Origin of the sequence: Brevundimonas sp. (assembly GCF_029945885.1) — a bacterium.
In the GTDB taxonomy this organism is placed as follows: Bacteria; Pseudomonadota; Alphaproteobacteria; order Caulobacterales; family Caulobacteraceae; genus Brevundimonas.
On sequence record NZ_JAQSDK010000003.1, the window covers coordinates 1 to 57,418 of the forward strand.

Here is a 57,418-nt window from a genome sequence, read left to right on the forward strand (position 1 = left end):
CGGAGCGTCTGACGTTCGCCGAAACACATAGTCATACGGTCTCCGGGCGGACGCCTGGCGCTCCGCCCACGCCCCCATACCCGCAGCCGATCCGGCGCGCGGACGCGCCCTCACGCCTCAACCTCAGAACGGGAAGAACAGCGGAATGACCCCGACCCCGGCGACCCAGGTGACCAGGTTCAGCGGCACCCCGACCTTGACGAAATCCATGTATTTGTACTTGCCGACCTGGAAGACGAGGACATTGGTCTGATAGCCGAACGGCGTGGCGAAGGCGGCGCTGGCCGCCATCATCACCCCGATCAGGAAGGGCCGCGGGTCGACCCCCAGGCTCTCGGCCAGGGCCACGGCCACCGGGGTGATCAGCACGGCCACGGCGGCGTTGGACAGCAGTTCGGTGGCGAACAGCGTCACCCCGTACAAAATGGCCAGGGCGGCCCACGGGCCCAGCGGCCGGATGAAGTCGATCAGCAGCTCGGTGCCGGCCGCGGCCAGGCCGGTGACCTCGATCGCCAGGCCGACGACCACCATGCCGGCGATCAGCAGCAGCACCTCGGGACGCAGGCCGGCATAGGCCTCCTCGGGGGTGATCACGCGCAGCAGGATCAGGATCACCGCCCCGGCGAAGCCCGCCGCGGCGATCGGGGCCAGGCCCAGGGCGGCGGCGGCGATCACGGCGACGAACACCCCAAGGGCGATCATCGCCCGGCGCGGCTGGAACGGCCGGTCGACGGCGAACAGCTCCAGATCGCCCAGCATGCCGTCGCCGGTCTGCTCGTGGCGGCCGCGGCCCTCGCCGTCGTCGATGCCGTTGGCCAGCAGCCGGCTGCCGAACAGGAACAGGTACAGGCCGCCGACGGCGGCGATGACCAGGGCCACCGGGGTGATCTCGAACATGCCGAACACCGGCTGGCCGGCGTTGCGCGCCATGTCATTGACCAGCAGGTTGGTCGAGGTGCCGATCAGGGTACAGGCCCCGCCCATGATGGTGATGTAGCTGAGCGGGATCAGGAACCGTTTCGGCGACAGGTGCATCGAGGCGGCCACGTCGCGCACCACCGGGGCCGCCAGCACCACGATCGGGGTATTGTTGAGAAAGGCCGAGGCCCCGCCGCACAGGATGATGACCAGCCACAGGCCCAGCTTGCCCAGCCGGGCGCACAGCACGGTCGCCTGGCGGATCAGCAACCCCATCAGGCCCGACAGTTCGATGGCATAGGCCATCACGAACAGGCAGGCCAGGGCGATGACGGCCGGGCTGGCGAAGGCCCCCTGGACCTCGACCGGGCGGATCACGCCCAGCAACAGCAGGGCCGCGGCGGCCGCCAGGGCGGCCACGTCGGAGCGCACCTTGCCGTGGATCAGCACCCCGACCACGGTCACCAGGACGACAAGCGCCGCGATCTGATCGAAACTCATCGCACGTCCAGACCCTTGCCAACCCGCGCCGTCAACCTTTTCGGGCAAGGATGTCACCCGGATAGCGATCTTGTGTTATGCCACCGCATGCCTCGCCTGAACGTTTTCCCGCTTCATCGTCGCAAGCTCGGTGCCGTCGTCGTCATGGCCGCGACCGGCCTGTTCCTGGCCCAGTGTGATCGCAAGGAGCCCGCCCCGGTCGCGCCCGCGGTCCCGGTCCCGGAGGCCCCGGTCACGGTCACGCCACCGGCCCTGCCGTCGGGCACCCCGCCCCTGACCCGCACAGATATTCTGGCCGCCGCCGCCCGCGCCGCTTCGGCCTATGCCGCCGGCGAGACACCGTCGGGCAAGGATCCGCTGGTCGGTCGTCCGTTCGCCGTCCGCATGGCCTTCGGCTGTGGCGGTCCGCTCACCGTGCCCCCGACTCCCGCCGCGATCGATGGTCTGCCCCGGGCGATCTGGGGTCAGGACCACAGGTCCATCCAGCTGAGCCTGACCCCCGGTGACTGGCTTGATTCGGCCCTGATCGCGGGATCCGGGGCCGAGGCCACCTGGGAGACCGTCGAGGGCTTCTGGGCCCCGCGCCCGTGGCTGGCCGTTGACGGCTGCCCGGCGGTGCGTCGCGATCCCCTGCAAGGCGGCAGCACGGCCCCGTCGCCCCAGACCGTCGGCCTGGCCGCCGTGTTCGCCACCGGCAGTTCGCGCCTGGCCCAGCGCAACGGCCGGGCCTACCGCTATACGGTCCGGGCCGAGGGCGACCAGCCGCTGGTCGCGCCCGAGGGCGGCTATCGTCTGGTGCTGGAAGGTCGAGTCGTCGGCTTCCCCGGTGGCCGCGCCATCCGTTGCCGGGCCCCGGGGCCGGATCAACGCCCCGTCTGTATCGCCGCTGTCCAGCTGGACCGGGTCGCCTTTGAAAGCGCCGACGGCGAAGCGCTCGGCGAGTGGCGCAAGGGCTGACCACGCCCGCCGGTCGCGCCCGGTTTCGGGAACGACACCCGCGCTCACGCTTTGTTACGAGCCCGGCCTCGCCTTCGCGGTCGCAGCACGGTAGTCAGGCCGGAACGGGCGGGCCTTCCGGTTCCGCCTTTGACGGACCACGGCTCAGGGGCTGGATATGACTCAGTGGGTGTACGGTTTCGGTGGCGGTTCCGCCGACGGGGCCGCCTCGATGAAGAATCTTCTCGGCGGCAAGGGGGCTAACCTCGCCGAGATGTCGTCGCTGGGCCTGCCGGTTCCGCCCGGCTTCACCATCACCACCGAGGCCTGCGTCCACTATTTCACCAAGGGCCAGACCTATCCCGACGCCCTGGCCGGTCAGGTCAAGGCGGGGCTGGAGACGGTCGAACAGATCACCGGCAAGACCTTCGGTGACGCCGCCAATCCGTTGCTGGTCAGTGTCCGCTCCGGCGCGCGCGCCTCGATGCCCGGGATGATGGACACGGTCCTGAACCTTGGCCTCAACGACGAAACCGTCGAGGGTCTGGCCGCCCTGTCCGGCGACCGCCGTTTCGCCTTCGACAGCTACCGCCGCTTCATCACCATGTATTCGAACGTCGTGCTCGGCCTGAGCCATGACGATTTCGAAGAGGTACTGGACGACCACAAGGACCGTCTGGGTGTCACCATCGACACCGACCTCAGTGCCGCCGACTGGGAAAAGGTCGTCGCCGAATACAAGACCGTGGTCGAGGACCGTCTGGGCCATCCCTTCCCGCAGGATCCGCAGGACCAGCTGTGGGGGGCCGTCTCGGCCGTGTTCGACAGCTGGATGAACGAGCGGGCCAAATTCTATCGCCGCATGCACGACATCCCCGAGAGCTGGGGCACCGCCGTCAACATCCAGTCGATGGTGTTCGGCAACATGGGCCAGACCTCGGCGACGGGCGTGGCCTTCACCCGCAACCCGTCGACGGGCGAGGCCCGGCTGTATGGCGAATTCCTGATCAATGCCCAGGGCGAGGACGTCGTCGCCGGCATCCGCACGCCCCAGTCCCTGACCCTGGCCGGGCGCGAGGAAATGGGCGAGACGGCCCTGTCGATGGAAGAGGCGATGCCCGAGGTGTTCGCCGAATTCGTCGAGGTCATCGGCAAGCTGGAAACCCACTATCGCGACATGCAGGACATCGAGTTCACGGTCGAACAGGGCCGGCTCTGGATGCTGCAGACCCGCAACGGCAAACGCACCGGCAAGTCGGCGCTGAAGATCGCCGTCGACCTGGCCGCCGAAGGGGTCATCAGCCGCGACGAGGCCATCAGCCGGGTCGAACCCTCGGCCCTGGACCAGCTGCTGCACCCGGCGCTGGACCCGAACGGCATCCGCAACGTCGTTGCCACCGGCCTGCCGGCCTCGCCCGGTGCCGCCACCGGCAAGATCGTGTTCGACGCCGACGAGGCCGAGCGCATGAGCCAGCTGGGCGACGCCGTGATCCTGGTGCGTGAGGAAACCAGCCCCGAGGATATCCGCGGCATGCACGCCGCCCGGGGCATCGTCACCGCCCGCGGCGGCATGACCAGCCACGCCGCCGTCGTGGCGCGCGGTATGGGCCGTCCCTGCGTCTCCGGGGCCGGGGAAATCTCGATCGACGAGCGCGCCGGCACCTTCACCGCCCGCGGTCGCACCTTCAGGGCCGGTGAGATCATCACCATCGACGGCTCGAAGGGCGAGGTTCTCGATGGGGCGGTCGACATGATCGAGCCCGAGCTGACCGGTGACTTCCAGACCCTGATGGGCTGGGCCGACGACGTGCGCCGCCTGCGCGTTCGCGCCAATGCCGAGACCCCGCTGGACGCCCGCACCGCCCGCGGCTTCGGGGCCGAGGGCATCGGCCTGTGCCGGACCGAACACATGTTCTTCGACGACGCCCGCATCGCCGCCGTGCGCGAGATGATCCTCGCCGACGACGAACAGGGCCGCCGCCTGGCCCTGGCCAAGATCGCCCCGTTCCAGAAGGCCGATTTCGTTGAACTGTTCGAGATCATGGCTGGCCTGCCGGTGACGGTCCGCCTGCTGGATCCGCCGCTGCACGAATTCATCCCGCATAATGACGCCGACATCGACGCCCTGGCCGCGACCTCGGGCCTTGACGCCGCCAAGCTGAAGCGCCGGGCCCGCGAGCTGCACGAGACCAACCCGATGCTGGGCCATCGCGGCTGCCGGCTGGGCGTGGCCTATCCCGAGATCTACGAGATGCAGGTCCGCGCCATCCTCGAGGCCGCCCTGCAGGTCAAACGGTCCTCCTCCGAAGCCGCCCCGATCCCGGAGATCATGCATCCGCTGGTCGCCATGGGTCTGGAGATGAAATACCTGCGCGAGCTGACCGACCGCACCGCCGAGGCCGTCTTCGCCGAGGCCGGCGACCGGGTAGAGTACCTGGTCGGCACGATGATCGAACTGCCCCGCGCCGCCCTGCGCGCCGGCGACCTGGCCGAGTACGCCGAATTCTTCTCGTTCGGCACCAACGACCTGACCCAGACCACCTTCGGCATCAGCCGCGACGATTCCGGCCGCTTCCTGCAGGCCTATATGGACAAGGGCATCTTCGAGGCCGATCCGTTCGTGCGCCTCGACCAGGAGGGGGTCGGCGACCTGATCCGCATCGCCGCCGAGCGCGGCCGCGCGGTCCGTCCCGGCATCAAGATGGGCATCTGCGGCGAGCACGGCGGCGACCCCGCCTCGATCGCCTTCTGCGAGACGGTCGGCCTCGACTACGTCAGCTGCTCGCCCTACCGGGTGCCGATCGCCCGGCTGGCCGCGGCCCAGGCGGCCCTGGTCGCCCGTGGCGGCGAGGCGCGCGAGAAGGATCGCTAGACCCGGGGACTTCACGCATGGCGCTTTCGTGACGGATTTCTTGCCCGGGTAACAGGCAAGTAATCGTTTGCCTCAATACGGTCATTCTTCGCGTATCGCCGTCTGTGTCCTATTGCCCACGGTTAAGCTTCTGTAACAAATCGGCCATGGAACTGCCGCGGATACTACCCATTTGAAGTCTCGCTGGATGGGGGCGGTGACCAGTCAGGTCACCACATCTAGGAAAGACAGATACATGCGTAATATCCTCCTCGCTTCCGCCGCTCTGGCCCTGCTGGCCGCTCCGGCCATGGCTCAAACCGTTTCCTCGCCGAGCTACTACGGCACGCTGGGCTACACCCAGCTGGACGCCGACGGTGCCGATGTCGGTGCTGTCACCGGTCGTTTCGGTGCCAAGTTCACGCCCTACCTCGGTGCCGAGGCTGAAGCCTCGTTCGGCGTCGGCCACGACACGGTCACGGTTGGTGCCACCAGCGTCAAGATCAAGGAAAACTATGACGTCGCCGCCTATGGCGTCGCCACCCTGCCGATCAACCCGAACTTCGACCTGTTCGCCCGCGCCGGCTACGGCACGACCGAGCTGAAGGCCTCGACCGGTGCCACCAGCGTCACCGACAGCAACGAAAGCTGGAACTACGGCGTCGGCGCCAACTACTACGTCGACACCCAGAACGGCGTCCGCGCTGACTGGACCCGTCGTGACTTCACCAACGGTGGCGGTACCGCCGACGCCTATTCGGTGAGCTACGTCCGCCGCTTCTAGGGTTCAGAAGCCTGATATGAAGAAGGCGCGCTCCTCACGGAGCGCGCCTTTTTTTCTGGGCCAGGCCGGATATCAGGCCATGCCGGGCGCGAGGGCCCATCGCATCGAGCCTTCGCCGAACGGCCGGATAAACAGATCCCGGTAGCGTTCGAATACCTCGACGATCTTCGCTGCCAGATCCTGGGTGATGACCTCGCCCCTCTGGCGCTTCATCGCCGCGACACAGTCGACGACCACGGTCTGATGCGCCGAGCCGCCCATGCTTCTGAGAACGGTGGCGACATCCTGGGCGAGGGGTTCCAGCCTGGGTTCCCAGGGATTGGTGGTCTGGGTCATGCGGACTGTTCTCCCTTCTTCACACAGCGGACGCCTCGCAAACTCTCGCCATCGGTGCAAGCGTGAGCGCAGATTCGTGATCGAAGCGAGTCACGGACATGACGAGGATTTAACCTGACAGGTCGTCAGGTCCCGCGTCATCTGGCGGATAAATGGGGGAAGACTATGACGACATTCGATTCAGCCGCTGCGACGGCGCAATGGATGGCGACCCTGTCGCCGGAAGATACCGCCCGCGCGGTGGCCTATACGCAGGGCGGCCACTGGCTGTTGCTCTGGGGCGTACTGGTTTCCATCGCTGTCGCCTGGGTCATTATCCGGACCGGTTGGCTGTCAGCGATCCGCGATCGGCTCGAGCGGCGCAGGCCGCGCCCGAAACTGGTCTCCCTCGTGGTCGGCGTCGTCTATCTGCTGACCAGCTTCGTCCTGACCCTGCCCTGGGCCATCTATCAGAACTGGTGGCGGGAGAAGGCCTATGGCCTGACCGAACAGCCTTTGACGGGCTGGTTGACCGAGGCGCTGATGGGAACCGCGATCTCGACCGTGTTCGGCGGCCTGTTGATCGTCGCCCTGTATTTCCTGATCCGCCGCACCGGCCGGGCCTGGTGGATCTGGGGCGGCGGGCTGGCCGGTGTCGCGGTCGTCTTCATGCTGCTGGTGGCCCCGATCTTTATCGAGCCCCTGTTCAACACCTATACGCCCGCGCCCGATGGCCCGGTGCGCGATGCCGTGGTCGAACTGGCGCACAAGACCGGGACCCCGGACGACAAGATCTTCATCTATGACGGATCGAAACAGTCGGATCGTTATACGGCCAATGTCTCCGGCCTGTTCGGCTCGGCCCGGGTGGCGATGAGTGACGTGATGTTCACCAAGGGGGCTGACCTGGCCGAGGTTCGCGGCGTCGTCGGCCATGAGATGGGCCACTATGTTCACATGCATTCGCTGTGGCTGACCGGCGCAATGATCATCCTGTCGATGGTCAGCTTCTTCCTGGCCGACCGGCTCTATCCGGTGGCGCGCCGCCTGCTGGGGGCCAACCGCGTCGGTGACATCTCCGATCCGGCCGGACTGCCGGTCCTGGCAGCGGTCCTGGCCGTTCTCGGCGTGCTGGCCACGCCGGTCACCAACACCCTGATCCGTACCATCGAGGAGGATGCGGACCATTTCTCGTTGATCCATGCCAATGAGCCGGACGGCCTGTCGAAGGCGCTGATCAAGACGGCTGAATATCGGGCCCCGTCACCGTCGGCGGTCGAGGAATTCATCTTCTACGACCATCCGAGTGTCGAGAACCGCGTCCGCCGGGCGATGGAATGGAAGGCGGCCCACCCGCCCGCAGCCTCGACTCCCGGGTTGGAGTCGGTGCCGGCGACGGAAGCCGTGACTACGCCCGCTTCCTGACGAAGACGGTGCCGGCGGAATAGCCGGCACCGAAGCTGCAGATCAGACCCGTATCGCCGGTGACCATGTCCTGTTGCCGCAGGTGGAAGGCGATGATCGAACCGGCCGAGGAAGTGTTGGCGTATTCATCGAGTACGATGACATTCTCCTCGGGCGTCGGGTCCCGGCCCAGCACCTTGCGGCCGATGAACTGGTTCATGTTGATATTGGCCTGGTGCAGCCACATCCGCTTCAGGCCGTGCGGGTCGATGCCCAGGTCGCCTGCGTGGTCGATGATCATTTCCGAGACCATCGGCACCACATCCTTGAACACCTTGCGACCCTGCTGGATGAACAGCTTGTCCGGGGCCCCGATGCCCTCGGGCGCGGCATTGTTCAGGAAGCCGAAATTATTGCGAATGTTGTTGGAGAACACCGTCTTCAGCCGCGTGCCCAGCACATCCCAGCCGCCGGGACCGGCCCGGTCCGAGGATTCGACGATCACGGCCGTGGCCACGTCGCCGAAGATGAAATGGCTGTCGCGATCCTTGAAATTCAGGTGGGCCGAGCAGATTTCCGGGTTGATCATCAGCACCGCCCCGACCGAGCCCGAGGCGATGAAATCCGCCGCCGTCTTGATGCCGAAGGTCGCCGAGGAACAGGCGACATTCATGTCGAAGGCAAAGCCGTCGATGCCCAGGGCCTGCTGCACCTCGACCGCCAGGGCCGGATAGGGCCGGGGCATGTTGGACGCCGCGCAGATCACCGCGCCGATCTCACTGACCGGCTTGCCCCAGGCGGCGATCGCCTCGCGGGCCGCGGCGACCGACATCTCGGCCATCAGCGACAGCTCGTCATTGGGCCGTTCGGGCAGGTTGGGAGCCATGCGCGCCGGATCGATGATCCCGGCCTTGTCCATCACGAACCGGCTCTTGATGCCCGACGCCTTCTCGATGAATTCGACCGAGGACGGCGTCAAAGCCTGGACATCACCTGCGGCGATCTCGGCGGTGTGGTCGGCGTTCCAGCCTTCGGCCCAGGCATTGTAGGCCTCAACAAGCTCGGCGTTCGAGATGGACTGTTCCGGCGTAAACAGGCCTGTGGCGGCGATAACGGCGTGGGTCACTGGCGGGTCCGTTGCGTTGACGAACGCCCTCAATAGGCCGGTGGCGGCGCGCGGTCGAGACTCGCTGTCAGCCCGGTGGCCCAGCGCCGGATCCGGTCGGGGCGGTGGGGGGGCGTCCCGGCGCGGGCGGCAATCAGCGCCTCGACCAGATCCTCAGCCTCGCAGGGCCATCCCTCAGGGGTGACATAGAGCGGATAGTCCAGCAGGGCAGAGACGATCAGGGCCGCGAGGTCCGGGCGGGCCGTGCGGCGCGGGCAGGGCAGGCGGTCTTCGGTCAGGCCCCATCCGGCATAGAAGGGGCGACCATGGGTAATGACCTTGCGTCCGCGCAACAGGGCCTCGAATCCGGTCAGGGAGGTCAGGGTCACCACGATGTCGCAGGCGTCCAGGCAGGCACTGATGTCGAGGGCGTCGGCCACGGCGTCGACGGCTTCCAGCGCGCAGGCATCGACCGCGCCGGGCCGGTTGCCGGCGAGGACATCGGGGTGCCCCTTCCAGATCAGGAAGGCGTCGGGATGGTCGGCCCGGGCGGCGGCGATCAGACCGGCATTGGTGTGCAGCTCGCCGCAGCCCAGCAGGATCGAGCGGTCATTCTCCACCTGACCCACGACCAGCACCCGTTCCCGGTCCGCCGGCCAGACAGGCGGGGGCGCGCCCGCCAGGTTGTATTTCGACAGGCCGGCGGCGACGATCCGGTGGTGCAGGGCCGTGGCCCGGGCCAGCGCCTCCGCCGACGGGCGGCCGGTCTGGATCATCGTCTCCAGCCGTGAGGCATGGGTGGGGTCATAGTAGATGCCCTGATCATCCAGCACAGCCGACAGGGCCCCGACAAAATCGGACCCGAGACCCTGTGAGCGGATGAAGCCGTCTTCCATTCGCACCGTTGGCCCGTTGAAGGCCGCCGCCGCCGTGCGGATGGCCGGTGTCTCCTTGCCCGCCCACCATAGCAATCGCCCCCCCCGGGCCCGGGCCGCTGAGACCGCCGCGCCCGCCGTTTCGAAATAGTCCAGTCGGGCGGTTGGTGCGTTCAGCAGTCGCCGCACCGCCGCCCGTTTGGCCGGGGCGAAGCCGACCCCGGCCCAATCGCCCCGCAGTCGTTCGGCCCGGTCCCGCAATGCCGTCAGGCGGGTCACCGCCTGCTCGGCCTCGCAGCGCCGGCCGGTGACCGGGTCGACATAGCGGCTGCAGATGATCAGGGCTGCGGCCGCCACCGTCTCGATCTCGCGCGCCACGCCGCGGCGTCCGGTGTCGACTGCGTCTCTGGTCAGGCCCCAGCCGGCATAGAAGGGCGCGCCGAAACAATGGACGGGTCGGCCCCGCAGCAGGGCCTCGAAGCCGAGGCCGCTGGTCACCGTATAGACGGCGTCGACCTCGGCCAGCAGGTCGGCGGGCCGTACGTCGGTGTCGATCAGCGTCACCCCGCCGAGGTCGGCGTCAGCGATACAGCCGGCCTTGAGCCCGGCGGCCACGGCCGGGTGGCGTTTGACGATCAACTGGGCACCCGGGTGGTCGGCGCGGGCGGCGGCCATCATGGCCGCGAAGGCGTCGGGACCCGCCATGCCGAAGTGGATCGAGGCGTCGCCCCGGGTCTGGTCGACGATCAGAATGCGTCGCCCCGGCTTCAGGATCGACCGGTCCAGCGGTCCACCGAGGTTGGTCCGTGACAGGCCGGCGGCGACGATACGGTCGATCAGGGCCCGCGCCCGGCTCCGCATGGCCGCATCACACCAGTCCGGCGCGTCCGTGATGGTCTGTTCCAGCCGCGATGGGCGGGTGGCGTCATAGTAGACCCCCAGGTCATCGGCGATCAGGCTCAGGCTGGTCGCCCCGGCCTCGCCCAGACCCACCGAGCGCAGAAAGCCGTCTTCCAGCGCCACATAGGCATGTCCGCTGACGTGACTCCACAGTCGACCCGCCCGGGTCGTCGGGCGGCGGCCCCAGCCGAGCACGGCCCGCACATCCGGTCCCGGCAGAAGCCGCGGTGCATATTCGGGCAGAAGGATCTTCAGATACGGGATTGCCAGCAGACCCGGCGCGCAGGCCCAGGCCGGGACAGGGGCGGCTCCGGCCATCAGTCGGGCGTGTGCGAGCAGGCGTCGTGTCGCCGCAGCAGAGCCTCGGCGGCGGTCAGGTGCAGCCGTTCGACCATGCTGCCGCCCACCCGGATCGCGCCGCGACCGGCTGCGGCCGGATCGGCGAAGGCGGCGACCAGGGCCATGGCATGGGCAACCTCGTCGTCGGTCGGGGAAAAGATCGTGTTGGCCACGCCCAGCTGACCCGGATGAATCAGACTCTTGCCGTCGAACCCGTACAGCCGGCCCTGGGCGCATTCCGCGGCCAGGCCGTCGGGATCGTCCAGCCGGTTGAACACGCCGTCGATCACGGTCAGCCCGTGGGTCCGGGCGGCGGCCACGGTGGCCGCCAGCCAGGGCTTGAGCGGTTCGCGGTCCGCCGCCGGACGGCAGCCGAGGGCTGCTGTCAGGTCGTTGGTCCCGAACATCAGCGCGTCCAGGGCTCCACCGACTCCACACAGCGCATCCAGGTTGAACAGGGCGCGCGGCGTTTCGATCATCGCCCACAGGGCGGCTCCGGCCGGCAGGCGTTGACCCAGTTCGATGACGTCGCGGGCATCCTCGACCTTTGGCGCGACGATGATCCCGACTTGCGATCCGGCCAGGGCGTCGAGGTCGTCGCTTCCCCACGGGGAATCCAGAGCATTGACCCGCACGGCCAGTCGCGGGCCGAACCGGCCGGCCCGGATCGCCTCGACGGCTGCGGCCCGGGCCTCGGCCTTCAGGTCGGGCGCGACCGCATCCTCGAGATCGAGCACGGCGACGTCGCAGGGCAGGGTGCGCGCCTTGTCGACGGCGCGCGGGTTCGAGGCCGGCATGAACAGGACGCTGCGGACCAGCCCTTCGGTCATCACACCCGCCCGGTTACGGGGATCAGGGCCCCGGTGATGGCCCGGGCCTGCGGCGAGGCCAGGAACAGCATGACGGACGCCAGGTCGGCCGGTGCGACCCAAAGGGCGGGATCGGCGTCGGGCATGTCGGCCCGATTCTGCGGGGTGTCGAGGATCGACGGCAGGACGGCATTGACGGTCACGGGGGTCGATTTCAGCTCTTCAGCCAGGCTTTCGGTCAGCCGGTGGACGGCGGATTTGGAGGCGGCATAGGCCCCCATGCCGGACACCGACTTCAGCGCGCCATTGGCCCCGACATTGACGATCCGGCCCGCGTCCGACTGTTTCAGATGCGGCAGGGCGGCGCGGCAGCTGTTCAGGGCGGTGGTCAGGTTCAGGGCGAACATCCGGTCCCAGGCGGGCCGGTCGTCATCGACCGTCTGCCAGATGAACCCCCCGGCGATATTGAGCAGGGCGTCCAGCTGGCCGAAGGTTTCGACCACGGTGGCGATGGCTTCTGCCGCCGCCGCGGCATCGGTCAGGTCGACGCCGCCCAGCGCCAGGGCCCCCGCCGGGGCTGTCTGGTCGGTGGCATGGTCGATGATGGCGACCTTCAGCCCCTGGTCCAGGGCGGCGGCGACCACCGCCCGTCCCAGTTCGCCGTGCCCGCCCGTGATCGCGATCACCCGTTCATTCATTGTGGTGTCTCCCATGGGTGATCCCTCGCGCCGGGGGGCGGATCAGTCAACCGGCCACAGCCGCGCCGCGCCGCGAACACCGGATGAGTCGCCCCACCGGGCCGGCACGATGCGGGTAACCAGGCTGTCGGCGAAGGCATGACGGGCAACCGCTGCCGTCACGCGGGGATACAGGTCGGCGATATTGGACAGCCCGCCGCCCATCACCACCACGTCGGGATCAACGAGGTTGATCACCATGGCCAGGGCCCGCGCCAGCCGGTCTGTATAACGGTCCATCGAGGCGGTGGCGTCACGGTCGTCGGCACCCGCGGCGGCGGTGATGGCCTCGGCCCCGAGGACCTGACCGGTCATGGCGGTATGGTCCCGCTGGAAGCCGGTGCCGGAAATCCAGGTCTCAAGACAACCGTGCAGGCCGCACCAGCAGGCCGGGCCGGGCATTTCTTCGGCTGTGGGCCAGGGCAGGGCGACATGGCCCCATTCTCCCGCCAGCCTGTTCGCGCCGGGGATCAGCTGGCCATTGACGACCAGACCGCCGCCGCAGCCGGTGCCGATGATGACGGCAAAGACGACGGCGGCTCCGGACGCGGCACCGTCGACCGCCTCGGACAGGGCCAGGCAGTTGGCGTCATTGGCCAGGCGCACCGGCCGCCCCAGGGCCGCCTCCAGGTCCTCGCCGAAGGACCGGTCGTTCAGCCAGGTCGAATTGGCGTTCCGCATCCGTCCGGTGGTCGGGGAGACCGAGCCGGGCACGGCCAGGCCGACGCTCCCGCTCCGGCCGAGGTCGCGCTCGATCCGCTCCACCAGCCGGACCACGGTCGCCAGGGCTGCGTCATAGGTCCCGGGGTTGGGCTCACGCAGGCGCGCGAGGAAGCCGCCGTCGGCGTCCAGGGCGGCCGCCTCGATCTTGGTGCCGCCGAAATCCACACCGATCTGCATGATGCCGGTCTAGCAGGCCGTCGTCAGGCGGCGAAGACCTGCGTCATCAGCCGTTCCAGGGCTTCGGCATCGACGGCGTCAAAGGCGGCGATCTCGGTGGCGTCGACGTCGAGCACAGCGATCAGCGTGCCGGACGCGTCGAAAACCGGAACCACCACCTCGCTGCGCGAGCGGGAATCGCAGGCGATGTGACCGGGGAAGGCCTCGACGTCGTCGACGATCCGGGTCCTGCCCTCGGCAGCCACGGCCCCGCAGACGCCGCGTCCGAACGGAATTCGCAAACACCCCAGCGTGCCCTGGTAGGGGCCGACCACCAGCTCGCCGGGCTTTGTCGGGTCGACGACATAGAAGCCGGTCCAGAAGAACTGCGGGAAGGCATCGGCCAGCATGGCGGCGCTCGTCGCCATCCGGGCGACGCGATCCGGCTCGCCGTCCAGCACGGCCATGATCTCGTCGTGGACTTCCGCATAGCGGGCGGCCTTGTCGGCGGGACGGTCGTCACGGGCGAGATAGGACATGGGCAGACTCCGGCTGAAACCGCCATATAGGCGGCCCTGACAGACATTGCGACCGGTCGAATTCCCCCATCAGGGGAATCGCTAAATGGCTGAATCTTGGGGATAACTGTTCGTTGAACGAAATTCCCTGAATCTGCGGCAACGGTTTCCCGGAAAACGACGTTAACCTTGACAGCCGGGCGTCCGGACCGGACACATCGGTCTGTGAACATGGTTAATGGCGGACCGGGCGACCGGTCGGCCCGCAACGTGTGAGGGGGAGTATGCGCGACCGCGACGGCTTCGACGACGACCGCGCCCCTGCCCGGCGCCGCCGTGCCCCGATCGCCGTGGCGGCCGTGATCGGCGCTGTGGCCATCGCCACCCTGACCCTGGCCAGCTGCGGTGACCGTGGCCTGCAGTTCTGGCGCCAGGACGCCGGCGGCGGTGCGGCCAATGCCTGTCCGCGCCCGGCGGCCTTCACCGGTGCCGAGTTCAACGCCCAGGAGACCAGCCTGCGCGCCCTGCGCCGGGCCGCCTTCCGCGGCGACTTCTTCGCCCAGCTGGAACTGGGGTCGCGCTATGCCGCCCTGAAGGCGACCGACAAGAATATCGAGGATCCGATCGAGAGCTCGGTCTGGCTGGCCCTGGCCCTCGCCAATGACGAGGGTTACGCGCCGATCAACCGCGTTGATCGTGGCGGTTTCGGTGCCTGGCGGCCGCTGTCCCGCTATGACGACTGCCGCGCCTGGGAACGTCACAATGTCTATCAACGGCTGAACCGACAGTTGAGCCAGATGACGCGGACCGAGCAGGAAGCGGTTCGCGACCGGGTCATCTATGTCCTGTCGACCCAGGACGCCAAGGGCTACCGCGCCCTGGCCCGGCTGCACGATTCCCTCTACGGCCCGTTCGGCGAGCCGCAGGACAACCGCGAGGGCCGCGAGGCCTGGGGCAACGACCGTAACAATGGCGGGCCCGACCATGACGCCCGCGCCCTGCACGCCGCGACCACCCTGTTCCAGCGCAATGACGTGGACGCCTATCTGTACAACTATCTGGCGGTTCAGACCGGTGACGTCGGGGCCTATGTGCTGCTGAAGGATTTCGAGCGCTCGTCGCCGAGCCGCAGTCGCTACGCGGCCTTCGTTGAGGCCAAGGCGCGCCAGTGGGTGCCTCCGTTCGAATTCTATCCGAATACGGCCCCGGCCTCGGGTGTCCCCTTCTCCGACGAGAGCCGTCCGCGCGGTGACGCCTATGAATATGCGCTGTCGCGCATGACTGAACTGCCCTTCGTCCATGTCGGGCGGGCGCTGCGCTATCTCGGGGTCACCGAGACGGTGCCGACCCGTGCCGAAGCCCTGTCGAAACGCCAGATCGAGACTCTGGAGGCCATGCTCGGTCATCCGATGGAGTCGCGCCTGTCCTATCTCGAGCGGGTCCGGGCGGTTCAGCTGGCGGCGGTCAACGGTTCGTCCGAGGCCCAGCTGGTGCTGGCCGTCATGTATGCCGAGGGGATCGGTGTGCCGACCGACTATGCGCGCGCCTTCCACTGGTTCGAAGAGGCCGCCCGCCAGGGCAGTCCCGAGGCCAAATTCGCCATGTCGACCTATTTTGCCCTCGGCGTCTCCGGCGTCGCCGATCAGGACAAGGCCGCCGCCGTCGCGGTGCGGATCGATTCCGCCCTGGCCGGCTTCGGTCCGTCCGCATCCCGCCTGCAGGCCGTCCTGGCCCAGGTGTCCCGCTCGCAGCGCCGCTAGGAGGGCGTGGAATCATGACCAACCGTCCCGTCCGCAGTCTGATCACCGGCCTGGCCGTCATCGCCGTCGCCGCTCTCGGCGTCGTCCTGGCCCCGGCCGCCGAGGCCCAGGTGGCCGCCCGGGTCGAGAGTCAGACCCGGCCCAATTTCGGCGTGTTGCTGACGCCGCCGACCCGCGGCACGCAGGGCCGTTCGGCCCATCATCGCCGCTATGACTATCGCCGCGACCACCGTCCCGACTGGCGGCCCGAATTCCATCGCCAGGGCACCGAGGAGATCGTGCTGGTCGACTGCGGGGGCAATCCCGGCACCGGGGCGGTCGAGGACGCGGTTCGCCGGGTGCGTCCCGGCGGAACCCTGGTCATCCGCTCCCGGGCCGGAGCCTGCGTCGGCTGGCTGAATATCGACAAGCCGATGACCATCATCGGTGAGGGGGGCTTCGACCCGCGCGACTGGAACCGGACGCCGTCGCCGACCCTGCAGGCCCCGGACGGCCTGCCCTGCATCACCGTGTCCCAGGGGGTCCGGGTCGAGATTCGCGACGTGGTCTTCGCCTCGCCCAACGCCAGAGACGCCGCCTGCATTGTCGGTTATGGGGCCGAAATCGTGATGAACCGGGTCGGCTTCCGCCATGCCGGGGACGAGGCCGCCATCTATGCCGATGGCGGTCTGGTCGATATTCGCAATGCCGTCATCGACGCCCAGACCATCGCCGCGGCCATCGTCGCCGACGGATCCGTGCTGACCGCCTATGAGCTGGTCGTCACCGGGGCCCAGACCGGTCTCGAACTGATCCCGGGTGCCGGCCAGACCTCGCGGATCTCGACCTCGACCTTCAAGGGCACCGGTGCGCCGAACAGTTTCGGGCCCCGCTCGATCGGCATGATCATCCGCTCCGGTCGCGACTACGGCCGGGTCGAGATCGAGAACACAGCCATCGTCGGCTATGTCGAGGGCGTGGCCATCGAGGGAGCCTCCGTCACCATCAGCGGAAGCCGGGTCGGGCGTTCCGACAAGGGGGTCGTTCTGTACAACGGCGAGCTTCAGCTGACCGACAGCCGCATACGGGCCGCCGGCGTCGGGGTCGCCGCGGCCTCGGGCCATGCGGTGATCACCAACAATGTTTTCGCCGGGGTGCAGCAGGTGATCTTCGCCGAGCCGCGCGCCACGGTTGAGGCCAGCGGCAACCGCGTCTGGTCACAGTCGGTCTGCCGGCCCACCTTCCGCGATCGTTATCGGGGTCGCTACGAGCCCTACTGGAACCCGGGCGACGGCTGGTCCTGCGTTTACGGCCCCTATCCGCAGGACTGGTGGGACGACGAGGACGGACTTTTGGGCCTGCCCTACCACGATGACGGCTATACCCTGGACGGCTACGACCGCTATCGCGATGGCCAGGGCTGGTATGACCGGGACGGCCGCTATGTCACCGACGACCGCTATACCGGTGACGATCGCTGGAATCGCGGCGGCGGCTGGCGGCGCTGATCCCCGGCTTGTGTTGAACCCGGCCCGGGTCCAGCCTTGACCTTCGGCGGATCGAGCGGTCTCCCGGAACGGAGCCGACCATGAATTTCGCGAACCGGACCATCCCGCTGGCCTTGGGCGAACGTCGTGTCCTGCATCCGGGACCGCTGCGCTGGCTGCGGGCCCTCGGCTGGATGGTGCTGCTGTTCGTGGTGGTGGCGGTGCCCGCCTATTCGGCGATCGGTGCCCTGACGGCCGTGCTGCCCGAGGGGGCGGTCACCAGCCTGATCGCCAATGCCTCCGGGGCGGTCATCAGCCTGGTTCTGTACGCTCTGCTGGTCTGGGGCGGGGAGGCCCGCCGCCCCACGGAACTGGGCCTGCGGGCCGCGCCGGTCGAGCTGATCACCGGCCTGGTCATCGGTGCCGCCATGTTCGCGACGGTCATGGGTCTGATGGCGGTGTTCGGCCTGTATGATTTCGTCTGGAAGGGTGCGGCCACGATCTGGGAGCTCCTGGGTTTCACCATCCAGTCCGGTGTCGTCGAGGAGGTCCTGACCCGCGCCATCATCCTGAGACTGGTGTGGCGGGCGTTCGGGCCATGGGCGGCCTTTGCGGTTTCCGCGGCCCTGTTCGGGGCCCTGCATCTGTCCAATCCCAACGCCACCCCGTTCGCGGCCCTGTGTATCGCCGTCGAGGCGGGGATCATGCTGGGAGCCTTCTACGCCCTGACCGGTCGCATCTGGGTGTCGATCGGTGTCCATGCGGCATGGAATTTCACCCAGGGCTATCTGTTCGGGGCCGCCGTCTCCGGCACAGATTTCGGACCGTCCCTGGCGACCAGCACCGCACGGGGTGGCTTCCACCCCTGGCTGACCGGCGGGGCCTTCGGCCCTGAGGCCTCGGTGCCGGGCCTCCTCGTCGGCACGCTTGTCGGGGTCGGGGTGCTGTGGCTGGCGTGGAAGGCCGGCCGCTTCACGCGGCCGGTAGGCCCGGAGGGACTCGAACCCCCAACCAGACCGTTATGAGCGGTCGGCTCTAACCATTGAGCTACGGGCCCGCCGAGGGCGGTGATCTCGCCTAGCAGGCGGTCGCTCCGCTTGCCAAGGGTCATGGTGATGCGGCCGGTGCCGGATATTTCAGGCGATGAATGGAACCTGCCACCGGGGCCGGGGCGTTGTTCAGGGACCAACCGCCAAGGTTCCGCCACGACCCGACGACATCGTCCGGGTCCCGTTGCCTGTTTACCGGAGACCGAACCCATGATCCGATCCGTCCGAACCCTTTCCCTGGGGGCCGTTCTCCTGGCCGCCAGTGCCCTGACCGCGCCCGCCGCCTTCGCCCAGGAGGCCCCGATGGCCGGCATGCATATGATGCAGGCCCCGCCGTCGCTGAACCTGTCCGCCTATGGCGAGGTAAGGATGGCCCCGGACATGGCCACGATCAGCTTCGGTGTCGTCACCGAGGCCCCGACCGCCGCCGCGGCCATGCGGCAGAACGCGTCGCGGATGACCGAGGTCATGGCCGCCCTGCGCCGGGCGGGGATCGCCGAGCGCGATGTCCAGACCTCGGGTCTGAACCTGTCGGCCCAGTATGACTATGTCCAGAACCAGCCGCCCAAACTGCGTGGCTACCAGGCCAGCAACCGGGTTACGGTGACCATCAACGACCTGTCGAAGGTCGGCACGACCGCGGACGCCGTGGTGGCCGCCGGCGTGAACCAGATCGACGGTATCGGCTTCGGTCTTCAGGATTCCAGTGCCGCCGAGGACCGGGCCCGCCAGCTGGCAGTGCGCGCGCTGCAGGCCAGGGCGGCACTCTATTCGCAGGCCCTCGGTGTGCCGCTGGGCGGGATTCGCTCGCTGACGGAGTCGGGCGGTTACAGCCCGCGGCCGCCGTCACCCATGTATGCCCGCGCCGAAATGTCGATGGACGCCGCCGCGACGCCGGTCGCTGCCGGGGAGCTGACGGTGCGGATCGACATCAGCGGGGTCTACGACCTGGCCCGATGAGGTCGCCGGGCCCGCCGTTATCGGCGGGCCCGGTTCGTTCGCCTCCTACAAGACGTTCATTTGACGCGAACGCCTGCCCCACTATGGTCGCGTCAGGCCGCTTTCTGGCCCGCCCCGTCAGGACTTGCCGACCTTCATGAAACAGTTTTTCCTGACCGTGCTGGGTGTTTTCCTCGGCCTGATCCTGTTTGTCGTCGTGGTGCCGATCGTGCTGATCACGGCGGCGGTATCCTCGGCCTCCTCGGCCCCGGTGACCGCGTCCAACACGGTCCTGGAGCTGGACCTGCGCGACGGCCTGTCGGACCAGGATCCGATCAATCCGTTCGCCGCCTTCGGCGGCTCGGGCCTGTCCGTCATGCAGGTCGTCGACACCCTGGCCCAGGCCGGGGAGGACCGGCATGTGAAGGCCCTTCTGATCCGCCTGCCCGAAGCGGGCATGACCCCCGCCGCCGCGGATGAGGTGCGTCAGGCCGTGCGACGCTTCCGCGCTACGGGCAAGGTCGTGATCGCCCACAGCCAGGGCTTCCAGCCGGTCGGCACCACCATTTCCAGCTATATGGTCGGGGCTTCGGCCTCTGAACTGTGGATGCAGAACACCGCCAGCTTCCAGCTGACGGGCTTTTCCGCCGACCAGATCTTCCTCGGTCGCGCATTCGACAAATATGGCGTCAACGCCCAGTTCGAACAGCGCTACGAGTACAAGAACGCCGTCAACGAATACACCCAGAGCGACTTCACCCCGGCCCATCGCGAGGCGATGACGGCGTGGATGACCTCGATCTACACCAGCGCCATCGCCAATGCGGCCAGTGACCGCAAGGTCACGCCGGCCGCCCTGCGGGCGACGATCGAGGGCGGCCCCTGGTCGGCGGCCCAGGCCCTGCAGCACAAGCTGGTCGACAAGATCGGCCAGGTCGAGGAGGCCGAGGCCGAGATCAGACGTCGGGCCGGGCGCAATGCGGTTCTGGTCGAGTTCGCGGACTATGCCTCGGCGCATGGCCAGCGCGACGGCTCGGGCCGCAACGCGATCGCCATCGTCGGCGGCGAGGGGGCCATCCTGACCGGCACGGGCAGCGGCGGCGGTTTCGGCGGCGGCTCGTCGATCCGCTCCGACGATCTGGCCGGGGCCCTCTATGAAGCGATCGAGGACAAGGACGTGAAGGCCATCGTCTTCCGGGTGTCCTCGCCCGGCGGCTCGCCGGAGGCCTCGGAGCAGATTCTCGCGGCGGTCCGTGCGGCCAGGGCGGCCGGCAAGCCGGTGGTCGTCTCCATGGGGGCCTATGCGGCCTCGGGTGGCTACTGGATCAGTTCGGAAGCCGATTACATCGTGGCCCAGCCCTCGACCCTGACCGGCTCGATCGGCGTGTTCGGCGGAAAATTCGTGCTGGCCAATGCGCTCGGCCGATTCGGCGTCGATATCCGCGACCTGTCGGTCGGCGGAGACTATGCCGACGCCTTCTCGCCGGCCCGGCCCTTCACCGCCTCGCAGCGGGCAGCCTACTCGTCCTCGATCGACCGGACCTATGAAGAGTTCATCGCCCGGGTCGCCGAGGGGCGTCACCTGACTCCGGCCCGGGTCCGCGAAATCGCCCGCGGCCGCGTCTGGACCGGACGGCAGGCCAAGGAACTGGGCCTGGTCGATGAACTGGGCGGGCTGCATGAGGCCATCGTCCAGGCCCGTCGCCTTGCCGAAATCCCGGCCGATGAATCGGTTCGCTTCAAACATTATCCGACGCCGGAATCGCCGTGGGAGGCCCTGTCCAGTGCGTTTGGCGTCTCGAGCGAGGCGGCGCGGGTGCTGGTCGGGATCGGTGGCGTCATGGCGGATCCGCAGGCCCGGGTCGTGCTGCAGCGGATCGAGGCCGACCGTATGCGCAGCAGCGGGGCCTCGGTCCTGGCCGAGCAGCCCCTGCACTGAGACCATCGGGATTCGACCGGGCACGGCGGGTCGGCGTGGGGATGCACACTCGCCTGTGACCGTGCCTTCCATTGACCCGGAGGCCATATCGACCGACATTGCGCCTCCGACGCTCCCCGGGGTGTTTCAAAAGGCCGTTCGATGATCGAGACCGATCGCTTCATCCCCTCGGGGGCTGCATCCCGTCGGCGGGCCCCGGGCCTGCTGGCCCCTGTGGTGTGGCTGTGCGGTCTGATCGCCACCCTGGCGGCCATGACGGTCGGAGCGATTCTGGCGGTGTTCACGGCCGTGGCCGTGGCCGTGATCGCGGTCTTCGGGACGATCCTGATCTTCCTCGCCGGCCTGGCCATTCGCGCCCGCCGCCGTTTCGGCGGCCGCAGCCGTCGCAGCGATGATGTGATCGAGGCCCGCAAGGTCGACGGGGAATGGGTCGCCTACGGCTGGGAACGCCAGGGCCGATAAGCCCGCGCCATGCTCGAGATTACCGACGCGCCGTCCCCCAATTTTGACAGCCGACGCGCCCCGCCGGACCTGTTGGTCCTGCACTACACCGGTATGCAGACCGCCGAAGGGGCCGTGGCCCGCCTGCGCGATCCGTCGGCCGCAGTCTCGGCCCACTATGTCGTTGAGGAGGGCGGCCGGATTCTGAGGCTGGTGCCCGAGGAGCGCCGGGCCTGGCACGCCGGCAAGGGCGAATGGCAGGGCGAGACCGACTGCAATGCCGCCTCGATCGGTATCGAGATCGTCAATCCCGGCCATGAGTTCGGCTACCGCCCCTTTCCCGACATCCAGATTGCCGCCGTGACCGCCCTGGTCGCCGACGTCCGCTCGCGCTGGACCATCCCCGACGCCCGTATCATCGCCCATTCGGACCTGGCCCCCGCGCGCAAGCAGGACCCGGGCGAGCTGTTCCCGTGGAAGGCCCTGGCCGCCGCCGGCCACGGCCTGTGGTTCGAACCGGCCCCCGAGCGGATATCCGCCCTGGGTCCGGCCCTGGCGATCGGGGATGAGGGGCTGGGCGTCATCGTCATGCGGGCCGGCCTGCACCGGCTCGGCTACGGCCTGACCCCCGGCGGCAGCTATGATGACGATACCCGGCTGACCGTCGAGGCCTTCCAGCGTCACTGGCGGCCCGCCCGCGTCGACGGCGTCGCGGACGGCGAGACGCGGGCGACCCTGATGGGCGTGCTTCAGTTGGCGACGGTCGAGAGTCCGACGGGCGTGCTCGACAGCTGATTGACCTGCGGGGGTGAAACGCCCATCTGTCCCCTCGTCAGACGGCCGGGCGGTCGCGGCGGGAGCTTGCTCCTGTCGAGGAAAGTCCGGGCTCCACGGTGAAAAGGCGGCGGGTAATGCCCGCCCGGGGTGACCCGAGGGATAGCGCCACAGAAAGCAAACCTCCGGACCTGCGGGACCGGTAAGGGTGAAAGGGTGGGGTAAGAGCCCACCGCGTCTCTGGTAACAGCGACGGCATGGCAAGCCCCGCCTGGAGCAAGACCGAATAGGGATGTCGCGCGGTTTCGGCCGCAGGGTTCACCGCCCGAGGCATCCGGGTAGGTCGCGAGAACCGTCCGGCAACGGGCGGTCCAGAGGAATGATCGTCACCCGACGTCCGGCTTCGGCCGGGCCAAGGGGACAGAACCCGGCTTACAGGCCGTCTGACATTTTCCCTTCGCATCGACTGGGGCCGAGGCCGGGCCGTTAACACACCGCTCTCCCGACGGGGGCATTCTCTGTCCACAGGGTGTTTATACTTGGTGTGTTCTGTGTATGTTCCCAATTTCTGCGCACGATGCTGTCTGCCGTGACCGAACTTGGTTAAAAAGCGTCAACTAATCCCATTGAGGCCCATCTGATCCCATGCTATCCCAATGGCATGATTTGGGGCTGAGCGACGTCGCATAGGGCACGTCACGGATTTCAGGGGCGGACCTAAGGGTCCGATAGGGCAGGGCGTGTTTCTCTCGACCTTCGAGAAGCAGCTGGACGGCAAGCGCCGTCTCTTGATCCCCCAGGAATTCCGCACGGCCGAAAACGGCGCGGAACACGGCGTCTTCTGCTTCCCTTCCATTGAAGCCGACTGCCTCGAGGCCGGTGGTGACCGGCTGTTCGCCGAATACCGGGGCGTGATCGAGAGCCTGCCGTTCGGCGACCCGTACCGCTCGGCCCTGGAGGCCGCGATCTACGGCGAGCAGAAGGCCCTGGCCTATGACTCCGGCGGCCGTATCACCCTGCCGGAATCCCTGTGCGCCGAGGCCGAGCTGTCCGAGGCGGTCGTTCTCTACGGGGTCGGCGACCGGTTCCAGATCTGGGCCCGCGACAAATGGGAAGCGCACCGGGCCGAACAACGTCGCGCGGCGCGCGACGGCCTGGCCCAGTTCGGCGAAATGCGGCGTCAGGCGATCAAGCCGGGCGGTGCCGGATGAGCGCGCCGCACGCCCCCGTCCTGATCGACCAGGTCATTGCCGCCCTGGCTCCGGTGCCCGGCGATGTGATCATCGACGCCACCTTCGGGGCCGGCGGTTATACGCGGGCCATCCTGGCCACCGGGGCCGAGGTGATCGCCCTCGATCGTGATCCGACGGTCCAGCCCTATGCCGAGGCGGTCGCCAACGACTATCCGGGCCAGTTCACCCTGGTGCGCACCCCCTTTTCGGGCCTGGCTGCCGCCTTCGCCGACAGTGGTCGCGACCGGCTCGACGGGGTGGTCTTCGATATCGGTGTCTCGTCGATGCAGCTGGACCAGGCCGAGCGCGGCTTCTCCTTCATGCGTGACGGGCCGCTGGACATGCGGATGGGCGATGAGGGCGAGACGGCCGCCGACATCGTCAACACCTGGGATCACGGGCCGATGGCCCATATCTTCAAACTGTACGGCGACGAGCGTCAGTCGGGCCGGGTCGCCACCGCCATCCTGCGCCGCCGCGTCGAACAGCCGTTCGAACGCACGCTGGATCTCGCCGCCGTGGTCGAAAAGGCGCTGGGCGGTCGTCGCGGCGCGCCGATCCATCCGGCCACCCGTGTGTTCCAGGCCCTGCGTATCGCCGTCAATGACGAGCTGGGCGAGTTGCGGGCCGGGCTCGAGGCGGCCGAGGCCTGCCTGTCCCCCGGCGGCCGTCTGGTGGTGGTGACCTTCCATTCGCTGGAGGACCGGATCGTCAAGGCCTTCCTGACCGAGCGGACCGGCAATGCCCCCGGCGGCTCGCGGCACGCCCCGGTGGCGATCGAGACCCGCAAGCCCAGCTTCACCCTGCAGTTCAAGGGCGCGCACGAGGCCGACCAGTACGAGCTGGACGCCAACCCCCGGGCCCGTTCGGCCAAGCTGCGCGCCGCCGTCCGGACTGATGCCGCCCCGTGGGGAGGGATTGCCGCATGACGATGTGGACCGCCCCCCGCAACGGCCTGCAGCGTCTGTTTGACTGGAAGGTCCAGGGCGTTCGCTGGGTCGAGATCATCGGCGTGCTGCTGGTCGCGATCATGATTTTCTCGGTCTATGTGGCCAAGGCTGGCGCGGCCCGTGAGGGCGTGCGCATCAGCGAGCTGGAGCGGCAGATCGACGACAACGGCGAGCGGGTGCGGCTGTTGCGGGCCGAGGTCGCCCGGCTGGAGCAGCCCGGCCGGCTCGAGGCCCTGTCGCGCAGCGCCGGTCTGGCTCCGGTCGACGTTCATCGCCGCAAGGACGAGGGGGCCCTGGCCGCGATCGCGCCGATCCCCGAGCCCCGCCCCGTCATCGTCGCGCCGACGACGGCCGCGTCTGTCGAGGCCGCCGCCGCCGAAGCCCCTGAGGGCCCGGAGGACGGTCGATGAGCGTCCACGACCATCATTCCGCCTATGACCGTCCCGCGCCCGGCCTGATGCCGGGTCGGCGCGTGTCGCCGACCTGGCGCTGGTTCGCCGAGGGTATCTGGTGGGTCGAACATGCCTTCGGTCGCGCCCGGGCCCATGCCCGGCCCGAGGAGGATGCCCGCGTCCGGATCTTCCTGATCCTGGGCGTGTTCGCCCTGGTGTTCGCGGGACTGGCCGTGGGGGCGACCCATGCGGCCCTGATGTCGCCGCGCGGCGGCGGCGGCTATGCCACCAATCCCAATGCCCTGGTGCGGGGCGATCTGGTCGATCGCAACGGTGCCCTGCTGGCCACCAATATCGTCCACTACGCCTTCTATATCGATCCGGCCGAGGTCTGGGACCGCGAGGCGGCGGCGGTCCAGATCAAGCGGGCCCTCCCGGCCGTGTCGTCGGCGCGCCTGCGTCGGGTGCTGAACGGGGACCGCCGGCTGATCGTCATGCCCGGCCTGACCCCGGCCGAGCGCCGACGGCTCCACGCCCTGGCGCTGGGCGGCCTGTCATTCGAGCCCGAGGACCGGCGCGTCTATCCGCTGGGCACCTCGGCCACTCACGTCATCGGCGACGCCGACACCGGCGGGCGGGGAATTTCGGGGGCCGAACTGGCCTTCAATGACGAGATCCGCGAGGCCGGCGCGCGCGGCGTGCCCTTCGCCCTGTCGATCGACCTGCGGGTCCAGGGCGTGCTGGAGAATGAACTGGCCGCCGCCGCCGAGGCCAACGGGGCCAAGGGCGCGGTCGGCATCATCACCGATGTCCAGACCGGCGAGGTCCTCGGCCTGGCCAGCTGGCCGACCAGCGACCGGCTCGATCGCGTGACCTCGGCCCATTACGAAATGGGGTCGGTGTTCAAGACCTTCACCGTGGCCGCCGGTCTCGATACAGGCCAGGCCGACATCAACACCCGGTTCGACGCCTCGGAAGCCTTCATGGTCGGCAACCGCAAGATCACCGACTTCCACGCCCAGAATCGCGTGATGACGCTGGAGGAGGTCTATCTCCACTCCTCCAACATTGGCACCTCGCGGCTGGCGATCGAGATGGGCGGCTCGGTCATGCGGGACTATTTCACCCGCTTCGGCCTGATGGACGCGGCCCCGATCGAGCTGAAAGAGTCGGCCCGGCCGCGGCGTCCGCGTCGCTGGGATGACTCGACCCTGGCGTCACTCTCCTTCGGCTACGGCATCATGATCACCCCGGCCCAGATGGCGGCGGCCATGGGGGCCCTGACCAATGGCGGTCGCTTCATTCCCCTGACCCTGCGCAAGGGTGACGGCACCCCGGTGCGCGGTCGCCAGGTGGTCTCGCCCGAGACCTCGCGCACCCTGCTCGACCTGCTGCGTCTGAACGTCGTGCGCGGCTCGGGCGGCTTCGCCGAGGCCCCGGGCCTTCGGGTCGGCGGCAAGACCGGCTCGGCCAACAAACTGGTCGGCGGCCACTATGACCCGACCCATGCGGTCGGCACCTTCGCCGCCGTCTTCCCCGCCGACGGCCCGGTCGACGCACGCCGCTATTCGATCCTGATCCTGATGGACGAACCCTCTGCCTGGCCGCGGACCGGGGGCTATGTCGCCGCCCCCGCCGTGGGCCGTATCGCCGACCGTATCGCGCCCTTCCTCGGCGTCCAGCGGCGCGCCGACGCCTGGCGCACGGCGCTCGGCGAGCGGGTCGCCGTTCCGGCCGCGACGGACGGGGTCGTGCGATGAGCGGCCTGCGCCTGTCCGATCTGCTGCGACGCGACCTCGCCTCCGATCCCGTGATCACCGGCGTCACCGCCGACAGCCGTCAGGTCGCCCCGGGATCCCTGTTCGTGGCCCTGCCTGGAACGGTCGCTGACGGTCGCGCCTTCATTCCCCAGGCCCTGTCGCGCGGCGCGGCGGCGGTTCTGGCTCCCCAGGACACGCCCGACGGTTCGGCCCCGGTCCTCGTCACCTCGGGCGACGTACGGCGCGCCTATGCCATCGCCGCGCGCAGCTTCTACGGGAGCCAGCCCGCCGTCTGCGTCGCCGTCACCGGCACCAACGGCAAGACCTCGGTCGCCACCTTCTGCCGCCAGATCTGGGCGGCGCTGGACATCAAGGCCGCCAGTATGGGCACCCTCGGAGTGGTGACCCAGTCCGGTCAGGTCTGCGAGTCCCTGACGCCGCCGGGGCTGACCAGTCCCGACGCCGCTGACGCTGCCCGGCTGCTGGCCCGTCTCGCGGGCCAGGGCGTCACCCATCTGGCGCTGGAGGCCTCGTCGCACGGCATCGACCAGCGCAGGCTCGACGGGGTGACGCTGAAGGCCGCGGCCTTCACCAACCTGTCCCAGGATCATCTCGACTATCACGGCACGATGGAGGGCTATCGCGCCGCCAAGATGCGGCTGTTCGAGACCCTGTTGCCGCGCGGCCGCACCGCCGTGCTGAACGCCGACTCCGACACCTATTCCAGCTTCGCCTCGGCCAGCATCATGTCGGGGCTGGGCCTGCTGGGCGTCGGCCAGCGCGGGCGCGACCTGACCCTGGTCGAGCGCCGTCCGACCGCCGAGGGTCAGCGACTGACCATCGATGTCCGGGGTGAACTGCACGACGTGCTGCTGCCGTTGGCCGGGGCCTTCCAGGCCTCGAACGCCCTGGTCGCGGCGGGCCTGTGCATCGCCGCCGGCGAGTCGCCCGATCGGGTCCTTGCCGCCCTGTCGACCCTGCAGGGCGCGGAAGGTCGGCTGCAGCGTATCCCCGGCGCGACCCGGGGCGAGGTCTATGTCGACTATGCCCACACGCCGGACGGGCTCGAGACGGTTCTCACCGCCCTGCGGCCCCATGCCCGCGGTCGGCTGATCGTGGTGTTCGGGGCCGGCGGCGATCGTGACCGGGCCAAACGGCCGCTGATGGGCGAGATCGCCGGGCGTCTGGCCGATGTGGCCATCGTCACCGACGACAATCCCCGGTCCGAGGATCCCGCCGCCATCCGCAAGGCGGTCCGGGCCGGCTGTCCCGACGCGCAGGAGATCGGCGACCGCGCCGCCGCCATCGCCGAGGCCGTGGCCATGATGCGTGACGGGGATGTGGTGGTCATCGCCGGAAAAGGGCATGAACAGGGTCAGATCGTTGGCGGGATGACTCATCCGTTCGACGACGCCACCGTCGCGACCGAGGCCCTCCGCGTTCATGCCTGACTCCCAACCGCCCCTCTGGACCGCCCCCGACATCGCCCTGGCCACCGGTGGCCGGATCGAAGGCGGGGCCTTTCAGGCCAACGGCATCACCTATAATAGCCGCGAGATCGTGCCGGGCGACCTGTTCATCGCCCTGCGCGGCGCGCGTGACGGTCATGAATTCGCCGCCTCGGCCTTCGCCGCCGGTGCGGCCGGGGCCCTGGTTGAACATCCGGTCGACGGCGGTCCCTGTATCGTCGTGCCCGACACCCTGCGCGCGCTTGAGGCCCTGGGGGCGGCCGCCCGCGACCGGGCTCCGCAGGTCCGGCGCGGGGCCGTGACCGGCTCGGTCGGCAAGACCAGCGTGACCCAGGCGATCAAGGCCGGGCTCGACCTGGCCGGTCCGGCCCATGCCTCGATCAAGAGCTACAACAACCATATCGGCGTGCCCCTGACCCTGGCCCGGATGCCGGCCTCGGTCGAGCGGGCCGTGTTCGAGATCGGCATGAACGCGCCCGGCGAGATCGGTCCGTTGAGCCGGATGGTCCAGCCCCACGCCGCCTGTGTGACCACGGTCGGCCCGGTCCATATCGAGGGGTTCAGCGACGGCGAGACCGGCGTCGCCCGCGAGAAATCAGCCATCTTCGAAGGCCTCGGCCCCGGCGGCATGGCGGTGATCAACGGCGACAATCCGTGGCAGCCGATGCTGCACCAGGCGGCCCTGCATGCGGGGGCCCGGATCGCGACCTTCGGCTCCGAACCCGGCCATGACGCGCGGCTGATTGATTTCCGGCCCGGTCCCGACGGCGCGCGGGTCTCGGCCGAGGTGCGCGGCCGTACCCATCATTTCAACCTGCGCCAGTCGGGCTTCCACTGGGGGCTGAACAGCCTGGCCGTGATCCTGATGCTGGAGGCACTGGACGTGCCGATCGAGACGGCCCTGGCCGCCCTGTCGGACTTCGAACCCCTGGTCGGCCGTGGCCAGATCCGCAGCGTCAACGTCACGGGCGGGGCCTTCACCCTGATCGACGAGAGCTACAACGCCAATCCGCTGTCGATGCGGGCCGGTTTCCTCAGCCTCGGGGCGCGGGCCGTCGCCTCGGGCGGGCGGCGGGTCATCGTCCTGTCGGACATGCTGGAACTGGGCGACCAGTCGCGCGCCCTGCACGAGGGTCTGGCCGAGGTGATCGAGGCCGCCGCCATCGATGTGGTCCACGCCGCCGGGCCGCAGATGCGCCATCTGTACGAGGCCGTGGCCCCTGAACGCCGTGGCCTGTGGTTCGCCACCGCCGCCGAACTCGCCGAACATGCCGATGATCTGGTGAACCCCCGTGACGTGGTCATGGTCAAGGGCTCCAACGGATCGAAAGCCTCCCTGGTCGCCGCCGCCCTGGCCGACCTCGAACGCCGTCACGACGCCCGGTTTAACGACGCAATAGGGAGCGTCTGATGTTCTACCTGCTCTACCTCTACTACGCGGATATCGCTCAGGATTATCCGCTGCTGAATCTGGTTCAGTACCAGACGGTGCGGGTCGCCCTGGCCATGGCCACGGCCATGATCGTCGCGGTGGCCATGGGCAGTCGGTTCATCGCCTGGATGCGGGCCAAACAGGGCAAGGGCCAGCCGATCCGTGCCGACGGTCCCGTCAGTCACCTGTCCAAGGTCGGCACCCCGACCATGGGCGGGCTGATGATCCTGGCCGGGATCGCCGTCGCCGTCTTTCTGTGGGGCGACCTGACCAATCCCTATATCTGGATCGTGTCGCTGGTGACGGCGGCCTTCGGGGTGTTGGGCTTCATCGACGACTATGCCAAGGTCACCAAACAGACTTCGGCCGGCCTGTCCTCGAAACAGAAGCTGCTGGCCCAGACCGCCATCGCCGTGGTCGCCGGGGTTCTGACCGTGCTGTGGATGACGGCCTCGCCGACCACGCCCAATCTGGAAACCTCGATCGCCTTCCCCTTCTTCAAGGCGGTGCTGCTGAACATCGGCTGGTTCTATGTGGTGTTCGCCGCCTTCACGATCGTCGGCTTCTCCAATGCGGTGAACCTGACCGACGGTCTCGACGGCCTGGCCATCGTGCCGGTGATGATGGCCGCGGCCGCCTTCGGCATGATCACCTATCTGGTCGGCAATTTCATCTTCTCGGAATATCTGCAGATCCACCACGTGCCCGGCGCGGGTGAGCTGGCGGTGTTCTGCGCGGCGATCATCGGCGGGGGCACGGGCTTCCTCTGGTACAATGCGCCCCCGGCCAAGATCTTCATGGGCGACACCGGATCGCTGGCCCTGGGCGGCGCGCTGGGCGCGATCGCCGTGGCCACCAAGCATGAGCTGGTGCTGGGCATCGTCGGCGGCCTGTTCGTGATCGAGGCCGCCTCGGTCATGATCCAGGTCGCCTATTTCAAGGCCACGAAGAAGCGCATCTTCCTGATGGCCCCGATCCACCACCATTTCGAAAAACTGGGCTGGCCGGAATCGACGGTGGTGATCCGCTTCTGGATCGTTTCGGCCATGCTGGCCCTGGCCGGTCTGGCCACGCTGAAGCTGCGATAGCGCCATGATCCCCGTTCCCGGTTTCGAAGGGCGGCGCATCGCGGTCTTCGGCCTGGGACGGTCGGGGATCACGGCCGCGCGCGCGCTGAAGGCCGGCGGGGCCCGGCCGGTGTTGTGGGACGACAGCGTCTCCAGCCGCATGCAGGCCCAGGCCGAGGGCTTCGATGTCGAGGACCTGACCGTGGCCGACTGGTCGGGCTTCGCAGCCCTGGTCCTGTCGCCCGGCGCGCCCCTGACCCATCCGGTGCCGCACTGGACCGTGGTGAAGGCCGCCGAGGCCGGGGTCCCGGTCATCGGCGACATCGAACTGTTCGCCCGCGCCATCGCGGCCCTGCCGCAAGCCGACCGGCCGAAGGTGGTGGCCATCACCGGCACCAACGGCAAGTCGACGACCACGGCCCTGATCGGCTGGGTGCTGCAGCAGGCGGGTCTGACCGTCCATGTCGGGGGCAATATCGGCATCGGTGTCCTCGCCCTGCCGGGCTTCCGGGAGCGCGGACCTTCAGGTCCGCCCACGGACGGCGGGCAAGAGGCGGACCTGAAGGTCCGCGCTCCGGCGAAGGCCGTCTATGTGATCGAGGTTTCGAGCTACCAGCTGGACCTGACCACCAGTTTCGCCCCGGACGTGGCCATCCTGACCAATATCAGCCCCGACCATCTGGACCGGCACGGCGGGATGGACGGCTATGTGGCGGCCAAGGCGCGGTTGTTTCAGGCGCTGGGCCCGCAGGCCGTGGCCCTGGTCGGCACGGACGAGAATTGGGGGCGGACATTGGCCCGTGATCTCGCTGCCGCCGGCCACCGGGTCACGACCGTATCCACATCCGTGCAGCCCCGCGAAGGCGGGGACCCAGGTTTGCGCGACCGCACCGGTATTGCAGGCGCGGCCGATGGGCACGCAGTCACCGGGTACGGGGCCAAAGCCTGGGTCCCCGCCTTCGCGGGGATGCACGGAATAGGGGCGGGCGACGGTGTGTTGAAGGTTGAGGGCGAGCCAGACCTCGACCTGTCCACCGCCCGCTCGCTGCCCGGTCGGCACAACGCCCAGAATGCCGCCTTCGCCTGGGGCGCGGCCCGGGCGTTGGGCGTGCCGCGCGAGGTGGCGGCCAAGGGCCTGATGACCTTCCCCGGCCTCGCCCACCGGATGGAGCCCGTCGCCACCCTCGGTGCCGTGCGCTTCATCAATGATTCCAAGGCCACCAATACCGACGCCGCGCGGCAGGCGCTGCTCAGCTATCCGTCGGTGTTCTGGATCGCCGGCGGCCGGGCCAAGACCGGCGGGATCGACGATCTGGCCGACCTGTTTCCCCGGGTCGCCCGGGCCTATCTGATCGGCGAGGCGGCACCGGACTTCGCCCGCACCCTGTCCGGCGTGTCGCACCAGATCAGCGGCGACATGGCCGCGGCCGTGGCCCAGGCCGCCGCCGACGCGGCCGAGGTCGCCGAAACCGACGGGCCGCAGGTCGTCCTGCTGTCGCCCGCCGCCGCCAGTTTCGACCAGTATCACGACTTCGAGGCCCGGGGCGAGGCGTTCCGCGCCGCGGTCCTGGCGCTGGGCGCAACCCCGGCGGCGAGCGCATGACCCACGGCTATACCCCCGCCTTCTCGCGCAACGACCAGGGCCCGATCGCCAAATGGTTCTGGACCGTCGACCGTGGCCTGCTGGGCGCGGCGCTCGGTCTGATGGGGCTGGGCGTCGCGCTCAGCTTTGCCTCCAGCCCCGCGGCCATCCTCGCCGATGAGTCGATTACCGACCCGTTCCACTATTCGTGGCGGATGCTCATCTGGGCCTTCTTGGGCCTCGGCATCATGCTGACCACCTCCCTGCTGTCGCCACGCGGCGTGCGGCGCATCGCCGTCCTGGCCCTGTGCGGGGCGTTGGTGGTCATGGCCCTGCTGCCCTTTATCGGTGACACGGTGAAGGGGGCAGCGCGCTGGATCAACCTGGGCCCGTTCAGCCTGCAGCCGTCCGAATTCGCCAAGCCGGCCCTGATCGTCTTTGCCGCCTGGATGTTCGCCGAGACCCAGAAGGGGCAGGGGGTGCCCGGCGTCTCGATCGCTTTCGGCTTCTATGCGGCCACTGTTTTCCTGCTGCTGATCCAGCCGGACATCGGCCAGACCCTGCTGATCACCACCACCTTCATGGCCGTCTTCTTCATGGCCGGGGTGCCGCTGAAATGGATGGCGGTGCTGGGGGGGATGGTGCTGGCCGGTATGTTCTCGATCTATTTCCTGTTCGAGCATGTGCGCACACGTCTGGCCAAATTCATCTCGCCGGGTGTTGAGGACACCCACCAGGTCGACCGCGCCTCCGAGGCGATTCGCGCCGGCGGTCTGGTCGGACGCGGGGTCGGCGAGGGGGTGATGAAACGCCACGTCCCCGACCTGCATACCGACTTCATCTATTCGGTCGGGGCAGAGGAGTTCGGCCTGGTCCTGTCCCTGACCATGATCGGCCTCTACGCCTTCATCGTCCTGCGCGGCATGAGCCGGGCGATGAAGCTGAATGATCCGTTCGAACAGACGGCCGCGGCCGGTCTGTTCATCCTGATCGGGCTGCAGGCCTGTATCAATGTGGCGGTGAACCTGAACCTGATCCCGACCAAGGGGATGACCCTGCCCTTCATCAGCTACGGCGGGTCGTCGATGCTGGCCATGGGCCTGACCATGGGGTTCGCCCTGGCCCTGACCCGTCGTCGCCCCGGGGCCTATGAGCCGGGGGCCAGCCTGCCCCAGCGCCGCCGCCTGCTGCCCTGATTTCGCGCGCCCGCCCTCGGCACGGTCGCGAGCGTGACGTAAGGAGGCGGGGCAAACTCGGAGTGTCCATGTCTGCGAAAGTCTGTGTCGTCGCCGCCGGAGGCACCGGTGGCCATATGTTCCCGGCCGAGGCCCTGGCCCGCGAGCTGGCCTCACGCGGCTGGCGCATCGTTCTGGCCACGGACCGGCGCGGTGAGCAGTATGCCGGAGCCTTTCCGGCCGAGGAACGGCTGGCGCTGGACGCCGCTACCGGCTCCGGCCCGATCGGTCTGGCGAAGGCGGGTCTGGCCATCGGTCGGGGCGTGCTGCAGGCGCGTTCGGCCTTCCGTCGGCTGAACGTGGACGTGGCCGTGGGCTTCGGGGGCTATCCCTCGGCCCCGGCCCTGCTGGCGGCGATCAGCCAGGGCCGGCCGACCCTGCTGCACGAACAGAATGCCGTCCTCGGCCGCACCAATCGCATCCTGGCCCCGTATGTGAAGGCGCTCGCCTCGTCCTTTCCGGTGCTGGAACGGGTTCCGGCCCCGCTGGCGTCCCGGGTCCATCTGGTCGGCAATCCGGTGCGCCCGGACATCCGGGCCCTGTACGATCGCCCCTACAAGGCCCCGACGGCGACGGGTCCGATCCGCGTCCTGATCACCGGCGGCAGCCAGGGGGCCCGCATCCTGTCCGAGGTCGCGCCGCGGGCCCTGGCGGCCCTGCCACCGGCCGTTCGTAGCCGTCTGGTGGTGCAGCAGCAGTCCCGCCCCGAGACGCTGGAGGCCGCCGAGGCCATCTATCGCGAGGCCGGAATCGAGGCCGAGGTCGCGCCCTTCTTCACCGACATGGCCGCGCGTCTGTCGTCGGTGCATCTGGTCATCGGCCGGGCCGGGGCCTCGACCTGTTCGGAACTGGCCGTCGCCGCCCTGCCGTCGCTGCTGATCCCGCTGAAGATCGCCATGGACGATCACCAGCGCTTCAATGCCGGCGGGCTGGTCAATGCCGGCGGGGCGGTGATGATCCTCGAGGATGAGGCGAGCGTGGAGACCCTGACCGCCAGCCTCGCCGCCGTCCTGTCTGACCCGGCCCGACTGGCGACGATGGCGGCCGGGGCCCGGTCCGTGGCCCTGCCCGATGCGGCGGCCCGGCTGGCCGACCAGGTCGAGGCCACGGCGGCCGGGACGGCAACCCGGCGTTAACCGCCTTCGAAAACCTGACCTACAGACACAGGCTGTAGCGTGGCCTTATGTTTCACGAGCGCACAGGCTTTGATCTTGCCGCGGCCCTTCCGGACCGTCGTCGACTCGCGCGCAGCCTGTTCCGGGCCCAGCGCCGTCCGGAAGAGACCGTCACCCTGCTGGGGGAGCCCGTCGATCTGGTCCGGCCCGAAGAGGTCATGCACCATATCGAACGCTGGGTCCGGGCCGGGCGCAAATCGGTCGTCGCCAACCACAACCTGCACAGCCTGTATCTGATCCGTCGCGATCCGGCCCTGCGGCGCTTCTTCCAGCGCGCGGACCTGACCCAGCTGGATTCGACCCCGCTGGTGTGGTTCGGCCGTCTTCTGGGCCTGTCCAGCCGTCCCTTCCATCGCTGTACCTATCTGGACTGGCGCGACCATTTCTGGAGTCTGGCCAATCGCGAGGCCTGGCGCGTCATGTATGTCGGCGGCGCACCCGGCGTCGCCGAACGGGCTGCCCAGCGGCTCTCGGTCCGCGCGCCCGGGGCCACGATCGCGGTCCAGGACGGCTATTTCGATATGACCCCGGGCTCCGCTGACAACGCCCGTGTCGTGGCAGCCGTGAATGATTTCCAGCCCAATATCCTGTTCGTCGGCATGGGTATGCCGCGCCAGGAGGCCTGGATTGTCGACAATATCGCCAGCCTGCCGTGTGCGGTCATCCTGTCGGTCGGGGCCGCCTTCGACTATGAGGCCGGTGTGCAGCGGGCCGCGCCGCGCTGGATGGGGCGACTGGGCCTGGAATGGCTGTTCCGTCTGGTCGTCGACCCGAAACGGCTGTTCACCCGCTACTGTGTCGAGCCGTGGAGCCTGCTGGGACCGGCACTCGCCGATCTGCGCGCCGCGCGGCGTCGCCGTGCGCGCCGGTCGACCAGCCGTCCCGCCTAGGCGACCAGTTTCTCGGCCTGGGTCAGGTCGACGCTGACCAGTTGCGACACCCCCCGCTCGGGCATGGTCACGCCGTACAGACGGTCCATCCGGCTCATCGTCACCGGATTGTGGGTGATCACGATAAAGCGGGTGTCGGTGCGGTTGCGCATCTCGTCCAGCATCCGGCAGAAGCGGTCGACATTGGCATCGTCCAGCGGGGCGTCGACCTCGTCCAGCACGCAGACCGGGGCCGGATTGGCCAGGAAGACGGCGAAGATCAGCGCCGCCGCCGTCAGCGCCTGTTCGCCGCCCGACATCAGGCTCATCACCGACAGCCGCTTGCCCGGCGGGCAGGCGAAGATCTCCAGCCCGGCCTCCAGCGGATCGTCGCTCTCGACCAGTTTCAGCTCGGCCTGGCCGCCGTCGAACAGGGCCTCGAACAGCGCCTTGAAATTATCATTGATGATGTCGAAGGCGGCGATCAGACGTTCGCGGCCCTCGGCATTCAGCTCGTCGATACCATCGCGCAATTTGGCGATCGCCCCGGTCAGGTCGGACCGCTCCAGCCGCATGCTGTTCAGCCGGCCGCCGTATTCCTCGGCCTCCTCCTCGGCCAGCAGATTGACCGCCCCCAGGGCGTCCCGCTCGCGTTCCAGTCCGAACAGCAGGCTCTCGGCCCCGGCCGCGTCCGGCGGGCGGGCGATGGCGTCGTCAGTCAGTTTCCGGCCCAGGTCCTCGGGCGACATCTGGGCGGTCTCGCGCACCGTCGTCTCGGCCTCGGTCAGGCGTTCGGCGGTGGCCTCGGCCCGCGCGGCCAGACCGGCCCGGGCCTCACGGGCCGCGGATGCCGCGCCTTCGGCGGCGCGCGCGGTGCGGTCGGCCTCGACCGCGGCGGTCTCGACCACGGCCAGGGCGTCGCCGGCAGCCTTGCGGCGGATCTCGGCGGTGGCCAGGGCGTCCAGCAGGGAGGAGCGTTTGGCCGCCAGGGCCTCGGGCGCGCCTTCGGCCTGTTTCAGCAGGGCGGCGGTGCGATCCCGGTCCTTGTCGAGGGTGACCACGCGCGCGGCGCTGTCACGGGCCCGCCCGCTCCAGCCGTCGCGCTCGCGCGCCAGTCCGGCCAGCCGGACCTCGCGTCCGGCCCGCTCCCGCGCCTCGGCGTCGCGGTCGGCCCGGGCCTGGGCCGCCAGACCGCGCGCGGTCTCGGCTGCCGCCCGGACTCCGGCCAGTTCTGCCCGCAGCCCGTCCAGGGTCTCCGACGGGGATTCGACCGACAGGGCCTCGTCCAGCGCCGTTCCGGCCGCTGCGACCTCGGTCTCCAGCCGGACCAGGGTTTCGTCCAGCGCCTGGGCCCGGGCCTCGCGCCGGGCCTGGTCCCGGCCCAGGGTCTCGACGCGATCGCGGGCGGCCGTGGCGGCCTTGTCGGCGGCGAACGGGGCCAGCCGCGCGGTCTTCACCGCCTCTTCGGACTGACGGAAGGCTTCGGTGGCGGTCTTCAGCGCCGCCTGCGCCGCCTCCAGCGCCGGCCGGCCCTGGTCGATCCCGGCTTCCAGCTCGGCGAGCCGGGTGCGTTGTTCCAGCCGGACCGCTGCCGGGCGCGGGGCCTCGGCCCGGGTTACGAACCCGTCCCAGCGGTACAGGTCACCCTCGACCGTCACCAGACGCGCCCCGACGGGCAGGGCAGCGGCCAGGGCGGCGATGGTGCCGCGGTCGGTCACGCCGCACAGGGCCAGACGCGCGGCCAGCTGGTCCGGCGCGCGCACATGGTTCGACAGCGGACGCACGCCGGTCGGCCAGGCCGGACTCGGCACCGCGGCCCCGGCCCAGTAGGCCGCCGCCGCCTTGTCCAGGGCCGCATCCAGATCATCGCCCAGGGCCGCCGCCAGCGCGGCCTCATAGCCCTTGTCGGCACTGACCCGGTCCAGGGCCGGGGGATGGTCGCGCTTGCCCGTGGTCAACAGCTGGGCCAGGCCGCGCGCCTCGGTCTGCAGCCGCCCCAGCCGGTCCTCGGCGGCGCGGGCGGCAGTGCGGGCAGCCTGTTCCTCGCGCGCCCGATCGCCGCGCGCGGCCTCGACGGTCTCGACGGCGGTCCGCGCCGCCAGCAGGTCGGCCTGGGTCCGGTCCAGGGTCTCCCGGGCGGCGGCCAGTTCCGGCGTTTCCAGCGGTCCCAGGGCCGCCCGCTCACGGCGGGCGCTGTCGAGGGCGGCGGTCGCCCGCTCCAGCCGGGCCTCGGCATCGCGTTTGCGGGCGGTTTCCGCATTGGCCCGGGCCTCGACCGAGGCCACCGTTCCGGCGACCCGTTCGACCTCGGCATCGGCGGCAGCCCGTCCGGCCTCGGCCGTGGCGAGGGCCTGTTCCAGTTCGGGGGTCCGCGTCGGGGCGGCGGCGATCTCGGCCTCCAGCCCGGCAATGGCGCTGCCCAGTCGCTCCAGCTCGGCGGCTGAATCTCCGGCCATTTCGGCCTCGCGGATGCTGTCGGCGGCGATCCGCGCCAATTCGGTGGTCAGGCGTTCGACCTCGGCCCGCGCGGCCTGTTCGGCCATGTCCAGTCGGTCGCGCTCCAGCGAGGCGCGATGCAGCAGGGCCCCGGCCACTGCATCCTCCTCGCGGGCCGGCTTCAGTCCGTCCTGGGCTGTCAGGGCCGCGGTCTGGGCCCGGGCCGCCGCTCCGGTGGTGTCGGCCACGACCCGTTCGGCCTCGGCCAGTTCTGTGGCCGCGCCCTCGGCGGCCACGCGCGCGTCATTCCAGCGCACGAACAGCAGGGCCGCCTGCAGGGCGCGGATCTCGGCCGAGATCTTCTTGTATTTCTCCGCGTGGCGCGCCTCGCGCTTCAACCGCGTCAGCGCCGTCTCCAGTTCGCGGCCGATGTCGTCCAGCCGGTCCAGATTGGTTTCGGCCGCCTTCAGCCGCAGCTCGGCCTCATGGCGGCGCGTGTGCAGGCCGGCCACGCCGCCGGCCTCCTCTAGGATGCGGCGACGGTTCTGCGGCTTGGCGGCGATCAACTCGCTGATCTGGCCCTGGCGCACCAGGGCCGGGCTGTTGGCCCCGGTCGAGGCGTCGGCGAACAGCAGCTGGACGTCACGGGCCCGCACCTCCTTGCCGTTGATGCGATAGGTCGACCCCTGGCCCCGGTCGATGCGGCGCGACACCTCCAGCATCGGGCTGTCGGTGAAGGGCTGGGGGGCCTTGCGCTGGGCATTGTCGATGGTCAGCTGGACCTCGGCATGGCTGCGCGGCGGGCGGTCGGCGGCCCCGGCGAAGATCACATCATCCATGCCCTGGCCGCGCATGGCCTTGGCCGAATTGGCCCCCATGACCCAGCGCAGGCCTTCCAGCACATTGGACTTGCCGCAGCCGTTGGGGCCGACGATCCCGGTCAGGCCCGGCTCGATATGGAATTCGGCCGGGTCGACGAAGGATTTGAAGCCGACGAGTCGGAGGCGCTGGAACTGCATTACGGTTCCCGCCCCCCGGTTAGTGCGCGGCGACGAGCGGGGTGATCATTGCGGCCAGACCGCCCATGCTGCGGTCCGCCACCTGACGGCCGTTGACGAACAGGGTCGGGGTGCTGTCGACCCCGGCGGCGACGGCCCCGTCGATGTCGGCCTCAATGGCGGCCCGGGTGGCGGGCAGGGCGACACAGGCATCGATCTGGGCCCGTGTCCGGCCGCTGACAGCGACGCCGTTGTCGTACCAGACGCCCCGGTCGCCGCCATAGAGTACCGCCCGCTGCCCCTGCATCAGGGCCCCGGCCACATCATAGAAGCGCTCGGGTGCGGCGCATCGCGCCAGGGCCGCGGCGGGCAGGGCGATTTCCGTCGGGGCCGTCGGCAGGTTGCGGAACACCAGCCGGACCTGACCCGTGTCGATGAAGCGACGCTTGAACTCGGGATAGACGACCAGATGCCAGTCCGCGCAGTGGGAACAGGCGAATGACGCATATTCCACCACGGTGACCGGGGCATCGGCGCGACCGATGAACCGGTCACCGGCGGTGACGGCCGGCGGCGACCCGGCCAGGGCCGACACCGGCGTGAACGCCAGCATCAGCATCGACAGGACCAGCCGCCGGACCACGGTCACCGGTTCAGCCCTTGGCCAGTTCGGCGTCGATCGCCGTCGACAGGCTTTCCAGCGAGGTGTCGATCACCCGGGTGCCATTGACCAGGAAGGTCGGGGTCGAGTTGACGCCGGCGTCAACGCCGGCCTTGACCCGCGCGTCCAGGGCCTTGATCGCGGCCTCGTCGCTGACACAGGCCTGGAACTGCTGTTCGCTGAGCCCGGCACCGGTGGCGACGCGGACCAGGGTCGAGCGTGGCGGCACACCGGCCTGCCATTCGCGCTGGCTGGCCATGATCTCGTGGATCACGTCGAAATATTTGTCCTCGCCGGCGCAGCGGGCGATCAGGAAGCCGGCGGCGGCGATGTCGGCGGGCGGCGTCGGGAACTCGCGGAAGATGTAGCGGACCTTGTTGGTGTCGACATAGCGGGTCTTGAACTGGGGCCAGACCTGCTCCTGCCAGACGGCGCAGTGGCTGCAGGTGACCGACGCATATTCGATCACCGTGACCTTGGCACCCTCGGGGGCGCCCAGGGCCATGTCGCCTTCGGCCGCCCCACCGGACCCGGCACCGCTGCAACCGGCGAGGGCAGCCATGGTGGTCAGGGCGGCGGCGGTCAGGGCCGCGCGGCGGCTCATGGTGCCGTAGCGAAACTTGCCGGTGATCTTATCGCGCATGGACGGCTTCCTTGAAGCGGGGGGCGGTTTCGGGGACGATCGCGCGATTCCCCCGGAAACGCGCGTGTCGATGATTTTCGAGAACAGGTGCGGCAAAGTTTTGTCAACGGCGACGGTTATCGCTCCCCGGCTTGTCCGTGGCCAGAACTGCCCGTCCCAGCCGCTGCAGCGCGGCTTTCAGCCCATCCGGGGCCGGGGCGAGCGAGGCGTCCAGTTCAGCCTCGGCCGAGGCGGACAGGGGCGGGGCCGGGGGGCCGATACGATTGACCGGCCGGGCCAGGTCCGACGGCGGCTTGATCGGGCCCTGGGCGATGCGCAGCCGGTCGACGCTGCCCGGGCCCAGGAACAGATTGACCCGGGCCAGGATGTCTTCGGACTGGTGCTGCACCAGCAGGGCGGCCGGGCCCGCCACGCGCAGTTCCAGCGTACCGCCGGCCCCGCCCTTGCCGCGGGTCAATTTCTGCGGCCGCGTCACCCGGGCCAGTCGGTCGCCGACGATCTCGCGCCAGCGCGGCTCCAGCGTCCCGGCGCTGCGGCCGAATTTCGCGTCCAGTTGTTTGATCAGCGGGGCCAGGGCGCGGCCGGCCTGCGGCGCGGACCGGGGCAGGGGCCGCGTCCGGCGGCGCGAGAGGATCTCGCGCACTTCGCTGTCAGTGGGCAGATCGCGGCGCATTTCGCCTGTATAGCGCGCGGGATGGCATCCGTCCCCTGTGACATCCCCGTGATCCGCGCCGCCCTGCTGGGCTGGTATGACGCCCATGCCCGGTCCCTGCCGTGGCGCAGCGGGCCGACGGACCGTGGGCTGAAGGATCCCTACCGGATCTGGCTGTCCGAGGTGATGTTGCAGCAGACCACCGTGCCCCACGCCACGCCGTATTTCCTGAGCTTCCTTCAGCGCTGGCCGACGGTCGGGGCCCTGGCCGCCGCCCCGGATGCCGAGGTCATGGCCGCCTGGGCCGGGCTCGGCTACTACGCCCGCGCCCGCAACCTGCTGGCCTGCGCCCGGGCGGTCAGCGCCGACCACGACGGCGTCTTTCCCGATACCGAGGCCGCCCTGCTGGCCCTGCCAGGGGTCGGGGCCTATACCGCCGCCGCCGTGGCCGCCATCGCCTTTGACCGGCCTGCCAATGTCGTCGACGGCAATGTCGAACGGGTCATGGCCCGGCTGTACGCGGTCGAGACGCCCCTGCCGGCCGCCAAGCCCGAGCTGAAACGTCTGGCGGCGGCCCTGATCGCCGATGATCGCCCCGGCGACTGGCCCCAGGCCCTGATGGATCTGGGGGCCACCGTCTGTCGCCCGCGGACGCCGCTGTGTGCGGTCTGCCCGTTGACCGACCATTGCGCCGCCTTTGCGGGCGGGGCACCCGAACGCTATCCGCTGAAGACGGCCAGGGCTGACCGCCCGCGCCGCCACGGCACGGTGTTCGTGCTGTTCGACGACCGGGGCCGGGTCGCCCTGGTGCCGCGGCCGGACAAGGGGTTGCTGGGCGGGATGCTGGGCCTGCCGACCTCGGACTGGCAGCCGGTGCCCGCCGAGGCCGTCCCGCCGGCCGCCGCCGACTGGGGGGCGGCGGGGACGATCACCCATGTCTTCACCCATTTCGCCCTGACGCTGGAGGTCCGGACGGCGACAGGGTCGGGCGATTTCGTCTGGACCGCCCCGGAACAGGCTCTGGCCGACCTGCCGACCGTGTTCCGCAAGGCGCTGGGCCTCGCCGTCGGTGGTGCGATTACGTCCCGGCGGTCTAGCGCAGCGTTACGATCCTGAGGTCGCCGACCTTGTTGCGCGGCGTCACCGCCACCTGATCGCCGATCCGCCGGAACAGCAGGTCTGTGCGGGCCTCACCGACCTGCAGACCGGTCACCGTCAGCCGCTCCATTCCGGTCGGCAGGGACGGACTGACGATGGTCACCGTCTGTTCGAAGGCGTCGATGCGCAGACCCAGCACCGCCTGCATCATCAGGAACACCGATCCCGCCGCCCAGGCCTGGGGCAGGCAGGCGACCGGATAGGCGATCGGGGCCTCGCCCGGCTGGCGCTCGAAGCCGCAGAACAACTCGGGCAGCCGCATGTTGAAATGGCTGGCGGCCGAATAGATCTCACCCATCAGCAGGGCCACCGCGTCGCGCTCGCCATAGTGGGCCATGCCGGCGGCCCCCATGGCGGTGTCGTGCGGCCAGACCGAGCCGTTGTGATAGCTCATCGGATTGAACCGGGCCTGGCCCCGCGCCAGGGTCCGCAGGCCCCAGCCGGTGCGAAACTCGCCTGACAGCAGGCGTCGGCTGACCCGTTCGGCCCGCTCGGGGTGGGCCAGGCCGGTGAACAGCAGGTGGCCGGCGTTTGAGGCGATGGCCTCGCAGGGGACGCCGTCGCCGTCGAGGGCGATGGCATAGAACCCCTCCTTCTCCAGCCAGAACCGGTCCTCGACCTGGGCCCGCAGCGTCTCGGCCCGTTCGTGCCATTCCGCAGCACGAGGGTCGTCCAGCCGCCGCCCGAGATCGGCCATGGCCTGCCAGGCGGCAAAGGCATAGCCCTGCACCTCCAGCAGGGCGACCGGCCCCTTGGGAAAGCGTCCATCCTTGTGAAAGATCGAGTCCTCGGAATCCTTCCAGCCCTGGTTGGACAGGCCGGTCTCGGCGGCCCGGGCATAGTCGATCAGGCCGTCGCCGTTGGAGTCGCCCGAGTCCCGCATCCAGTCGGCGGCGGCCACCAGATTGGGCCAGATGGCCCGGATCAGCTCCAGATCGCCGCTGCGCCGGGCATAGGCCCCGGCCAGGGCCAAGAACAGACAGGTGGTGTCGACCCCGCCGTAGTAGAGGCCGAACGGCACCTCCCCCAGGGCGGACATCTCGCCGCCGCGGGTCTCGTGCATGATCTTGCCGGGTGTGGCGTCCTGGAAGGCCGAGGTTTCGGTCGCCTGCCGCCCGGCCAGATAGGTCAGCACCCCCCGGGCCAGGGCCGGGTCCAGCCACAGCATCTGCCAGGCCGTGATGATGCCGTCGCGCCCGAACGGGGTCGAGAACCACGGCACCCCGGCGTAGGGATAGGGCCCGGTCGGCAGGTCGGTGGTCAGCAGGGCCACGTCGGCGCGCGACTGGTCCAGCCACTGGTTGAACAGGGGGTTGCGCGGCACCCGCACCGAGGCCCCGCTGCGCCGCCGCCTGCGCATCTGCAACTGGGCCATCACCCCGCACAGCCGCCAGCGCCGGGCGTCCGGCGTGTCGTCGACCGCCTCGCCGACCTCGATATACAGGTCGATCTTCTGGCCCTTGGGCAGGCTGAACATGAATTCGGCATGGTCCGGCCCCAGCCGGGCCGGCGGCTCGGAAAAACTGATGCAGCAGCGCCGTTCGACCGCATCCAGCCCGCGATAGCTGAAGGTCACCCGGCGTCCGTCGCAGACCGGCGCGGCCTGTTGGCCGCGCGCCAGGCGCGCCGTGCCGCGGACTTCGAAAATGTCGGCGAAATCGGCTGCGAAGCCGAAGGCCAGTGGCAGCAGCACGTCGCTGATGCCGTGATTGACCACCCGGACCCGCTCGAACATCCGCCGGTCATGGAGAAAGCGCCGCCGTTCAATATGCAGCACCCCGGCGGGGGTACTCTTGCCACCCATCGGCGGCAGCGGCCGGTTGGTCGAATGGCAGGAGAAATAGACGTTGTCCCGCGACACGCCCGAGCTCAGTCGCGACGGGCGGACGCCGCCGGCCGTCAGCACGAAGCGGGACAGCAGCCGGGTGTCGCTCTCGAACAGGCCGTCGGCCCCGGACCGCAGATCGCCCCAGCTGTCCGCCACCAGGAAGGTGTCGGCATTCTTCAGCGCCAGCAGCCGCTCCAGGCCCGCCGCCTCGGTGGTATCCGCAATGGGGGCCGGGTCGCCGTCGTCCTTGGTCAAGGTCTTGTCCTCGCCGGTCAGTCAGAGCCTGGCGGCAGTCTAGCCAAAATGCAGGTCTGCGGCAGGCTCGGGAAGGCCGGCGGGCGGCGTCGGGCGAAGACCCCGTTGTGCGATCGTGTCAGCCAGGCGGGGGCGGAGCCGCGCGGTTGGTGCGGGAGACTCGATCAGGGTCTCCGCGAACGGGCGGCGGGCCAGCATGTTCGCGTAGACGTCCAGATACCGTCGGGCCATGGCCGTGGCCGAGAAACGCCGTTCGAACTGCGCCCGGATCTGGGCCCGGTCCAGCCGGTGCGCGCGCCCGGCCGCGGCAATCGCCTCGTCCATCGTGTCGACCAGGAAGCCGGTCAGCCCGTCCGCGATGATCTCGGGCGTGGAGCCGCAGCGGAAGGCGACGACCGGGGTACCGCAGGCCATGGCCTCGATCATCACCAGGCCGAACGGCTCGGGCCAGTCAATCGGAAACAGCAGGGCCTCGGCCCCGCCCAGGAAGGCCGATTTCTGTCCGTCGCTGATCTCGCCGACGAATTCCACCAGCGGATTGTCGGCGATCATCGGCTGAATCACCGTCTCCCAGTAGACCGTGTCGGCGGCATCGACCTTGGCCGCGATCTTCAGCGGCCTGTCCAGGGCCGTGGCGATCTGGATGGCGCGGTCGGGCCGCTTCTCCGGCGAAATCCGGCCCAGGAAGGCCAGATAACCCTCGGACCGGGGCGAGAATTCATACAGCTCGGCGGGCATGCCGTGATGGACGGTGGCCTGCCAGTTGGCGAATGGCATCGGTCGCCGCTGGTCATCGGAAATCGAAACCAGGGCGAAATCGCTCCAGCGCGCATAGACCGGTGCCAGGTCCGTGAGATCGAGCCGGCCATGCAGGGTCGTCACCGTCCGGCCCGCGTGGCGGGCGAAGAAGGGGAAATGGATCATGTCGGTATGGAAATGGATCAGGTCGAACTCGCCGGCATGATCCAGCACCGTCGCCAGCAGCGTCATATGCGCTGCGAGGTCGGACTTCAGCGGGCGCGGGTCCAGCCGGATGGCCTGGTCGCGCACCGGGATCAGCCGTGCCCGCGTCCGGGCATCGGCACTGGCGAACAGGGTCACCTCATGACCCAGGTCGACGAGGGCATCGGTCAGATGCGCGACCACCCGCTCGGTGCCGCCGTAGAGCTTGGGCGGCACGGCCTCGTAGAGCGGGGTGACCTGGGCGATTTTCATGACCGCGACTCCCGCACCCACGACCGCGTGGGCGCTACGAGGTCAAACCGGTCGGAGCGGGAACTGTTCCCCGGAAAATCCGGGTGTGCGACAGGATGTCCCGTCTGGCTGGCGGCAGGCCAGTATCACTGCATTCCGGCGCGGACCTCGGCCCTCAGGGTGTCGATCGAGCGCAGCCCCTGGTCGGTCTTGAAGCGCCAGTAGGTCCAGCCGTTGCAGGCCGGGGCGTTCTCGAACAGGGCCCCCAATTTGTGGATCGAGCCGCTCATCTCGCCCGACACCAGCGAACCGTCAGCCCGCACCCGGGCCTCGCGGTCACCCTTGGGGCAGTACAGTCGGTCGCCGGGCCGCAGCAGGCCGGCCTCGACCAGGGCCCCGAACGGCACCTTGGTCTCGTGTTTCTTGGAGCCGGTGACCATCAGGTCCTCGGGCCGGGCCGGCACCACGGCGGCGATGCGTTTCTCGGCTACGTCGGCATAGGTCGGGTCGCGCTCGATGCCGATGTAATGGCGGCCCATGCGGCGCGCCGCGGCTCCGGTGGTGCCGGTGCCGAAGAAGGGGTCCAGCACCACGTCGCCGGGCTTGGTCGCGGCCATCAGCACCCGGTGCAGCAGGGCCTCGGGCTTCTGGGTCGGATGGGCCTTCTTGCCGTCGGCGTCCTTGATCCGCTCCTCGCCCGTGCACAGGGCAAAGGTCCAGTCGGAGCGCATCTGCACATCCTCGTTGAAGGCCTTCAGCGCATCATAGTTGAAGGTGTAGCGCTTCTGGTCGCGCGACCGCGCCGCCCAGATCAGGGTCTCGTGGGCATTGGTGAACCGGGTGCCCTTGAAATTCGGCATCGGGTTGGACTTGCGCCAGATGATGTCGTTCAGCACCCAGAAGCCCAGGTCCTGGATCGCCGTGCCGAGGCGGAAGACGTTGTGATAGCTGCCGATCACCCAGATCGAGCCCTCGGGCTTCAGCACCCGGCGGCATTCCGTCATCCAGGCGCGGGTGAAGGCGTCATAGGTCGCGAAACTGTCGAACTTGTCCCAGTCGTCGTCGACGGCGTCGACCATACTGTTGTCCGGCCGCAGCAGGTCGCCGCCCAGCTGCAGATTATAGGGGGGGTCGGCGAAGACCATGTCGACCGAGGCGTCGGGCAGGGTCTTGAGCATTTCGATGCAGTCGCCACGCAGGACGACATCGGTCTTCAGATCGGTCACGAAACTCGGCCCCACTCAGCTTGAGGGTAGAGTGGTGAATCATCACGGTTAAGGGCGGGTAACCGTGCGCAAATATCTCGCGGCATTCGCAGGAAACACGCACCGGACGGGCCCGGCCTCTGGGCAAACCCGCGCCGCTTTCGCTATGACGCTGGGATGAACGCTCGCCTTCGCCCCGTCCCCTTCGCCCTCGGGCCCGTCCATTTCGTCGGTATCGGCGGCATCGGCATGAGCGGCATCGCCGAGATCATGCTCAAGATCGGTTATGCGGTGCAGGGCTCGGACGCCAAATCCAGCGCCAATACCGAACGGCTGGAAAAGCTGGGCGCGACCATCTTCATCGGCCACGACGCTGCCCATGTGACCGAGGACGTTTCGGCCGTGGTCTATTCGACTGCCGTCAAGGCGACCAATGTCGAGATGGTCGCGGCCCGCGAGCGCCGCATTCCCCTGGTCCGCCGGGCCGAGATGCTGGCCGAACTGATGCGGCTGCAGTTCTCGATCGCGGTCGGCGGCACCCACGGCAAGACCACCACCACCTCGATGGTCGCCTGTCTGCTGGATGCGGGCAATCTGGACCCGACCGTGGTCAATGGCGGCATCATCAATGCCTATGGCACCAACGCCAAGGTCGGCGACGGCGACTGGATCGTGGTCGAGGCCGACGAGAGCGACGGCAGCTTCCTGCGGTTGAAGTCAACCGTGGCGATCGTCACCAATATCGATCCGGAACACCTCGACCACTACGGCGATTTCGACGCGGTGCGGAAGGCGTTCGTGGACTTCGTCGAGAACATCCCCTTCTACGGCTTCGCCGCCGTCTGCCTCGACCATCCCGAGGTGCAGCGGCTGGTGGCCACGATCGATAATCGCCGGATGGTCACCTATGGCCTCAACCCCCAGGCCATGGTCCGGGCCGAGAACTGCGACATGGCCGCCGATGGCTGCCGTTTCGACGTGGTGATCCAGAACGGCGAGACGACCCGGATCGACGGCCTGCACCTGCCGATGGCCGGCTGGCACAATGTCTCGAATGCCCTGGCCGCCATCGCCGTGGCCCGCGAACTGGGCGTGTCCGATGACGCCATCCGTGGCGGCCTGGCCGGTTTCGGCGGGGTCAAGCGTCGCTTCACCACCACCGGCGTCGTCAATGGCGTGCGTATCGTCGACGACTACGGCCACCACCCGGTCGAGATCGCCGCTGTCCTGAAGGCCGCGCGTCAGGTCACCGAGGGCCGGGTCATCGCCGTGATGCAGCCGCACCGCTTCACCCGGCTGCGCGACCTGATGGAAGAGTTCTCGACCAGCTTCTCCGACGCCGACGCGGTCATCATCGCCGATGTCTATCCGGCCGGTGAAGCGCCGATCGAGGGCGTCGACAAGGACGCCCTGGTCGACGGCGTGCGCCGTTACGGCCACCGCCACGTCTCGGCCCTGGCGACCCTGGCCGACCTGCCGGCCGTCGTCGCCGCCGAGGCCAAACCGGGCGACGTCGTCGTCCTGCTGGGGGCCGGTGACATCACCAGCTGGGCCTATGCCCTGCCGGGGCAGTTGGAGGCGCTGGGATAATGCACCGTCTCACCGTTCATCCCCGCGAAGGCGGGGACCCAGGCGTTAGCCCCGGCTCCCCGGCCCGATTTAGCGCTCCTGAAATTGTCCCGGTTGGTGCGAATATTCAAACTTGGGTCCCCGCCTTCGCGGGGATGCACGGAAATTAAGATGGCCTGGCGCGACTCCCTCCCCCCCGTGCGCGGCAAACTCCTGCGCGACGAACCGCTGGGCCCCTTCACCTGGTTCCGCGTCGGCGGCGCGGCCGATGTGCTGTTCATCCCGGCCGATGCTGACGACCTGGCTGACTTCCTCAAGGCGCTGGAACCGGCCGTGCCGGTGACGGTGCTGGGCGTCGGCTCCAACGTCATCGTCCGCGACGGCGGGGTCGAGGGCGTGGTCATCCGCCTGGCCGGCCGTCCGTTCGCGGGCATCGTCACCGACGGTGACACCATCACCGCCGGTGCCGGGGCGCTGGACGCCATGGTGGCCAGGGCCTCGGCCAGGGCCGGGCTGGCGGGACTGGAATTCTATGCCGGTATCCCGGGCACCATCGGCGGGGCCCTGACCATGAATGCCGGCTGCTATGGCGCGGAGACGAAGGACATTCTGGTGTCGGCCCGCGGGCTGACGCGGGCAGGGCAGTGGGTCGACTATGCCCTGGCCGATTTCGGCTACACCTATCGCCATTCCGAAGCGCCGGCTGACATCATCTGGATCGAGGCCGTCTATCGCGGCTCGCCCGACGCGCCCGAGGCCGTGGCCGCCCGCATCGCCGAAATCACCGCCCGCCGTGAAACCACCCAGCCGATCCGCGAGAAAACCGGCGGCTCGACCTTCAAGAACCCGCCCGGCCATTCCTCATGGCGGCTGGTCGATGCGGCGGGCTGGCGCGGCAAACCTTTCGGTGGAGCGAAATTCAGTGAGCTACATTCCAACTTCATGATCAATTTCAACGACGCGACCGCCGCGGACATTGAAGGTCTGGGAAATGCGGTGCGCGAGGACGTTCAAAGTAAACTGAACGTAAACCTCGAATGGGAGATCAAGAGGATCGGCCGCCCCCTTTGAGTTGATCCCATGACCCGCCCGCTCGCAGATCTGCACGTCGCCGTCCTGCTGGGGGGACTGTCGTCCGAGCGTGAGGTCTCGCTGTCGTCGGGCAAGGGCTGCGCCGATGCGCTGGAGGCCCAGGGGGCCCGCGTCACCCGCGTCGACGCCGGTCGCGACCTGGCCCAGCTGCTGGCCGCGCTGAAACCCGACGTCGTCTTCAACGCCCTGCACGGCCACTATGGCGAGGACGGCTGCGCCCAGGGCGTGCTGGAAACCCTCGGCATCCCCTACACCCATTCCGGCGTGCTGGCCTCGGCCCTGGCCATGGACAAGTCGCGGTCCAAGGCGGTGCTGAAGGCCGCCGGGGTCGTCGTGCCCGGCGGTGGCCTGTTCGACCGGTTCGAGGTCGCCCGCCGCCACGTGATTCCGCCGCCCTATGTGATCAAGCCCAATGCCGAAGGCTCCTCGGTCGGGGTCCATGTGGTGATGGAGGGCGCGAACCGGCCGGTCGCCGACCTGGCCGAGGACAGCTGGACCTATGGCGAACAGGTGATGGTCGAGCCCTTCATCGCCGGCAAGGAACTGGCGGTCACGGTTCTCGGCGAGGCGACCGGCCCGCGCGCCCTGACCATCACCGACATCACCCCGACCAAGGGCTTCTACGACTATGAGGCCAAATACGCGCCGGGCGGCTCGATCCACGTCCTGCCCGCCGTCCTGCCGCCCCATGTGTTCGAGCGGGCCCTGCGCCAGTCGGAGCTGGCCCATACCGCCATGGGCTGTCGCGGCGTCACCCGATCCGACTTTCGTTATGATGATATTAAGGACGATCTCGTCTTTCTGGAGATCAATACCCAGCCCGGCATGACCCCGACCTCGCTCGTTCCCGAGCAGGCCGCCCATTGCGGGATGGATTACAAATCTTTGGTTCGGTGGATGGTGGAGGACGCCTCATGCCCGCGGTAGTTCGCGGCGGTCGGCGACAGAGTTCCAGTCAGGCTCCCAAGCGTGGTGCGCCCTCCGGCAAGGGAGGCAACCGGTCGCGTGGCGGTGCCCGGAATGCGTCACCGGTTCCCGGCAAGATGGCGGCCATCGGCCGTCTCGACCTGTCGCCCCGCGCCGTGGTGATCAGCATCGCCGCGGGCGTGCTGCTGCTGGCTGGCGTCCTGGCCACCGGGACCCGGGCCGAGCGGATCGGGGCCTCGGTCCACGGCGGCGTCGATACCGTCATGACCGGCATGGGGCTCAGCCTGCGCCGGGTCCACATCACCGGGGCCTCGGCCGAGGCCACCCCCGCGATCCAGCAGGCCCTTGGCGTCCAGGCCGGACAGCCGATCACCAGTCTCGACCTGGACCTGCTGCGTCAGCGGGTCGAGGCGGTCGGCTGGGTGCAGGAGGCGCGCGTGGTGCGCCTGCTGCCCGACACCTTGATCATCGAGGTGCGCGAGCACGACCGTCTCGCCGTCTGGCAGGCGGGCGGACAGGTCAAGGTTATCGACGGCCAGGGCCGGGTCATCGCCGGGGCCGATGCCGGCCGCTATCCGGGCCTGCCGCTGGTCGTCGGCAAGGGGGCCGATCTGGCCGCCGCCGAAATCCTGCCCCTGCTGGCCCAGCGCCCGCGCCTGATGAGCCGCGTCGACGCCCTGGTGCGGGTCGACGAACGCCGCTGGGACCTGCGTCTCAAGGACGGCAGTTTGATTCAACTGCCCGCGACCGACCAGGACGCGGCCCTGATCCAGCTCGATGCGCTGGACCAGCGCGAACGGCTGCTCGACCTCGGCTTCGCCCGGGTCGACCTGCGAACCCCGGACGAAGTCGCCGTCCGTCCTTCGGCCGGTGAAGTGTAAGCGTATGAAAGAGCGGAACTGATGGCCGGGCGTGCGGACAAGACTGTGGACAATGCCAAGGGCGCGGCGGGCCGTGCCCCGGTCGTGGCGGCGCTCGATCTGGGCCAGTCCAAGATCGCCTGTTTCATCATGAAGCCCGAGGGCGTGCGCCACGCCGACCGGACCATCCGGGTCGCCGGGGCCAGCCACGTCCAGTCGCGAGGGGTGAAGGGCGGGGCGATCATCAGTATGGACGACGCCGCCCAGGCCATCGGCCATGCGGTCGAACGGGCCGAACGCGCCGCCGGGGCCCCGGTCTCGGGCGTCGTCGTCACCACCGCCATCGGCCAGATGGCCAGCCACCGGGTCCAGGCCCGCGTCTCGCTGGGGGCGACGCCGGTCGGCGACGCCGATCTGGCCCGCGCCATCGGCATGGCCCTGGCCCAGGTGCGCCTGCCCAACCGCCGGCCGATCCACGTCCTGCCGATCGCCTGGTCGGTCGACGGCGCGCGCGGCGTCCATGACCCGCGCGCCATGCACGGTGGCTCGCTGGGCCTCGACCTGCTGGTCGTCTCCATGGCCGAAAGCGCCTTCTCCTCGCTCAGCCACTGCCTCGAACTGGCCCATCTGGACCTGCAGGGCGTGGTCGCCGCGCCGATGGTCTCGTCCCTGGCCGCGCTGGAAGATGACGAGATGGACCTCGGGGCCGTCTGCATCGACATGGGCGGCGGCTCGACCAGCGCCGCCGTCTGGGGCGGACGCTCGCTGCTGCATATCGAAAGCCTCAATGTCGGCGGCGACCATGTCACGGCCGACATCGCCCGCGGCCTGTCGACCTCGCGGGCCGGGGCCGAGCGGCTCAAGACCCTGCACGGCTCGGCCATGGCCTCGGCCAATGAGGACCGCGAAATGCTGGAGGCCCCGCCGCGCGGCGAGGATCCGTCGTCCGGTCCGGTGATCGTGCCCCGGGCCATGCTCAAGACTGTCATCGCCCCCCGTGTCGAGGAGACGCTGGAACTGCTGCGCGACCGCCTGCGCAATGCCGGGGTCGGGCTTGAGCCCGGCGCAGGCCTGGTCCTGACCGGCGGGGCCAGCCAGCTGAACGGCGTGCGGGAACTGGCCGTGCGGGTGTTCGACCGCCCGGTCCGCCTCGGCAAGCCGCAGCGCGCGCCCCACCTGGCCGACGCGGCCTCGGGCCCGGCCTTCTGTTCGGCTGCCGGTATCCTGCTGCGCGCCGCCTATGGACCGCGCGAGGCCGTCTCGGCCCGCAAGCTGATGTCGCGGCAGATCACCGCCGCCGACGCCCCCCGGGTGCATCAGGGCAATCTGGTCGCCCGCGCGGCCGGCTGGCTGCGCGAAAACCTCTGATTCCCGGCCTGTAGTCCGGCAAAAACGGTCGGCCCTGTTGAAAGATGGGTGATTTCTGCCGCGAAGGTTAACGAACCGGCTGTTCAACGGTCCGACTCACGCTAACCGGTAACCTTCCCTTAACGCTGTTGGGGCTTTCCTTAACACGTCCATAACCAATGCGAATCGGCGGGGACTTCGCATTGGATCTAAGGGGCTGGGTCGGAAGGTCGGAATCAAAATGTCTCTATCGCTGGTGCGTCCTGAAAATACGGAATTGAAGCCGCGGATCGTCGTGTTCGGCGTCGGCGGTGCAGGCGGCAATGCCGTCAACAACATGATCGACGCCGGCCTTGAAGGGGTCGAGTTCGTCGTCGCCAATACCGATGCCCAGCATCTGTCCTTCGCCAAGACCGACCGTCGCATCCAGCTGGGCGAGACCATCACCCAGGGCCTGGGGGCCGGCGCGCATCCCGAGGTCGGCATGAATGCCGCCGAGGAATCGGCCGAGGAAATTTTCGCCCATCTCGATGGCGCGCACATGGTCTTCATCACCGCCGGCATGGGTGGCGGCACAGGCACCGGGGCTGCCCCGGTCATCGCCAAATGCGCCCGTGACCGCGGCATCCTGACCGTCGGCGTCGTGACCAAGCCCTTCACCTTTGAAGGCCGTCACCGCATGCGTCTGGCCGATGCGGGCATCGCCGAGCTGCAGCGCTATGTCGACACCCTGATCGTCATTCCGAACCAGAACCTGTTCCGTGTCGCCAATGAGCGCACCACCTTTGCCGATGCCTTCGGCATGGCCGACCAGGTCCTGCACTCCGGCGTGCGTTCGATCACCGACCTGATGATCCTGCCGGGCCTGATCAACCTCGACTTCGCCGACGTCCGCGCCGTCATGTCCGAGATGGGCAAGGCGATGATGGGCACGGGCGAGGCCACGGGCGACGATCGCGCCCTGATGGCGGCCCAGAACGCCATCGCCAACCCGCTGCTGGACGAGACCTCCCTGAAGGGGGCCAAGGCCGTGCTGGTCAACATCACCGGCGGTCTGGACATGACCCTGCTGGAAGTCGACGAGGCCGCCAATGCCATCGCCGGCGAGGTGGACGGCGATGCCAACATCATCTTCGGCGCGGCCTTCGACCCGTCGCTGGACGGCAAGATCCGCGTCTCGGTCGTCGCCACCGGCATGGACGAGGCGGTGATCTCCAAGATCGAGCCCCAGGGCACCAATCTGCTGGACGGCCGCCGCAACGCCGCCCCGGTCCGGGCACCGGAGCCCGCCCGTGCGGAAGCGCCGCGCGCCGCGGAATCGGCCCCGGTCACCCCGACCTTCCAGCCGGCCGAACGGTCCTACGCCACGGCCCCCCGGGCCGATGTGCGTCCCGAGCCGGTGATCCACGTCGCCGAGGAGCGTGAGCTGCAGCCGATCGTCGACCCCTGGGTCGAGGAATATGAGGCGGCCCCGCGTCCCCGCACCGCCACGGCGGCCGAGGCCCAGGGCGACCTCTACAGCGAGCGTCCGGCCCCCGCGGCGCCGGCCCGTGAAGAGGCGGTCGCCGAGGACGCCTATGACGACCGGGATCATCGTCGCAGCGGCTGGAGCCTGTTCGGTCGTGGCAAACGCCCGGCCACCCCGCCGGTCTATGTGCCATCCTCGCCGTCGCGTGGCACCTCGCAGATGCGCACCACCACCTCGGCCCAGCCGGCTCCGGAGCCGGAAATCGGTCAGGCGGAAGACGATCTGGAGATTCCGTCCTTCCTGCGTCGCTTGGCCAACTAACTCACTGAACGAACTGCGATAATCAGCCGCCCCGGAGCCCCAGGCCCCGGGGCGGCTTCGCGTTCGGGGCGAGCGATCTTCCCAAAACGAAACAATCCGAAACCCGACTTTCCTTTCGGCCTTGCGGAGGGCTCGCTAGACGGTCTGCGATCAGAGTTCCGCGCAGAAGCAGCGGAACGTCAGAGCGAGTTTGAGTTTGTCGGTCCGCAACGACCATCACCAGAAGACGACCATCGCCCCTGCGATCATCGCGGGCGTGGGCGTTCACACCGGAAAGCGTGTGCGTCTGGCTGTGCGTCCGGCCCCGACCGGCACCGGCATCGTCTTCGTGCGCACCGACATCACCGACCGCGACAACCGTATCCCCGTTTCGGGCGAGGCCGTGGTCGATGCCCGCCTCAACACCATGATCGAGAACGCCGCCGGCGTGCGCCTGTCGACCATCGAACACCTGATGGCCGCCTTCTGCGCCCTGGGCGTGTCCAATGCCGTGGTCGAGGTTGATGGCCCCGAACTGCCGATCCTCGACGGCTCGGCCCTGCAATTCGTCCAGCTGCTGGACCGCGCCGGCTTCCGCCGCCAGGAAGCCCCGGTCCGCTATATCGAGATCCTCGAGCCGATCCGCGTCACAGACGGCGACAAGAGCGCCGCCCTGCTGCCGTGCGACCGCTATGAAATGCGGTTCGAGATCGACTTCCCGACCCCGGTGATCGGCAACCAGGTCGTCGATTTTGTCGTCGACGAACAGACCTTCCGCGACGAGATCATGGCCGCCCGCACCTTCGGCTTCGCCCATGAGGTCGAGGCCCTGCGCAAGGCCGGTCTGGCCCGCGGCGGCAGCCTCGAGAACGCCGTGGTCATCGACGGCGACGAGATCCTCAATCCCGGCGGCCTGCGCATGGAACGCGAGTTCGTGCGCCACAAGGCGCTGGACGCCATCGGCGACCTGTACGTGCTCGGCGCGCCCCTGCTGGGCCGCTACGAGGGCGTCAAGGCGGGCCACGCCATCAACAACCTGCTGGTCCGCGCCCTTCTGGCCAATCCGCAGGCCTGGCGCGAAGTCACCCGCGTGCCGCAACTGGCCCAGGTCGGCTAGAGGCTCACCCCAGCGCCACCGCGCTCATCAACCGCCCGAAATCCGGCTCACCGGCCAGATAGGCCCGACGGTTCGAATAGAAGCGCGCTTCATCCGTCCTCGTGTCGTCCCCGGTCCATGCCGCCGCGCCGATCCCGGCCTGTTCCAGCCGCCACAGCACGAAGCCGGGCAGGTCGAATTGACGGCGGTCAGCCACGACCCCTGGCGCGAAGAAGTGCTCGCAACCCGGATCGTGGTGGGTGAACCGGTCCATGAAGGTCGTGTCGACCTCATAGGAGGCCTGGGCGATACAGGGACCGACCACCGCCACGGTCCGTCCCGGCTCGGCCCCCAGCGCCTGCATGGCGGCGACGGCGCTGTGCACCACCCCGTCCAGGGCCCCCTTCCAGCCGGCATGAACCGCCGCGACCACCCCGGCCCCGGCGTCGGCCAGCAATATCGGGGCGCAGTCGGCGGTCAGGACGGCGCAGATCACGCCGGGCGTAGCGGTGGCCACGGCGTCGCCCTCGGGCCGCTCGCCCCGCCAGCCGGTCTCGGCCACCCGGGTGACGGCCGAATGGATCTGGTAGCAGGCGGCCAGGTCGTCCGGCGTCCCGCCCATCCAGGTCGCCGCGCGATCGCGGTTCTCGCGGACCGCGCCGGGGTCGTCGCCCGAACCGACCCCGGTGTTCAGCCCCTGGTACAGGCCGGTCGAGACCCCGCCTTCGCGGGTGAAAAAGGCGTGGCGCACCCCGGCTGCGGTCAGCAGCGGATGGGTGATCGGGTTCAGGGCGGTCATGGGGCGCTCCTCGATCGTCAGGCCTCGAACCCCGGGACGGTCAGGGTCCGGGGAGAAAAGATGGCGGCGGCCTTGAACAGGGTCCCCATCTGGTCGGACCCCGTCAACCGCTCCAGCTGACGCTGGATCACCGGGGCGGCGTCGGGCCGGGTGGTCATCAGCCGTTCGGCCCGGGCCTCGATGCCCAGCCGGCTGAGGAAGTCGCCCTGGTCGCGGCAGCCGGTCACATCGGCCCCGGCATGGACCGCGGCCTCCAGCACGGTGGGAAAGTCGGCCCACTGGGTCAGGTCGGCCTCGCCGGGCGTGGCCAGCGGGTCGATCTTCCTGTGGCGATGCAGGGCCTGCAGCGTATCGCCGGCCCCGGGTCGGGCCCGGCCATAGTCGATCAGCAGGGCCGCGCCCGAGGTGGTGCTGACCAGCCGGCCCAGATCGCGGCCGAAGGCGGCCTGCTGATCCGAAATCTCCAGCACCTGGCCGGGGCCCATCTCGAAATCCGGCCGTTTGAAGCCGCCGCTGATGGCCACCAGACCGAACAGCAGCTCGCCGTCGTCGCTGACGCCCACGCGTCGCTCGGCCCAGCCGTCCTCCGTCTTCACGAACTGGCGCGCCGGCATACAGTCCAGCACCTCATTGGCGATCAGGATCACCGGGGCGTCGGTCTCGATCCGCTCCAGCGACGTGACCCAGCGCGGATGGATGTCGCTGTCGGCCAGCATCCTGGCCTGCATCTCCCGCAGCGGGGCGCTGGGCTCGATCAGGATCAGGTCCACCGCCTGCAGGAAGTCGGGGGCCAGACGCGCCGCGCGCAGGGCGTCGGCCATCAGGGTGCCGTCGCCGGGCCCGACCTCGACCAGCCGCACCCGCTCGGGCGCGCCCAGCCGCTGCCAGGTCTCGACCGCCCACAGGCCGATCAGTTCGCCGAACATCTGGCTGACCAGGGGGGCGGTGATGAAGTCGCCGCGCGCGCCCAGGGCCGGCCGGGTCGCATAGTAGCCGTCCTGCGGATCATGCAGGCAGCGGCCGACATAGTCGGCGACCGTCATCGGTCCGGTCAGGGCGATCTCGCGCGCCAGCCGGTCCTTGAGCGCCATCAGGCGGCCGGGGGCTGGGTCGGGGCCGTGACCGGCGGGCGGCTCCACGCCCGGTAGATCAGCCAGACCCCGATCAGCATCATCGGCACCGACAGGATCATGCCCATGGTCAGGCCGAGCGGCAGCTGGTCGAGGCCGAAGTCCGGCTGGCGCACCGTCTCGAGCGAGGCGCGGATCAGGCCATAGCCCAGCAGGAACAGGCCGGTGACATAGCCGGGCTTGGCCAGCAGCCGGACCTTCCACACCGCGAAGGACAGGATGGCCAGCAGGACGATGCCCTCCAGCCCGGCCTCATACAGCTGGCTGGGATGGCGCACGACGTCGCCGGGGCCGGAGCCCATATATTCGCACGTCGCGCCATAGATGGCCCGGGCGTGATCGTTGCAGAAATTGACGCCCCACGGCACGTCGGTGGCCCGGCCCCACAGCTCGCCGTT

General features: G+C 69.1%; 48 protein-coding genes, 1 tRNA gene and 1 other RNA gene (1 of these 50 cut by a window edge). 31 read left to right on the forward strand and 19 right to left on the reverse strand.

The genetic code is table 11. The features are described from left to right. Window positions 1–123: 123 nt before the first annotated feature. Window positions 124–1,419: an SLC13 family permease gene (locus PSV00_RS02250; protein ID WP_300444304.1), complete on the reverse strand. Its 1,296-nt coding sequence runs from the start codon at window positions 1,417–1,419 to the stop codon at window positions 124–126. A gap of 87 nt (window positions 1,420–1,506) precedes the next feature. On the opposite strand from PSV00_RS02250, the gene PSV00_RS02255 reads away from it, so the two are divergent. The 3 genes from PSV00_RS02255 (at window position 1,507) to PSV00_RS02265 (ending at window position 5,990) form a co-directional block, all read left to right on the forward strand. After that, entirely contained in the window at window positions 1,507–2,376 is an 870-nt protein-coding gene (locus tag PSV00_RS02255; protein ID WP_300444308.1) for a hypothetical protein, read from the forward strand. A gap of 157 nt (window positions 2,377–2,533) precedes the next feature. Then, complete coding sequence (gene ppdK, locus PSV00_RS02260; protein WP_300444310.1) at window positions 2,534–5,227, forward strand: pyruvate, phosphate dikinase; 2,694 nt, start codon at window positions 2,534–2,536, stop codon at window positions 5,225–5,227. 235 nt (window positions 5,228–5,462) lie between these two features. Further along, window positions 5,463–5,990: a porin family protein gene (locus PSV00_RS02265; RefSeq protein ID WP_300444313.1), complete on the forward strand. Its 528-nt coding sequence runs from the start codon at window positions 5,463–5,465 to the stop codon at window positions 5,988–5,990. A gap of 72 nt (window positions 5,991–6,062) precedes the next feature. Here the strand turns inward: PSV00_RS02265 and PSV00_RS02270 are convergent, their stop codons facing one another. After that, a complete protein-coding gene (locus tag PSV00_RS02270; RefSeq protein WP_300444316.1) occupies window positions 6,063–6,326 on the reverse strand; it encodes a hypothetical protein in 264 nt (87 codons plus the stop codon). Window positions 6,327–6,491: 165 nt separating this feature from the next. Here PSV00_RS02270 and PSV00_RS02275 point away from each other — a divergent pair, with 165 nt between their 5' ends. Next, window positions 6,492–7,730: a M48 family metallopeptidase gene (locus tag PSV00_RS02275; protein ID WP_300444318.1), complete on the forward strand. Its 1,239-nt coding sequence runs from the start codon at window positions 6,492–6,494 to the stop codon at window positions 7,728–7,730. Here the strand turns inward: PSV00_RS02275 and PSV00_RS02280 are convergent. Genes PSV00_RS02280 through PSV00_RS02305 form a run of 6 tightly spaced genes read right to left on the reverse strand, consistent with a single transcriptional unit; the run spans window position 7,714 to window position 13,892 of the window. Continuing rightward, window positions 7,714–8,835 carry a beta-ketoacyl-ACP synthase III gene (locus PSV00_RS02280; protein ID WP_300444321.1) on the reverse strand — a complete coding sequence of 374 codons (1,122 nt, stop codon included), beginning with the start codon at window positions 8,833–8,835 and terminating at the stop codon, window positions 7,714–7,716. The genes PSV00_RS02275 and PSV00_RS02280 overlap by 17 nt on opposite strands. Window positions 8,836–8,864: 29 nt before the next feature. Then, window positions 8,865–10,907 carry a capsular polysaccharide biosynthesis protein gene (locus PSV00_RS02285; protein ID WP_300444324.1) on the reverse strand — a complete coding sequence of 681 codons (2,043 nt, stop codon included), beginning with the start codon at window positions 10,905–10,907 and terminating at the stop codon, window positions 8,865–8,867. After that, the gene (locus PSV00_RS02290; RefSeq protein WP_300444327.1) at window positions 10,907–11,758 is read right to left on the reverse strand and encodes a CoA ester lyase; all 852 of its coding nucleotides are present in this window, start codon (window positions 11,756–11,758) and stop codon (window positions 10,907–10,909) included. The genes PSV00_RS02285 and PSV00_RS02290 overlap by 1 nt, the downstream gene beginning before the upstream one ends. Further along, complete coding sequence (locus PSV00_RS02295) at window positions 11,758–12,450, reverse strand: SDR family NAD(P)-dependent oxidoreductase (protein ID WP_300444330.1); 693 nt, start codon at window positions 12,448–12,450, stop codon at window positions 11,758–11,760. Before PSV00_RS02295 ends, PSV00_RS02290 begins: the two co-directional genes overlap by 1 nt. A 27-nt stretch (window positions 12,451–12,477) precedes the next feature. Further along, window positions 12,478–13,377 (reverse strand): ROK family protein, encoded by a 900-nt coding sequence (locus tag PSV00_RS02300; RefSeq protein ID WP_300444446.1) that lies wholly within the window; start codon window positions 13,375–13,377, stop codon window positions 12,478–12,480. 20 nt (window positions 13,378–13,397) lie between these two features. Continuing rightward, entirely contained in the window at window positions 13,398–13,892 is a 495-nt protein-coding gene (locus PSV00_RS02305) for a GAF domain-containing protein (protein WP_300444333.1), read from the reverse strand. 263 nt (window positions 13,893–14,155) lie between these two features. Here PSV00_RS02305 and PSV00_RS02310 point away from each other — a divergent pair, with 263 nt between their 5' ends. The 3 genes from PSV00_RS02310 (at window position 14,156) to PSV00_RS02320 (ending at window position 18,122) form a co-directional block, all read left to right on the forward strand. Further along, entirely contained in the window at window positions 14,156–15,631 is a 1,476-nt protein-coding gene (locus PSV00_RS02310; protein ID WP_300444336.1) for a tetratricopeptide repeat protein, read from the forward strand. 14 nt (window positions 15,632–15,645) lie between these two features. Further along, window positions 15,646–17,118, forward strand: coding sequence for a right-handed parallel beta-helix repeat-containing protein (locus PSV00_RS02315; RefSeq protein ID WP_300444339.1), 1,473 nt, complete (start codon window positions 15,646–15,648; stop codon window positions 17,116–17,118). 431 nt (window positions 17,119–17,549) lie between these two features. Then, window positions 17,550–18,122: a CPBP family intramembrane metalloprotease gene (locus tag PSV00_RS02320; RefSeq protein WP_300444449.1), complete on the forward strand. Its 573-nt coding sequence runs from the start codon at window positions 17,550–17,552 to the stop codon at window positions 18,120–18,122. Here PSV00_RS02320 and PSV00_RS02325 read toward each other — a convergent pair. After that, window positions 18,082–18,154: transfer RNA gene (locus PSV00_RS02325), tRNA-Ile, on the reverse strand. The two genes, PSV00_RS02320 and PSV00_RS02325, sit on opposite strands and share 41 nt — an antisense overlap. Before the next feature lie 202 nt (window positions 18,155–18,356). Here PSV00_RS02325 and PSV00_RS02330 point away from each other — a divergent pair. From PSV00_RS02330 to PSV00_RS02405, 16 genes are all read left to right on the forward strand, one after another. After that, window positions 18,357–19,106: an SIMPL domain-containing protein gene (locus tag PSV00_RS02330; protein ID WP_300444342.1), complete on the forward strand. Its 750-nt coding sequence runs from the start codon at window positions 18,357–18,359 to the stop codon at window positions 19,104–19,106. A gap of 136 nt (window positions 19,107–19,242) precedes the next feature. Then, window positions 19,243–21,024, forward strand: coding sequence for a signal peptide peptidase SppA (sppA, locus tag PSV00_RS02335; protein WP_300444345.1), 1,782 nt, complete (start codon window positions 19,243–19,245; stop codon window positions 21,022–21,024). Window positions 21,025–21,165: 141 nt separating this feature from the next. Then, on the forward strand, window positions 21,166–21,486 hold the full coding sequence (locus PSV00_RS02340; protein WP_300444348.1) for a hypothetical protein: 321 nt from the start codon (window positions 21,166–21,168) through the stop codon (window positions 21,484–21,486). 9 nt (window positions 21,487–21,495) lie between these two features. Further along, a complete protein-coding gene (locus PSV00_RS02345) occupies window positions 21,496–22,260 on the forward strand; it encodes an N-acetylmuramoyl-L-alanine amidase (protein ID WP_300444350.1) in 765 nt (254 codons plus the stop codon). Window positions 22,261–22,297: 37 nt separating this feature from the next. Continuing rightward, window positions 22,298–22,690, forward strand: an RNA gene (gene rnpB, locus PSV00_RS02350) — RNase P RNA component class A. Between the two features lie 289 nt (window positions 22,691–22,979). Next, entirely contained in the window at window positions 22,980–23,450 is a 471-nt protein-coding gene (locus PSV00_RS02355) for a division/cell wall cluster transcriptional repressor MraZ (protein ID WP_300444353.1), read from the forward strand. Continuing rightward, window positions 23,447–24,400: a 16S rRNA (cytosine(1402)-N(4))-methyltransferase RsmH gene (rsmH, locus tag PSV00_RS02360; RefSeq protein WP_300444356.1), complete on the forward strand. Its 954-nt coding sequence runs from the start codon at window positions 23,447–23,449 to the stop codon at window positions 24,398–24,400. The genes PSV00_RS02355 and rsmH overlap by 4 nt, the downstream gene beginning before the upstream one ends. Continuing rightward, window positions 24,397–24,831, forward strand: coding sequence for a cell division protein (locus tag PSV00_RS02365; protein ID WP_300444360.1), 435 nt, complete (start codon window positions 24,397–24,399; stop codon window positions 24,829–24,831). The genes rsmH and PSV00_RS02365 overlap by 4 nt, the downstream gene beginning before the upstream one ends. A gap of 47 nt (window positions 24,832–24,878) precedes the next feature. Continuing rightward, the gene (locus PSV00_RS02370; protein WP_300444451.1) at window positions 24,879–26,573 is read left to right on the forward strand and encodes a penicillin-binding protein 2; all 1,695 of its coding nucleotides are present in this window, start codon (window positions 24,879–24,881) and stop codon (window positions 26,571–26,573) included. Beyond that, window positions 26,570–28,024, forward strand: coding sequence for a UDP-N-acetylmuramoyl-L-alanyl-D-glutamate--2,6-diaminopimelate ligase (locus PSV00_RS02375; RefSeq protein ID WP_300444363.1), 1,455 nt, complete (start codon window positions 26,570–26,572; stop codon window positions 28,022–28,024). Before PSV00_RS02370 ends, PSV00_RS02375 begins: the two co-directional genes overlap by 4 nt. Further along, window positions 28,017–29,453, forward strand: coding sequence for a UDP-N-acetylmuramoyl-tripeptide--D-alanyl-D-alanine ligase (murF, locus tag PSV00_RS02380; protein WP_300444366.1), 1,437 nt, complete (start codon window positions 28,017–28,019; stop codon window positions 29,451–29,453). Before PSV00_RS02375 ends, murF begins: the two co-directional genes overlap by 8 nt. Continuing rightward, a complete protein-coding gene (gene mraY / locus PSV00_RS02385) occupies window positions 29,453–30,562 on the forward strand; it encodes a phospho-N-acetylmuramoyl-pentapeptide-transferase (protein ID WP_300444367.1) in 1,110 nt (369 codons plus the stop codon). The genes murF and mraY overlap by 1 nt, the downstream gene beginning before the upstream one ends. A gap of 4 nt (window positions 30,563–30,566) precedes the next feature. Further along, entirely contained in the window at window positions 30,567–32,144 is a 1,578-nt protein-coding gene (gene murD / locus PSV00_RS02390; protein ID WP_300444370.1) for a UDP-N-acetylmuramoyl-L-alanine--D-glutamate ligase, read from the forward strand. Next, entirely contained in the window at window positions 32,141–33,319 is a 1,179-nt protein-coding gene (gene ftsW, locus PSV00_RS02395) for a putative lipid II flippase FtsW (RefSeq protein WP_300444373.1), read from the forward strand. Before murD ends, ftsW begins: the two co-directional genes overlap by 4 nt. A 68-nt stretch (window positions 33,320–33,387) precedes the next feature. Continuing rightward, window positions 33,388–34,494 carry an undecaprenyldiphospho-muramoylpentapeptide beta-N-acetylglucosaminyltransferase gene (gene murG, locus PSV00_RS02400; protein ID WP_300444376.1) on the forward strand — a complete coding sequence of 369 codons (1,107 nt, stop codon included), beginning with the start codon at window positions 33,388–33,390 and terminating at the stop codon, window positions 34,492–34,494. 47 nt (window positions 34,495–34,541) lie between these two features. Next, a complete protein-coding gene (locus PSV00_RS02405; protein WP_300444379.1) occupies window positions 34,542–35,423 on the forward strand; it encodes a WecB/TagA/CpsF family glycosyltransferase in 882 nt (293 codons plus the stop codon). Here the strand turns inward: PSV00_RS02405 and smc are convergent. The 4 genes from smc to PSV00_RS02425 form a co-directional block, all read right to left on the reverse strand. Continuing rightward, window positions 35,420–38,857 carry a chromosome segregation protein SMC gene (smc, locus tag PSV00_RS02410; protein ID WP_300444382.1) on the reverse strand — a complete coding sequence of 1,146 codons (3,438 nt, stop codon included), beginning with the start codon at window positions 38,855–38,857 and terminating at the stop codon, window positions 35,420–35,422. The genes PSV00_RS02405 and smc overlap by 4 nt on opposite strands. A 19-nt stretch (window positions 38,858–38,876) precedes the next feature. Beyond that, window positions 38,877–39,485, reverse strand: coding sequence for a thioredoxin domain-containing protein (locus PSV00_RS02415; RefSeq protein ID WP_300444385.1), 609 nt, complete (start codon window positions 39,483–39,485; stop codon window positions 38,877–38,879). Window positions 39,486–39,489: 4 nt separating this feature from the next. Then, window positions 39,490–40,140 (reverse strand): DsbA family protein, encoded by a 651-nt coding sequence (locus PSV00_RS02420; RefSeq protein WP_300444388.1) that lies wholly within the window; start codon window positions 40,138–40,140, stop codon window positions 39,490–39,492. 103 nt (window positions 40,141–40,243) lie between these two features. Beyond that, window positions 40,244–40,813: a DciA family protein gene (locus tag PSV00_RS02425; RefSeq protein ID WP_300444390.1), complete on the reverse strand. Its 570-nt coding sequence runs from the start codon at window positions 40,811–40,813 to the stop codon at window positions 40,244–40,246. Window positions 40,814–40,834: 21 nt separating this feature from the next. On the opposite strand from PSV00_RS02425, the gene mutY reads away from it, so the two are divergent. Beyond that, entirely contained in the window at window positions 40,835–41,908 is a 1,074-nt protein-coding gene (gene mutY, locus PSV00_RS02430; protein ID WP_300444391.1) for an A/G-specific adenine glycosylase, read from the forward strand. On the opposite strand, the gene PSV00_RS02435 is transcribed toward mutY, so the two are convergent. From PSV00_RS02435 to PSV00_RS02445, 3 genes are all read right to left on the reverse strand, one after another. Further along, window positions 41,886–44,033, reverse strand: a complete 2,148-nt coding sequence (locus tag PSV00_RS02435; RefSeq protein ID WP_300444393.1) for an amylo-alpha-1,6-glucosidase — start codon at window positions 44,031–44,033, stop codon at window positions 41,886–41,888. The genes mutY and PSV00_RS02435 overlap by 23 nt on opposite strands. A 39-nt stretch (window positions 44,034–44,072) precedes the next feature. Continuing rightward, complete coding sequence (locus PSV00_RS02440) at window positions 44,073–45,248, reverse strand: glycosyltransferase family 4 protein (RefSeq protein ID WP_300444395.1); 1,176 nt, start codon at window positions 45,246–45,248, stop codon at window positions 44,073–44,075. 125 nt (window positions 45,249–45,373) lie between these two features. Beyond that, window positions 45,374–46,453 (reverse strand): site-specific DNA-methyltransferase, encoded by a 1,080-nt coding sequence (locus tag PSV00_RS02445; protein WP_300444397.1) that lies wholly within the window; start codon window positions 46,451–46,453, stop codon window positions 45,374–45,376. A 156-nt stretch (window positions 46,454–46,609) separates the two neighbouring features. Between PSV00_RS02445 and murC the strand changes: the two genes are divergently transcribed. The 7 genes from murC (at window position 46,610) to lpxC (ending at window position 55,112) form a co-directional block, all read left to right on the forward strand. Further along, window positions 46,610–48,022 (forward strand): UDP-N-acetylmuramate--L-alanine ligase, encoded by a 1,413-nt coding sequence (murC, locus tag PSV00_RS02450; protein WP_300444400.1) that lies wholly within the window; start codon window positions 46,610–46,612, stop codon window positions 48,020–48,022. A 150-nt stretch (window positions 48,023–48,172) separates the two neighbouring features. Continuing rightward, the gene (murB, locus tag PSV00_RS02455; protein ID WP_300444402.1) at window positions 48,173–49,072 is read left to right on the forward strand and encodes a UDP-N-acetylmuramate dehydrogenase; all 900 of its coding nucleotides are present in this window, start codon (window positions 48,173–48,175) and stop codon (window positions 49,070–49,072) included. A gap of 9 nt (window positions 49,073–49,081) precedes the next feature. After that, a complete protein-coding gene (locus PSV00_RS02460) occupies window positions 49,082–50,020 on the forward strand; it encodes a D-alanine--D-alanine ligase (RefSeq protein WP_300444405.1) in 939 nt (312 codons plus the stop codon). Next, complete coding sequence (locus tag PSV00_RS02465) at window positions 50,008–50,901, forward strand: cell division protein FtsQ/DivIB (RefSeq protein ID WP_300444407.1); 894 nt, start codon at window positions 50,008–50,010, stop codon at window positions 50,899–50,901. Before PSV00_RS02460 ends, PSV00_RS02465 begins: the two co-directional genes overlap by 13 nt. A gap of 21 nt (window positions 50,902–50,922) precedes the next feature. Continuing rightward, the gene (gene ftsA / locus PSV00_RS02470; RefSeq protein ID WP_300444409.1) at window positions 50,923–52,248 is read left to right on the forward strand and encodes a cell division protein FtsA; all 1,326 of its coding nucleotides are present in this window, start codon (window positions 50,923–50,925) and stop codon (window positions 52,246–52,248) included. Window positions 52,249–52,468: 220 nt separating this feature from the next. Then, entirely contained in the window at window positions 52,469–54,016 is a 1,548-nt protein-coding gene (gene ftsZ / locus PSV00_RS02475) for a cell division protein FtsZ (protein WP_300444411.1), read from the forward strand. Between the two features lie 196 nt (window positions 54,017–54,212). After that, window positions 54,213–55,112, forward strand: coding sequence for a UDP-3-O-acyl-N-acetylglucosamine deacetylase (gene lpxC, locus PSV00_RS02480; RefSeq protein ID WP_300444454.1), 900 nt, complete (start codon window positions 54,213–54,215; stop codon window positions 55,110–55,112). Between the two features lie 4 nt (window positions 55,113–55,116). Here lpxC and PSV00_RS02485 read toward each other — a convergent pair whose 3' ends face one another. The 3 genes in view from PSV00_RS02485 to lgt are tightly spaced (at most 17 nt apart) and all read right to left on the reverse strand, a layout consistent with a single transcriptional unit that may run on beyond the window. Then, complete coding sequence (locus PSV00_RS02485) at window positions 55,117–55,890, reverse strand: polyphenol oxidase family protein (RefSeq protein WP_300444414.1); 774 nt, start codon at window positions 55,888–55,890, stop codon at window positions 55,117–55,119. 17 nt (window positions 55,891–55,907) lie between these two features. After that, on the reverse strand, window positions 55,908–56,981 hold the full coding sequence (locus PSV00_RS02490; protein WP_300444417.1) for an SAM-dependent methyltransferase: 1,074 nt from the start codon (window positions 56,979–56,981) through the stop codon (window positions 55,908–55,910). Further along, window positions 56,981–57,418 carry the final stretch of a prolipoprotein diacylglyceryl transferase gene (gene lgt, locus PSV00_RS02495; protein WP_300444421.1) on the reverse strand. 471 nt of this gene lie beyond the right edge of the window, so the window shows 438 of its 909 coding nt (coding positions 472–909); the start codon falls outside the window, past its right edge; the stop codon is at window positions 56,981–56,983. The genes PSV00_RS02490 and lgt overlap by 1 nt, the downstream gene beginning before the upstream one ends.

Bases quoted from the DNA above. Each gene is read 5' to 3' on its own strand.
- PSV00_RS02250 (WP_300444304.1), bottom strand. From the start codon at position 1,419: ATGAGTTTCGATCAGATCGCGGCGCTTGTCGTCCTGGTGACCGTGGTC.
- PSV00_RS02255 (WP_300444308.1), top strand. From the start codon at position 1,507: ATGCCTCGCCTGAACGTTTTCCCGCTTCATCGTCGCAAGCTCGGTGCC.
- ppdK (WP_300444310.1), top strand. From the start codon at position 2,534: ATGACTCAGTGGGTGTACGGTTTCGGTGGCGGTTCCGCCGACGGGGCC.
- PSV00_RS02265 (WP_300444313.1), top strand. From the start codon at position 5,463: ATGCGTAATATCCTCCTCGCTTCCGCCGCTCTGGCCCTGCTGGCCGCT.
- PSV00_RS02270 (WP_300444316.1), bottom strand. From the start codon at position 6,326: ATGACCCAGACCACCAATCCCTGGGAACCCAGGCTGGAACCCCTCGCC.
- PSV00_RS02275 (WP_300444318.1), top strand. From the start codon at position 6,492: ATGACGACATTCGATTCAGCCGCTGCGACGGCGCAATGGATGGCGACC.
- PSV00_RS02285 (WP_300444324.1), bottom strand. From the start codon at position 10,907: ATGGCCGGAGCCGCCCCTGTCCCGGCCTGGGCCTGCGCGCCGGGTCTG.
- PSV00_RS02290 (WP_300444327.1), bottom strand. From the start codon at position 11,758: ATGACCGAAGGGCTGGTCCGCAGCGTCCTGTTCATGCCGGCCTCGAAC.
- PSV00_RS02295 (WP_300444330.1), bottom strand. From the start codon at position 12,450: ATGGGAGACACCACAATGAATGAACGGGTGATCGCGATCACGGGCGGG.
- PSV00_RS02305 (WP_300444333.1), bottom strand. From the start codon at position 13,892: ATGTCCTATCTCGCCCGTGACGACCGTCCCGCCGACAAGGCCGCCCGC.
- PSV00_RS02310 (WP_300444336.1), top strand. From the start codon at position 14,156: ATGCGCGACCGCGACGGCTTCGACGACGACCGCGCCCCTGCCCGGCGC.
- PSV00_RS02315 (WP_300444339.1), top strand. From the start codon at position 15,646: ATGACCAACCGTCCCGTCCGCAGTCTGATCACCGGCCTGGCCGTCATC.
- PSV00_RS02320 (WP_300444449.1), top strand. From the start codon at position 17,550: ATGGCGGTGTTCGGCCTGTATGATTTCGTCTGGAAGGGTGCGGCCACG.
- PSV00_RS02330 (WP_300444342.1), top strand. From the start codon at position 18,357: ATGATCCGATCCGTCCGAACCCTTTCCCTGGGGGCCGTTCTCCTGGCC.
- sppA (WP_300444345.1), top strand. From the start codon at position 19,243: ATGAAACAGTTTTTCCTGACCGTGCTGGGTGTTTTCCTCGGCCTGATC.
- PSV00_RS02340 (WP_300444348.1), top strand. From the start codon at position 21,166: ATGATCGAGACCGATCGCTTCATCCCCTCGGGGGCTGCATCCCGTCGG.
- PSV00_RS02345 (WP_300444350.1), top strand. From the start codon at position 21,496: ATGCTCGAGATTACCGACGCGCCGTCCCCCAATTTTGACAGCCGACGC.
- rsmH (WP_300444356.1), top strand. From the start codon at position 23,447: ATGAGCGCGCCGCACGCCCCCGTCCTGATCGACCAGGTCATTGCCGCC.
- PSV00_RS02365 (WP_300444360.1), top strand. From the start codon at position 24,397: ATGACGATGTGGACCGCCCCCCGCAACGGCCTGCAGCGTCTGTTTGAC.
- PSV00_RS02370 (WP_300444451.1), top strand. From the start codon at position 24,879: ATGCCGGGTCGGCGCGTGTCGCCGACCTGGCGCTGGTTCGCCGAGGGT.
- PSV00_RS02375 (WP_300444363.1), top strand. From the start codon at position 26,570: ATGAGCGGCCTGCGCCTGTCCGATCTGCTGCGACGCGACCTCGCCTCC.
- murF (WP_300444366.1), top strand. From the start codon at position 28,017: ATGCCTGACTCCCAACCGCCCCTCTGGACCGCCCCCGACATCGCCCTG.
- mraY (WP_300444367.1), top strand. From the start codon at position 29,453: ATGTTCTACCTGCTCTACCTCTACTACGCGGATATCGCTCAGGATTAT.
- murD (WP_300444370.1), top strand. From the start codon at position 30,567: ATGATCCCCGTTCCCGGTTTCGAAGGGCGGCGCATCGCGGTCTTCGGC.
- ftsW (WP_300444373.1), top strand. From the start codon at position 32,141: ATGACCCACGGCTATACCCCCGCCTTCTCGCGCAACGACCAGGGCCCG.
- murG (WP_300444376.1), top strand. From the start codon at position 33,388: ATGTCTGCGAAAGTCTGTGTCGTCGCCGCCGGAGGCACCGGTGGCCAT.
- PSV00_RS02405 (WP_300444379.1), top strand. From the start codon at position 34,542: ATGTTTCACGAGCGCACAGGCTTTGATCTTGCCGCGGCCCTTCCGGAC.
- smc (WP_300444382.1), bottom strand. From the start codon at position 38,857: ATGCAGTTCCAGCGCCTCCGACTCGTCGGCTTCAAATCCTTCGTCGAC.
- PSV00_RS02420 (WP_300444388.1), bottom strand. From the start codon at position 40,140: ATGCGCGATAAGATCACCGGCAAGTTTCGCTACGGCACCATGAGCCGC.
- PSV00_RS02425 (WP_300444390.1), bottom strand. From the start codon at position 40,813: ATGCGCCGCGATCTGCCCACTGACAGCGAAGTGCGCGAGATCCTCTCG.
- mutY (WP_300444391.1), top strand. From the start codon at position 40,835: ATGGCATCCGTCCCCTGTGACATCCCCGTGATCCGCGCCGCCCTGCTG.
- PSV00_RS02440 (WP_300444395.1), bottom strand. From the start codon at position 45,248: ATGAAAATCGCCCAGGTCACCCCGCTCTACGAGGCCGTGCCGCCCAAG.
- murC (WP_300444400.1), top strand. From the start codon at position 46,610: ATGAACGCTCGCCTTCGCCCCGTCCCCTTCGCCCTCGGGCCCGTCCAT.
- murB (WP_300444402.1), top strand. From the start codon at position 48,173: ATGGCCTGGCGCGACTCCCTCCCCCCCGTGCGCGGCAAACTCCTGCGC.
- PSV00_RS02460 (WP_300444405.1), top strand. From the start codon at position 49,082: ATGACCCGCCCGCTCGCAGATCTGCACGTCGCCGTCCTGCTGGGGGGA.
- PSV00_RS02465 (WP_300444407.1), top strand. From the start codon at position 50,008: ATGCCCGCGGTAGTTCGCGGCGGTCGGCGACAGAGTTCCAGTCAGGCT.
- ftsA (WP_300444409.1), top strand. From the start codon at position 50,923: ATGGCCGGGCGTGCGGACAAGACTGTGGACAATGCCAAGGGCGCGGCG.
- ftsZ (WP_300444411.1), top strand. From the start codon at position 52,469: ATGTCTCTATCGCTGGTGCGTCCTGAAAATACGGAATTGAAGCCGCGG.
- PSV00_RS02485 (WP_300444414.1), bottom strand. From the start codon at position 55,890: ATGACCGCCCTGAACCCGATCACCCATCCGCTGCTGACCGCAGCCGGG.
- PSV00_RS02490 (WP_300444417.1), bottom strand. From the start codon at position 56,981: ATGGCGCTCAAGGACCGGCTGGCGCGCGAGATCGCCCTGACCGGACCG.